This window comes from Allochromatium palmeri (genome assembly GCF_009720725.1).
GTDB classification, from domain to species: domain Bacteria; phylum Pseudomonadota; class Gammaproteobacteria; order Chromatiales; family Chromatiaceae; genus Thermochromatium; species Thermochromatium palmeri.
The window spans coordinates 1-54083 of the sequence record NZ_WNKT01000026.1 but is presented as its reverse complement, the minus strand read 5'-3'; the positions used below and the strand labels follow the sequence as shown (position 1 = coordinate 54083).

Here is a 54083-nt window from a genome sequence, read left to right as displayed (position 1 = left end):
GCCACGGTCAGCGCCCGCGAGCCGGATCCCAATACCGATGACAACACCGATACCGTAACGCCGGTGCCGGTCGAGGCACCGCCGGCGAGCACGGCCGATCTGGTGTTGACCAAGAGCGTGGATGAGGCCACCCCGACGGTCGGCGACGTCGTGACCTTCACCCTCAGGGTGCACAACCAGGGACCGGCGAACGCCACCGAGGTTCGCGTCATCGAGTCCCTGCCGAGCGGCTACAGCTATGTAGGGGCGACCCCGAGCGTGGGCACCTATGACAGCGCCACCGGGGTCTGGACGCTGGGCGCCCTGGCCACGGGCGGGCGTGCCAGTCTGGCCGTGCAGGCGCGGGTGCTGGGCACGGGCGTGTATGCCAACAGCGCCACGGTCAGCGCCCGCGAGCCGGATCCCAATCCCGATGACAACACCGATACCGTAACGCCGGTGCCGGTCGAGGCACCGCCGACGCCGCCGCCGACACCGACACATCCACATTCGATCCCAACCTTGTCGGAATGGGCCATGCTGTTGTTGTTGGCCCTGATGATGCTAGTTGGTCTACGCTATCAGCGCAGACGCTGAGCGTTCCAGGTCACGAAGCTTCGGCTTCGTGACCTTCCCTAAGCTCGAATCAGATGTTTTGCTCAGGCATGCCCGATCAGCTCATCGATATGGGTGCTCACACAGCGCCCGAGCGCCGAGAGCGTGTAGCCACCCTCCAGACAGGACACGACCCGCTCCTGACTGTGCTTGCGTGCTAAGTGATGGATCTCGCGCGTGATCCAGCCATAGTCGGCGGTATGCAGATTGAAGTGCGCCATGTCGTCTTCGATGTGCCCGTCGAACCCGGCCGAGATCATAATCAACTGCGGCGCGAACGCATCCAATCGCGGCAGCCAGGCCGCCTCAACCGCCGCCTTGAAGGCCGCGCCATCGGTCAGACGGGGCAGGGGCAGATTGATGACATTGGGCGCATCGGTGTCAGCGCCCGTGCCCGGATAGAAGGGATGCTGGAAGCTGGAGCAGAACAGGATCCGCTCATCACCAATTACGATTTCCTCAGTGCCATCACCATGATGGACATCAAAATCGATGATGGCCACGCGCTCCAGTCCATGCTGTTCCAGGGCGTGCAGCGCACCGATGGCCACATTGTTAAAAATACAGAACCCGCTTCCCTTGGCGCGTCCGGCATGATGACCCGGCGGACGCACACCGCAGAAGGCCGCATGATGGCGTTCACCCATCACTAAATCGACGCCCAGAATCGCGGCGCCCGCCGCATGCAGGGCCGCTTCCAGCGTATGCTTGTTCATGGCCGTGTCGCCATCGATCCAGGCCAGCACGTCGTCGGCCTGGGGCGCGGCCGCGATGATTGTCTCGATATAGTCGCGATCGTGCGCGCGCGCGATTTGCTCGACGCTGGCCTTGGGTGCGTCATAATGGGTGAGCAGCATCTCCATGCCGGAGGCGATCAGCCGATCCTGGATCGCATAGAGACGTTCGGGGCATTCGGGATGATGCGCCCCCATCCGGTGTTCGCGACAGGACGGATGTGAGATGAAGGCGAGGTTCATACAGGCTGTCCTCAAGACTCGATCGCCACGCTGGACCCAGGGGGGTAGGGAGCGATTCTTTTCTTCAATTGGCTTTCGACCAGACTCTTGGCCCTGTTTCAGCGGCCAGTTCACAGATTAAACCTTTTTTCGGCCCGGAGTGCGGATCTCATGCGTTTGACGGATATCGATCAACTCTTCACGCCGGGGGCGGTGGCCGTCTTCGGTGCCAGCGACAACGACGGCTCGATCGGCGGCCTGGTCTTTCGCAACCTGCTCGCCGGCGGTTACAAGGGCCAGTGCTACGCCATCAATCCCAAGTACAGCGAGGTGGCGGGGCGGCCCTGTCATGGCTCGCTGAACGAACTGGACAAGCAGGTCGACCTGGCGCTGATCGCCACGCCGGGCGACTGTGTCCCGGCCATCCTTGATCAATGCGGCAGCTATGGAGTCAAGGCCGCCGTGGTGCACTCGGCCGGATTCGGCGAGCACGGCGAACGCGGCATCGCGTTGCAGGAGAAGATGGTCGAAGCCGCACGACGCAATGACATCCGCGTCATGGGTCCGAACTGTCTGGGCGTGATGCGCCCGCAGCATGGTCTCAATGCCAGCGTCGGCCAGGATCTGCCGCGCCGGGGCAATGTGGCGCTGGTCTCGCAGTCAGGCGCTATCTGTACCGCCATGATCGACTGGTCGGAGTCGCGCGGCGTGGGCTTTTCGGCCGTCGTCTCGCTGGGCGCGGCGGCGGATGTGGATTTCGGCGACATCCTCGACTATCTGGCGCTCGACACCCAGACCCAGTGCATCCTGCTCTATGTCGAGGGCATCCGTCACGCGCGCCATTTCATGAGCGGTCTGCGGGCAGCGGCACGGCTCAAGCCAGTGGTCATCGTCAAAGCCGGACGTCATCCGGCCGGCACCCGTGCCATCAAGTCGCACACCGGCGGCTTCGTCGGCTCGGCCGAGGTCTTTCGCGCCGTCACCGACCGTGCCGGCGTGGTGCAGGTCGCCAATCTGGATCAGCTCTTCGCCGCCGCTCAGGTCTTCGGTACCCGACGCCGGCTGGCCGGGGATCGTATCGCCATCATTACCAATGGGGGCGGACCTGGTGTGCTGGCCGCCGACCGCACGGTCGAGCTGGGCTTGACGCTGGCGCAGTTCACCGAGGCCACGCGCCAGAAACTCGAACAGGCACTGCCCGACTACTGGTCGCACGGCAACCCGATCGACATCATCGGTGATGCACCGCCCGAGCGCTATCGGGCGACGCTCGACGCCTGTCTCGCCGACTCCGAGGTCGATGGCGTACTCTGCATCCAGGCCCCACTGGTGTTCGGTGATCCAGTGGCGACCGCGCAGCAGGTCATCGAAGCGGCCAAAGGCAGCCGTAAGCCGGTACTGGCCTGCTGGATGGGCGGCAAGCGGGTGCTGGAGGCGCAGGCGCTGCTCTCCAAGCACGACGTGCCCCAGTTCGACAGCCCCGAAGCGGCGGTCGAAGCCTTCTCGTTTCTCGCGACCCATCAGCGCAACCAGAAGCTCCTGATGCAGTCACCGGCGCCGCTGTCCTATGAGAATCCGCCGGATGTCGAGGGCGCGCGTCTGATCATCGAAGGGGTGATGTCCGAGGGGCGCAAGGTACTCGGCACCATCGAGGCCAAGGCGATCCTCTCGGCGTTCCGTATCCCGACCATGCAGGCGATTCTGAGTCGCACTCCGAACGAAGCCCTGATGGCCGCCCAGGCTCTGGGCTTTCCGGTGGTGATGAAGATCAACTCACCTGATCTGGAACACAAATCGGACGTCGATGGGGTCAAACTCAACATCGACGACGCCCAGTCGGTGCGCCGCACCTTCACTGAAATCATGGAGCGTGCCAAGCGGTTGCGCCCAGACGCACGTTTCGATGGCATCACGGTCGAGCGCATGGTCTCCACGCGCGCGGCGCGTGAGCTGATGATCGGCGTCTTTCGCGACAAGATCTTTGGTCCGGTGATCCTGTTCGGCGCCGGTGGCACCAAGGTCGAGGTGCTCGGCGATCGCGCGTTGGGATTGCCGCCGCTCAATGCTTTCATCATCGAAACCATGATCGACCACACGCGGGTGGCACGGCTGATGGGCGCCTTCCAGCACATGCCGCCGATGAATCGGGTGGCGCTCGCGCGCATCCTCCAGCGCGTCTCAGAGATGGTCTGCGAGCTGCCCGAGATCATTGGCATGGACATCAACCCGCTGATCGGCAACGACAAGGCCGTGACCGCCGTGGACGTGTGCATCAAGGTCGACTACCGCCCGCCGCAACAGCCGACCTATGGCCACATGGCCATCCATCCCTATCCAAGCCATCTGATCGAGCGCGCGCAACTCCCCGATGGCCGGGATCTGGTCATCCGCCCGATCCGGCCTGAGGACGCCGAGATGGAGCAGACCTTCGTGCGTGGACTTTCGGAACAGACCAAGTATTTTCGTTTCATGCAGGCGCTCAAGGAACTCACGCCCGAGATGCTGGTGCGCTTCACTCAGATCGACTATGACCGCGAGATGGCCCTGATCGGCGTGGTCGAGCAGGACGGCACCGAGGTCGAGGTTGGGGTGGCCCGTTATATGGCGCGTCCGGGCGGCGAGGCATGCGAATTCGCCATCGTCGTTGCGGATACCTGGAAGAATCTGGGAATCGGCGCGCGTCTGATGCGATCACTGATGCAAAACGCGCGCTCGCGCGGATTTCGCCTCATGGAAGGCGAGGTTCTGACAGCCAACACGCGCATGCTGGCGCTGGTCAAGTCGCTGGGCTTTCGCATCGAGAGCGATCCGCAGGATCTGGCCGTCAAGCTGGTGACCAAGGTACTGTGAACGCCGTTCGGCTGAAGCAGCGTTCACTGACCATCAGCCGTTGTTACCACGGCTCTTCGCCGGCTTGTCATCGGCCGATTCGATGCGCTTCTCGCCACAGGGCAGATAACCGGCGGTTGGTGCGGGCGGTCCCTTGAGGGCATCGTTGAGGGCGTCACAGACGGTGCGGAGTACCTTGATCCGCGCATAGGGTTTGTCGTTGCCCTCGACCAGGGTCCAGCCGGCGTGCTTGGTACTGGTGCGCACGATCATTTCATTGACGGCCTCCTTGTACTGAGGCCACTTCTCGCGATTGCGCCAGTCGTCTTCGGTGATCTTATAGCGCTTGTAGGGTACCGCCTCGCGGTCCTTGAAGCGCTTGAGCTGCTCGTCCTGACTGATGTGGATCCAGAACTTGGCGAGCACGATGCCACTGTCGACCAGTTGTTCTTCGAAGCGGTTGATCTCGGAATAGGCACGACGCCATTCGGCGGCACTGGCGAAGCCCTCGACGCGCTCGACCAGGACGCGCCCGTACCAGGAGCGGTCGTAGAGGGTCATGAGTCCGCCGCGCGGGATATGGCGCCAGAAGCGCCAGAGATAGTGATGGGCTTTCTCTTCATCGGTCGGGGCGGCGACCGGAATGGAGCGATAGAGCCGCGCATCGACGGCCTGCGTGATCCGGCGAATGGCGCCGCCCTTGCCGCCGGCGTCCATGCCCTCGAACATCAGCACGGTCGAGCGCCCGCTGTTGTAGGCGTTCCAGGCCAGCTCGTTGAGTTCAGTCTGCAGTCGCTTGAGTTCGCTTTTGTAATCCTCGCGCGGCAGGACGAGCGAGAGATCAAGTTGATCGAGCAGGGTGATCTGGGCGCTGTCGCTGGCCGGCAGTTCGAGGCTGGTCGGCACGCCGCTGGCGTCATCCAGGCTGACCTCGGCCAGACGCGAACGGATGGCGTGCAACAGCGTCTTGCCAACGGTCAGATCACGATAGCGCCGGTCGCCGGCCTCGATCAGATACCAGGGCGCGCTGCCGCGGTCGGTGTGCAGGATGACGCGCTCGGCGACCTGCTCGAAGGCGGCATAGTGCTCGGAGAACTTACTTTTCTCCGGCAACATCTTCCAGCGGCTCTTGTCGTCGCGCGACAGTTCCTTGAGTCGGGCTTTCTGGTCGGACTCGGACATGTGGAACCAGAACTTGACGATGAGCGCGCCGTCCTGGGTCAGCATGCGTTCGAAGTCGACGATGCGGTTGAGTTCGCCGTCGAGTTCGGCGTCGGAGCAATGACCGCGAAAGCGATGCTCGATGGGCGTCTGATACCAGCCGCCGAAGAGAATGGAGATCTCGCCGCGCGGCGGCATGGCGCGCCAAAAGCGCCAATAGCGTGGGCGTTCGCGCTCTTCGTCGGACTCGTTCCAGAAGGCGAAGGTCTGTACGCCGCGCGTGTCGAGCCATTCGTTGAGCCGGTTGATGACCTCACCCTTACCGGCGGCCTCTACGCCCGAGACCAGCACGATCACCGGGATGTTGGTATGCCTGAGTTCGCGCTGGACTTCCAGGAGCTGGGTACGCAGTTCTTCCTGCTGCTCTTTGTAGTCCTGCTTGCTGACCGAGCGGCCAACCTTCGTTGCCTCGAACATCTGTCGTGTCCTCTATGAACTACTCGCCGCGATGACAGAGCGAGCTTGCCATATCGGTTGGGGTGTTGTCTGCACTATCGAACCCGTGACGGACGATCAAGACGTACCTCGAGCACTGGTACGGCGATGTCCAGGCCAGCATGCAGGAGCGGGTAGGGCGGAGCGGAACGACAGTGGACTTGGGTTGAACGCCCAAGAGCATCAATCAGGTCGCTGAAAAAGCCGTGTGTGTGAGCGAAAAGATGAGTGGTGGGCCGTGTAGGATTCGAACCTACGACCAAGGGATTATGAGTCCCCTGCACTAACCGCTGTGCTAACGGCCCGGAATGCGGTGATGACTGTCGCGCGCCGTCCCTGGCGCTCAATCGATCATTCGTTGTCGAGGAAGCTGCGTAGTCTATCCGATCGCGTCGGATGACGCAGCTTGCGCAGCGCCTTGGCCTCGATCTGGCGGATGCGCTCACGGGTGACATCGAACTGCTTGCCGACTTCTTCGAGCGTATGGTCAGTGTTCATGTCGATGCCGAAACGCATCCGCAGCACCTTGGCCTCGCGCGAGGTGAGGCTGGCGAGCATGTTCTGCGTGGCCTCGCGTAAACCCTCGGCCGTGGCTGAATCGAGCGGTGAGATCACGCCCGAATCCTCGATGAAGTCGCCCAGATGCGAGTCTTCGTCGTCACCGATCGGCGTCTCCATCGAAATCGGCTCCTTGGCGATCTTCAGCACCTTGCGCACCTTGTCCTCGGGCATCTCCATGCGCGCGGCCAGCTCTTCCGGCGTCGCCTCACGACCCATCTCCTGGATCATCTGGCGCGAGATACGGTTGAGCTTGTTGATCGTCTCGATCATGTGCACCGGGATGCGAATGGTGCGTGCCTGATCGGCGATCGAGCGCGTGATCGCCTGCCGAATCCACCAGGTCGCATAGGTCGAAAACTTGTAACCGCGCCGGTATTCGAACTTATCGACCGCCTTCATCAGACCGATGTTGCCCTCCTGGATCAGGTCCAGGAATTGCAGCCCGCGGTTGGTGTATTTCTTGGCGATCGAGATGACCAGACGCAGGTTGGCCTCGACCATTTCCTTCTTGGCGCGCCGGGCCTTGGCCTCGCCGATCGACATCTTGCGATTGACGTCCTTGATCTCGCTGATGGCGAGGATATTCTCGCGTTCGATGTCCTGGAGCTTGCGCTGGGCGCGGCGGATCTCAGGGGCCAGTTCTTCCAGCCTGGCGCTGAGCGGACGACCGTTGCTGAGCAGTTGGTCGAGCCAGTCGGGATTGGTTTCATTGCAGGGGAAGGTCGCGATGAAATCCTTACGCGGCATCCCCGCCTGCTCGACGCATAGCGCCATAATCTGGCGTTCCTGGCCGCGAATACGCTCGATGGTGCCGCGCAGGATCTCGGCCAGTTCCTGGAACACAGGCGCGACGAGCTTGAACTGCAGGAACACTTCGGACACGTCCTGCATCGCGGCGCGCGAGCGCTCGTCGTCACGACCGTAGGCTTCGAGCGCCGCTTTCAGGGTCTGATAACGCTCGCGCAACAGGTTAGCGCGGCGGGCGGCGTCCTCGGGATCCGGGCCGGTGTCGACCTCGACGTCGGAGTCGTCGTCATCGTCGCTATCGATGTCAGCGGCCTCGACCTCCAGCTCAGTCTTGTCGGTCTCCGTTTTATCGGATTCGGTGTCGCTTGCGCTGACGCTCTGCACATTGGCGGCGACTGGATCGTCCTCGGCCTCATCGTCGTTGAAGCCGGAGATGACGTCGGTCAACCGTGTCTCCTCGCGATCGACACGGTCGAAGATCTCGATGAGCTTCTCGATCGAACGCGGATAGACCGACAGGGCGTTGAGCACCTGATTGAGTCCATCCTCGATGCGCTTGGCGATCTGGAGTTCGCCCTCGCGGGTCAGCAGCTCCACTGTGCCCATCTCGCGCATGTACATGCGCACCGGGTCGGTGGTGCGGCCAAACTCGCTGTCGACGGTCGCCAGCGCGGCGGCGGCGGCCTCGGCGGCTTCGTCATCGGAGACGGCACTATCACTCAGGGTATGATCGACGACATCCGGCGCGGTCTCCTGGACCATGATGCCCATGTCGTTGATCATCCTGACGATGTCTTCGATTTGGTCAGTCTCGACGATGCCGGGCGGAAGATGGTCGTTGACCTCGGTGTAGGTCAGATAACCTTGTTCTTTGCCCTTGGCGATCAGTTGCTTCAGTTGAGACTGCTGCTGTTCTTGATCCATGGGGTACCTTGATCTGGATGCGGCCAAAGTCGGCTCAAAAGCGAACCACCTAGTATAGCACGAGAGTCTCTGTTTGAAGAGACTCAGCAATAGGGTCATCGGGTCGGCCTAAGCGGAGCCTTTACTCAAAGCGTCGGGTGGACGACGGTCCGCTTCTTCGTGGCTGACCACACATAGATAGACGATCTCGCTGAAAAAGCTAGTCCAGTTCTCGCATGCTCCAGTCGCGCTGGGCGAGTCTGGCGCGTTCTTCCTCAGTCCATTCGCTCGGACTGCGTTTGTTGAGCGGCTGACGCCACTCGTGCTCACGCACCTCGGTGCTCAGGCGCTCGATGGCGCCCGTCAGCTCGGCTCCGGCACCCTCGGCGTTCATGTCGCGCAGAAAGGGATCGACGCTCAGCCGTTGCAGATAGTCGAAATGGGGATGCTCGCGCCAGCGTTCCAGGAGTCGCGCCTTGGACAGATCGGGCGACTGACTCAGCAGATCGAGCAGTTGCGCCAGAACCTCGATGCCGCGCTGGCTGGAGCGGCGCCAGTCGTCGTTCAGGTCCAGAGCCTGGGGTGCCAGATCGGGGCGATCGAGCAGCAGTGCAATGGCCTGGGCAACCAGGCTCGGGCGCGCGGGCTGGCTGAACCGCGCGGCGCGGCCTCGGCCTGTTTGAGCGCGCGCGGCGGCGGGTCTGGCGGACTGAAGCGGCGTGCCTGTGAAATCCGCCAGACGCTTGACCAGAAGGTCGCGATACACACCCGGCGGCAAGCGATCGATATACGGCTGGAGCTGGCTGGCAAAGCGCGCGCGTCCATCCATGGTGGTGGTGTCCATCGACGCGCTCAGGTGCTCGAAGAGAAAATCTGATAGCGGCTGAGCGCGTTCCAGACGCGATCGGAAGCCCTCGGCCCCCTCGCGGCGCACCAGGGTATCCGGATCATCGCCCTCGGACAGAAACAGGAAACGGATCGCCTGATGCCCGGTCGCCAGGGGCAGGGCAGTCTCCAGTGCCTTCCAGGCCGCCGCGCGTCCGGCGCGGTCGCCGTCGAAGCAGAAGACGATGTCCGGGGCCAGCTTCAGCAGCTGGTTGAGATGCTCGGGCGTGGTCGCCGTGCCGAGCGTGGCCACGGCGTTGCTGATCCCGAACTGGGCGAGGGCGATGACGTCCAGATAGCCCTCGACCACGATCAGGGCGTCGAGCTTGCGGTTGGCCCGTTGTGCCTCATGGAGCCCGTAGAGTTCGCGTCCCTTGTGGAAGATCGGCGTCTCGGGCGAGTTGAGATACTTGGGTTTGCCCTCGCCGAGCAGGCGCCCGCCGAAGCCGATGACCCGCCCGCGCCGGTCGCGGATCGGAAACAGGACGCGGTCGCGGAACTTGTCATAGCGCCGGCCATCCTGCTCGGAGACGAGTCCGACCGTCTGGAGCCGGGCACGCGCGGCGTCGTCGCGACCGAACTGGGTGAGCACGGGATTGCCGCGCGCCGGCGCATAGCCGAGACCGAAGCGTGCGGCGATCTCGCCGGTCAGACCACGGCCTTTCAGATAGGCGATGGCGCGTTGGGCCTCGGGATGATCGCGTAACTGCTGGCGATAGTAGGCGGCAACCTCTTCCAGCAGACGATAGAGCGGACCATGATCCGCCACAGCCTGCGTCGGATCGCCATCGCTCGGAATCTCCAGTCCGGCACGTTCGGCCAGCTCCTCCACCGCTTCGCGGAAGGGGAGATGGTCGTACTCCATCAAAAAGCCGATGGCGGTCCCATGCGCACCGCAGCCGAAGCAGTGATAAAACTGCTTGTCGGGACTGACGCTGAAGGACGGGGTCTTTTCTTCGTGGAAGGGGCAGCGGGATTGGAACTCCCGGCCGGCCTTGCGCAGCTGAAGACGCGAGCCGATGACGTCGACGATATCGGTTCGCACCAGCAGTTGGTCGATGAATTCAGGCGGGATGTGGCCAGCCATGCGTGGCTCGCGCGGGATGGCGTCAGGCTCCGAGGCGCTGCTTGACCAGCGCGCTGACAGCGCCCATATCGGCGCGGCCCTGGATCTGGGGACGCAGCACGTTCATCACCTTGCCCATGTCGCTCATGGCGGCGGCACCGGAGGCGGTGATGGCGTCCTCGACGAGCGCGGCGATCTCGGCTTCGCTGAGCGCGGCAGGCAGGTAGTCCTGAATGACTCCGACCTCGAAGCGCTCGACCTCGGCCAGATCCTCGCGTTTGGCGTTCTCGTACTGGCTGATCGAGTCGCGCCGCTGCTTGACCATCTTGTCGAGCACGGCCAGCGTCTGAGCGTCGTCGAGTTCGATGCGCTCATCGACTTCGCGCTGCTTGATGGCGGCCAGCATCAGCCGGATCACGCCGAGTCGGGTCTTGTCTCCCGCCTTCATGGCGGTCTTCATGTCATCCTGGATACGCGACTTGAGCATACCGATGGTCCAGCACTTTGGTTTCGATCTAGGATCTGGAGAATTCAGGGGATGGCGTGGCCGATGGGGCGCCTCGGCCATTCCCTGGACGCGCTCGGCTCAGTACGGGCGTTCCCAGCGACGGGCTTCGCGTTGGAGCTTCTTCTGATGACGCTTGACGGCGGCGGCCTTCTTGCGCTTACGCTCGGAGGTCGGCTTCTCGTAGAACTCACGGCGACGGACCTCGGCGAGCACTCCTGCTTTTTCGCAGGAACGCTTGAAACGCCGCATGGCGACTTCGAATGGCTCGTTTTCTTTGACGCGAACGCTGGGCATGGATGAATCCCTTGCTGTCTCCGGTTGAATGGATGGGTGGAAGGTAAAAGATCCCGAAGTATAGCGCATGGTCGATTGGCCGCGCAAAGGCTATGATGCGCGTATCTTTCGGATGTTGGGCTTCAAGCGGCTTTTTCGGGGCGTATGACGATGCGAGTGCTGGGGATCGAAACCTCGTGCGACGAGACGGGGATCGCGGTGTATGAAGACGGGCGGGGACTTCTGGCCCAGGCGGTCTATTCTCAGGTCGAGATCCATGCCGAATACGGCGGCGTGGTGCCGGAGCTGGCCTCGCGCGACCATATCCGCAAGACGCTGCCGTTGATCCATCAGGTGCTCGATGAATCCGGACTCACGCGCGCGGACATCGACGGTGTCGCCTACACCGCCGGGCCGGGACTGATCGGCGCGCTCCTGGTCGGCTCGGCCTTCGGGCGCGCCCTGGCCTGGGCCTGGAAGGTGCCGGCGATCGGGGTGCATCACATGGAAGGACATCTGCTGGCGCCGCTGCTCGAAGAGCCGGCGCCCGCGTTCCCCTTCGTGGCACTGCTGGTCTCGGGGGGGCACACTCAGTTGATCGACGTGCTCGGCATCGGGCGCTATCGCCTCCTGGGCGAGTCGCTCGACGATGCGGCGGGCGAAGCCTTTGACAAGACCGCTAAGCTGCTGGGGCTACCCTATCCGGGCGGTCCTGAGCTGGCGCGGCTGGCCGAGCGCGGCGATCCGCAACGCTTCCGCTTCCCGCGCCCCATGACGGACCGTCCGGGGCTGGATTTCAGCTTCAGCGGACTCAAGACCTTTGCGCTCAACACTCTGCGCACTGAGCTGACTGAAGCTGCCGACCCGGAGCAGACCCGCGCCGACATCGCGCGCGCCTTCGAAGAGGCGGTGGTCGATACGCTGGTCATCAAGTGTCGTCGTGCACTGCGCGAGACCGGACGGCAGCGGCTCATCCTGGCTGGCGGCGTGAGCGCCAATCGGCGTCTGCGCGAGCGCATGAACCAGGCCATCGCCGCTGATGGTGGTCAGAGCTATTATCCGCGCCCGGCGCTCTGCACCGATAATGGGGCCATGATTGCTTTCGCCGGCTGTCAGCGCCTGCTGGCCGGTCACACCGAACCGCTGGCGTTCAAGCCGCGTGCGCGCTGGCCGATGGAAGAGTTGGCGCCGCTTTGATCGTCGTCCCAGACAGTGGGCAGTGTGAGATGAAAGACCGCGCCCTCACGCGGTGCCGGTTCAGCCCAGAGTCGTCCGCCATGGTCCTCGGCGATCGCGCGGCTGATGGCCAGTCCCAACCCCAGACCTGAATCATGGCTCGATTCAAAGATGTCGAAGATGGCGGCATGACGTCCGGGCGGCAGACCCGGTCCAGTGTCGCGCACGATGCATTCGAGTTCACCCAGGCATACGATGACCTCGATACGTACCTCGCGCTGCGGGCTGTTGGCCGTATTGATCGCCTGCACCGCGTTGCAGATCAGATTGATCAACACCTGTTCGATCTGCACCGGATCGATCTCGATCTCGGGGAGCCGTTCGGGCACGATCAGCTCCAGCTTCACCTGACGGTCGGTGGCGAACCAGCGCACCAGATCCAGGGCGCGCTTGAGCACCTGATCGACCGGCATTCGTACCCGGTGCATCTTGCGTCCGCGCAGAAAAGCGCGCAGACGCTCCATGATGTCGCCCGCGCGATGGACCTGATCGTCGATACGCTGGATGACCTCGACCAGACGCTCGGGGTTGGCAGCCGGTCCCTCGGCGAGTTGAGCGGCGGCGCTACAGTAAAAACTGGCCGAACTCAGCGGCTGGAGCAGCTCGTGAATGAGTGAGGACGCCAGGACGCCGACGGCATTGAGTCGCGCCACCTGGGCCAGTGCATCGCGCGCATGGCGCGCTTCCTCCTCGGCATGATGGCGCTCGGTGATGTCCAGATAGGTCACGACCGCGCCTTCCTGTTCGTCCTGTAAAGGGAAGGCGCGCATCAGTAGCCAGTACGGGCGTTTTGCCGTGTGACAGGAATACTCGACACTGAAGCACAGGCGGCGTCGCTGGATGACATCCTCGATGCCACGCGCCGCCGTGAGTACGGTTGCGTCCGGATGCTCGCCCGACCAGCGGCAGGCCGCGAGCGTCCTGGGATCGAGATCCTGCCCGGCCTGATCGTCGCGGCCCTGTTCGACTGAGAAGGCGCGCCAGGCCCGGTTGACGGCGATGAGCCGGGCCTCCCGGTCGAGCACGGCAATCTGCGCGGGCAGAGCATCGAGCACCGAGCGATGGAGATGGCTGCTGACCACCGCCGCTCGGCGTTCTTCAGAAGAACCGCTCATCATCAGATCCTCTCGCCCTCAGATGTGTATAGGAAGAATAGCCGGAGCAGGTGATATGTCGCCTGACGCTGCGGGACGCCCCACTTCGACTTCAATGCACGTTTCGTCAAATGACTGAATCCAGGCCGATCAGTCCGAGGAGGTCTTGGCGCTGATCCGGTCCTCGGTGCCGTCGAGCAGGTTGCGGATGTTGCTGCGATGACGCCAGATCAGCAGGCCGGTGATGATGAGCTGCATCCCGATCAGCGCCTTCTCGTCCCAGAACAGCCAGACGAAGACCGGCGCCAGTGCCATCGAGATCAGCCCCGAGAGCGAGGAGATCTTGAGCACTTTGGCGACGAACAGCCACACGGCCGCGACACAGAGTCCGATCGGCCAGTAGAGTCCGAACTGCACGCCGAGTGCCGTGGCCACGCCCTTGCCGCCCTTGAAGCCGAAGAACACCGGGTAGAGATGGCCGACGAAGGCGGCCAGTCCGATCCCCGCGAGCACGGCCGGGCTGGCATCCAGGGCCTGGCCGACGAGCATGGGGATCAGGCCCTTGAGGCTGTCGCCGAGGAGCGTGATGGCGGCGGGCTTTTTGCCGCCGATGCGCATGACGTTGGTGGCGCCCGGATTGTTCGAGCCTTGGGTGCGCGGGTCCGGCAGTCCCATCAGGCGGCAGACGATGATGGCGCTGGAGACCGAGCCGAGCAGATAGGCGGCGATGATGAGCAGTGTAGCTGTGATCATGAGTAGAATCTGAGGTTGGAATCGGACACGAGGCTAAAACTGTATCATGACTGACATCGTCTTCATTCGCGGCCTGCGCCTCGACACCTGCATCGGCATCCACGACTGGGAGAAGCGGACCACGCGCCCGGTGATCCTGGATCTGGAGATGGCGAGCGATGTGGCGCGTGCGGCGGCGAGCGACCGTATCGCCGATGCGCTCGACTATGACGCCGTCACCCGTCGTCTGACCGAGGTGGTCACGAACAACCGGCATGAGCTGGTCGAGACGCTGGCCGAACAGTGCGCGGCGCTTTTGATGCGTGAGTTCGGCATTCCCTGGTTGCGGCTCAGTCTCAACAAGCCGGGCGCGGTGGGGGAGGGGGTCGATGTCGGGGTCGTCATCGAGCGCGGCGTGCGGCCTGGTGCGGACGTTTGATATATGGTGGGTTGCTCGTCTCTCCATTGTCTCTACCCTGCTGTGAGGATCAGACCATGCGCACCCTGATGATCGATGTTTGCGATTTGGAAACGACCAAGGCGCGGATGCTGGCCGCGTTGGAAAGCTCGGAGCCATCGGCGCCTGTCTTGTCGTTTCCGTCCGAGGAACAGCTCTTCACAGTGCTGACGGCACGGCGCTGGACGCTGCTGCGAGCCTTGACCGGAGCGGGTCCGGTTGGTGTGCGTGAGCTGGCGCGGCGCGTCGGACGGGATGTCAAGGGTGTGCACACAGATACTCAGGCGCTCGTCAAGGCCGGCGTGATCGACAAGCTGCCCGACGGCAAGCTCCATTTCCCCTATGACGCGGTGCACCTGGAACTGGAATTCAAGGCCGTTGCATGATGAGACTGCGCCATGACTGACCACGCAACCGATATCAGCCGTCGGCTCGAAGATCGTATCCGCGCCGAGATCCGGGCGCGGGGCAGCGTGCTCCCCTTCGATCGCTTCATGGAGCTGGCGCTCTATGCGCCCGGACTCGGCTACTACGTTGCCGGAGCGCCCAAGTTCGGGCCGGGCGGGGATTTCGTCACCGCGCCCGAACTCTCGCCGCTGTTCGGGCGCTGTCTTGCCGTCCAGTGCGCCGAAGTGCTGGAGCGGCTCGACGGCGGCGAGATCCTGGAATTCGGTGCCGGTAGCGGGGCGCTGGCCGTGCAGATTCTGCTGGAACTAGAAGCACTGGAGCGGCTACCCAAGCGCTATCGGATCCTCGAACCCAGCCCGGATCTCCAGGAACGCCAGCGTGCCGCCATCCAAACCGCCGCGCCGCATCTACTCGCCCGCTGCGACTGGCTGACGACCCTACCCGAGTGTTTCGCTGGAGTCGTGATCGCCAACGAAGTGCTGGATGCCATGCCGGTGCATCGCTTTCGCATCGGCACGGACGGCGAGATCCTGGAGATCGGCGTCACTGAGGCGGATGGTCGACTCGTCGAGGTCGCCGTCCCGCCGATCTCGCCCGGACTGATCGAGACGGTTTCCACACTGCAAGCGGCGGGGTTAGCCGACGCGCCCGGCTACGAGTCCGAGATCAATCTGCGTCTGGCTCCATGGCTCGCGGCACTATCGAGCACGCTGGAGCGCGGTCTGGCCCTCCTGATCGACTACGGCTATCCGCGCGCCGAGTACTATCAGCCCGAGCGTCACATGGGCACGCTACGCTGTCACCATCGTCATCAGGCCCACTCCGACCCCTATGTCCAGCTCGGACTCCAGGACATCACGGCGCATGTCGACTTCACGGCCGTCGCCGAGGCCAGCGTCGCGGCCGGATTCGAGCCGGCCGGTTTCACCACCCAAGCACACTTCTTAATTGGCTGCGGCATCGATCGGTTGATGCAGGCCGTGGCGCCGGAGGCTGCACTCGACCAAGCGCTAGGGGCCAAACAGTTGCTCCTGCCGACAGCCATGGGCGAGCGCTTCAAGGTACTCGGACTCGCCAAGGGCGTCGATGGACCCTGGAGCGGTTTCGCCATGCGCGACCTGAGCGACCGCTTATGAACAAGAGCCAAGACGAATCCATTCGTGCCGAACGGCTCGCAAGCTCGCCGCGATGAGCGAAGCGATCAGATAGGTCTGATCGGCGACCCAGAACACAGGTCGATCGAGCAGCACATCGCGCAGCGAGCCGCCCCCGAGCGCGGCGGCCAGTGCCACGACCACCATGCCGAACAGATCGAAGCGCTTGCGCCCGGCCTACAGGACACCGGTGGCGGCCATCATCGCCACCGCGCCCAGACTGAGGCCATACATCAACTGATCGAGCGGGATCTTCGATAAATCCAGCGTCATCGCGGGATCACCATCAGTCCGATGAGTAGCAGCAGCCCGATCCAGAGCGTACCCGCGACCAGCCAGCGCGCCATCCGACGCTCGACCGAGCTGGCGCGGGTCGCGTGCCACTGCCGGTCGATCCAGTCACGCCGAGGCCCAAGCAGACGCTCACGCCAGACCAGCCAGCGGCAACGCATCCAACGCTGACTCCAGCGCCACAGCGGCGGCAGTGGACGCAGCGCCTCCAGCAGATCACCGGGCGGGATACGGTCGAGCATCCCGTCGAGCGTGCCCGGACGCTGGAGCGCCGCCAGCAGCACCGGCAGCCCGAGCGCCAGGGCGATCGCCAAGCGGTCGAGATTAGTCGTCCAGCCGAGCTTGACCCCGCCGCCGAGCGCCACGACCAGCGGCAGCACCAGGATCACACCGATCAGCAGCCCCCAAGCCGTGCCCGCCAGCCGGTAGCCCGGCTCGGGATGCGGCGCGGTCTGCCACATCAGCCACAGAAAACGCGCCATCAGCAGCGCCGTGACCACGGCCGCCAGCCCCAGCCCAGCGCTGAGCCAGACCCAGTCGAGCGTCTCCAGTACCGGCTTGAGTTCATCCTTAGCAATGGCGCCGCCGGTGAGTGGCACGCCGATCATGACCAGCACCAACAGGCTCAGCCCGGCGAGGATCATTGGCTGGTGCCCGCTCGTGTGACGCAATCCGACCCCGAGGAAGAGTCCACCCTTGGTCAGGGCATGGTGTCCGGCATAGAAGGCGAGCGCCAGCACGCCGACCGGAGCCAGCGCGGGCTCGATCAGCAGCATCCCCAGCGCCAGGGTCATGAAACCCATCTTGGCCACACTCGAATAGGCCAGCACCACCTTGGGGTTGGTCTGGATCAGGCCGATCAGCGGGGCCAGTATCGCCGTGATTAGCCCGGCCAGCACCAGCAGCCACCCCCAGTGCGGCAGTGCCAGCGCGCCAAGCGGCAGGAAACGCAGCCAGCCGAGCAGCGCGGCCTTGATCATGGTTCCGCTCAGGACCGCGCTCGCCGGCACGGGCGCGGCCGGATGCGCCAATGGCAGCCAGACGTGCAGCGGCATCAGGCCGGCCTTGACCGCCAATCCCAGGATCAGCAGCCCGATGGCCAGATCGTCGAGTGCGGCCAGTGCGGAGGCTGAGGGCGCGAGCGAGCCGGTCTGGTGCGCGATCAGCACCAGCGCCATGAAGAGCGTGGTCTCGCCGAGCAGGGTCAGGATCAGATAGACCTTGCCGGCGCGCAGCGATTCACGCTGTCCATCGTGGATGACCAGACCATAGGAGGCCAGCCCCATGAGCGCGAAGCCGGTGTAGAAGCTCGCCAGATCGAGCGCGACGATCAGCCACAGATTGCCCGCCATCGCCAGCAGGAAGAACAGATAGAAGCGTCCAGCGTGCGGACTGTCACGCAGGGCGCGGATGGCGTGGACGGCGGCGACCAGCCACAGCAGGGCGGTGAAGCCGAGAAAGATCCGTCCCGGCGTGTCCAGACCCAGGGTGGCACCGATCAGCAGCCAGGGCAGCTCGATCCGGGTGCCGGCTGGAATCCACAGCGCCGTCGCCAGCGCCGGCAGGGGCGCGAGCGCGACCAGCCAGTGCCGCCGGGGCTGGAGCACCAGCGGCGCGAGTAGCAGGGGCCACAGCCAGCTCAGGATCAGCAGCAGTGTCATGGCGCGACCAGGACCAGTAGCAGGAGGAGCACGGTCACGCCCAGCCACAGCCAGCCGGCGGTGGGCCAGGCGCGCAATGTCCGCTCGGGATCGGGCGGCGGCGAACCGACCCGCTCGCCCAGACTATAGAGATGCGCGCGCGCCGCCTCGACCGTTGCGTTCCAGCGTCCAAACAGCGCGCGCCCGGTCCAGAGCTGAGCGGCCAGGATCGGCTCGATCAGAACCACCAGATCACCCAAGCTACGCCGCCGCACGCGACGCCCCGAACCGGGCGCCCGACGCCAGATGGCGAGCGCCAGCGGTGCGGCGATCAGCCCGGCGATGAGCATGGCTCCGGCATTGGTCGGCCAGGCCGAGGGTTCGCCGAGCACGAATGGGAAGCCCGCGACCAGTCCGAGTAGCAGGATCCAGGCCGCGAGACTCCAGATCGGAAAGGCGGGTTGGGAGCCAACCGGCGCTTGAGTGTCGTTGGAGGTTCGTAGCATGGGCAGAGCGCCGCGATGCCCATCATCAACACCCGGCGCCGGCCAGATCAGCCAAACGAAGCGCGCCATCAGCAACATCGTCGCCACCGTCGCCAGCATCAGCGCCAGATCGAGCCAGATCCAGCCCGGCGAGACCAGCACCGGCTTGGCGACAGACTTGGCCAGCGCGCCGCTGGTCAGAGGCGCACCTGCCAGCGCCAGTGCCAGCAGAATCAGCCCCGCGCGCACCAGCGGCCGTGCCGGATCCAGATCGCGCAATCCCAGCCCCAGAAACAGTCCTGACTTGACCAGCGCATGATGCGCGGCATAGAGCGTCAGCGCCCCAACTCCGATCGGCGTTAGTGTCGGTTCAAGCAACAGCAGCCCCAGCAGCAGCACGAACAGCCCGGCCTTGCTGATGCTCGAATAAGCCAGCACGCGGCGCGGATCGGTCTGCACCAGCCCCACGCCCAGCGCCACCAGCAGACTGACCAGCCCCAGCCATACGAACAGCATCCCCCATTCGGGCAGCGCGACCTGTCCCAGCGGCAGCAGCCGCAGCCAGCCGAGCAGTGCGACCTTGCTCATGGCCCCGCTCAGCACGGCGGCGGCCGGTGCGGGTGCGGCGCCATAGGCCAGCGGCAGCCAGGGATGCAGCGGCATGAGTCCGGCCTTGATACCGAGTCCGAGCAGTAGCAGCGCGATCACCGTCCCATCGGGTGCCGAGGTCGCCGGCAGGCTCCAGGTCACGCCCTGAGTCTGGGCCATCAGTAGCAGCGCCACGAACAGTGCCAGCTCGCCGATCAGGGTCATGGCCAGATAGACGCGGCCCGCCCGCCGGCGCATCAGACCGCCCGGATGCAGGATCAACCCATAGGCCGCCAGTCCCATGATGGCGAAGCCGACATAGAACCCGACCGGCTCGCGCGCCAGGATCAGCCACAGATTGCCGGCGAGCGCGAGCAGGAACAGTAGCCGGAAGCGCCCGGTCCCCGCCGCCGTGCCCAGACGCTCGACGACCGGCACGGCGGCCAGCGACCACACCAGCGTCGTGAACAGCAGAAAGACCCAGGTCGTCTCGTCGAGTCCGAGCGCCGTGCCGAGCAGCAGCCAGGGCAGCTCCAGGGTCGCGTCCGGCGGCAGCAGCGCCAGACTGGCGAGCGCGGGCAGCGGCGCGATCAGTACCAACCAGCGCCACGCCGGATGCACGACGAGCGGCGCAAGCAGCAGCGGCACCAACACCACTGCCAACAGCAGCCCGCTCATCGCCCATACTCCCGTTCGGCGATCAGGGTTGCCCATTCGAGCGGACTGAAAGGCGCCGCCGCCAGCAATCCCGCCACCACCGCCAGCAGCGCTGTCACCACCGGCGGCCAGAGCAGAGCGGGCGCCGTCTCCAGCCGTTTCGAGAGCACAGCCTCCTCCGGCCATTGATCCGGCGGCGGACGGAACCAGGCGCGATAGAGGATCGGCAGGAAATAGGCGGCATTGAGCAGACTGCTGACGAGCAGCACGACGATTACCCAGTAGGCCCCGGCCGTAGCCGCGCCCAGACCCAGGTACCACTTGGTGATGAACCCGGCCACCGGCGGAATACCGATCATGCCGAGTGCTCCGACCGTGAAGGCGAGCGTGGTCCAGGGCATGCGCCGACCGATGCCGTTCATCTCGCTGACCTTGTGCACGCCGAGCGTCTCGGCATAGTTGCCGGCACAGAAAAACAGCGTGATCTTCATGATGCCCTGGTGGACCAGATGCACCAGACCACCGATGGTGGCGATCGGACCGAGCACCGAGGCGCCGAGCGCGATATAGGACACCTGACTGACGGTCGAATAGGCCAGCCGTTTCTTCAGCCCGTCCTGCGACAGCGCCTTGAGCGAGCCATAGATGATGGTGGTAGCCGCCAGCACGCCGAGCACGGTCAGCAGTCCCAAATCATCGGCAAATTCGACACCATAGACGTCGTAGACCAGGCGCACGATGCCAAAGGCGCCGGCCTTGACCACAGCGACGGCGTGCAACAGGGCGCTGACCGGCGCCGGTGCGACCATCGCCTGCGGCAGCCAGCCGTGCAGCGGCACCAGCGCGGCTTTCACACCCAGCCCGGCCAGCAACAGGAAGAAGATCAGGATGAACTGACCGTGCAGCGCCTCGGGCGCCGCCCCGAGCAGACCGCCCTGGGTGAAGGTCAGTTGACCGACCAGGGTCTGGAGCCAGACCGCACCGACAAACAGCAGCACGCCGCCGCTCATGGTATAGGCCAGATAGACCTTAGCGCCGTGATCGGCATCCGGCGTGCCGCGATGAGCGACCAGCGGATAGGTGGCCAGCGTGAGGATCTCGTAGAAGACCACGAAGGTCATCAGATTCCCCGAGAGCGCGATGCCCACGGTCGCCGAGACGCAGAGACTGAAGAAACCGAAGAAGCGGCTGCGGTTGGGCGAGTGCTCCAGATAGCCGATGGCGTAGATGGTCGTGACCAACCACAGCACGGTCGACAGTGCCACGAACAGCACCGAGAGCGCATCGGCGCTCAGCACCAGCTCCAGACCCGGCATCAGCGTCAGCCGGCTCTCGTAGACATGGCCGTGGAACACGCCCCAGATCATCCAGCCGACGAGGATGATCTTCAGCAGCGCGCCGAACAGATTGAGTGCGGTTCGCAGCCGGTAGCTGTCCTCGCCCAGAAAGAAGATGAGCGCGCCCGGCAGGGCGGAACTGAGCACGATGGCCAGTGGTAGATAGGGATCGAGATTCATGCGTTCAGTCTCCCGCTCCGAGCAGGACGGCGATGGGCTGGGCGGCCAGACCGACGCCCAGGGCCGAGAGCGCGGCCAGCAGCAGGGCCGGGATCTCGGTGCGCGGATCGGTCAGAAAGCACTTGGGCGTCGGCTCGCGGTTGAAGGCGCGCGCCAGCACCCGGAACACATAGGCCGCCGCCAGCAGGGTGCCGGCCATCACCACCAGCGCCCACCACCATTGACCCAGGGCAATGGCCTGCCCGACCAGCACCCATTTAGCGAAGAAGGTGCCGCTCGGCGGCAGCCCGATCAGGGCCACGCCCGCCAGACCCAGGGTGAAGGTCGCGGCCGGCAGACTCTGGGCCGCGCCGCCGAGTTCGCGAATGCGATCATGCCCGGTGCTCTTTTGCACCAGCCCGGCGGCGAGAAAGAATCCAGCCTTGGCGAAGCCATGGGTAAGCGCCAGCAGCACCAGCGCCGTAAGCAGACGTTCGCGCTCAGGTCCGTCGGGAGTCGCCGTCAGCAGCGGCAGGAACATGAACAGATAGCCGACCTGGGCCACGGTCGAATAAGCCGCCAGCAGCTTGAGCCGCTCAGCCCGCAGTGCCCGCCAGGAACCCCAGAGCACCGCGCCCGCCCCGAGCAGACCCAGCAGCATCCCGGCCGCTTCGGTGACGATCCCGTCGAACAGATCCAGCCACAGCCGCAACACCAGATAGATCGCCGCCTTGACCACCAGCGCCGAAAGCGCCGCGCTGACTGGTGCTGGTGCGTTAGCATGGGCCGGCGGCAGCCAGAAGTGCAGCGGAAACAGCGCCGCTTTGAGCAACAGCCCGCCGACCATCAGCGCCAGCGCCGACAAGGCCACGGGGCCGGGCGTCAGCGATGCGGCCACCTGCTCCAGATCCAGGGTGCCATAGGCGGTATAGAGCAGTGCCACCCCGAGCAGATAGGTCATGGAACCGAGCAGGCCCACCAGCAGATAGCGCAGATTGGCCTCGGCCGCCTCGCGGGTGCCGGTGAGCGCGCCCAGTGCGGCCGCGGAGAGTCCCAGCAACTCCAGCATCACATAGAGGTTGAACAGATCGGCGGCCAGGAACAACCCGTTGAGCGCACTCCACAGCAGCAGCCACAGCGGCCAGAACTTCCGGCTCGACTCAGCCGTGCCGAAATAGCCGGTGGCATTGATACTGATGGCCAGTGCGACCAGATTGGCCATGGCCACCAGCGCCGCCGCCAGACCATCGGCGCGCAGCGCAATGCCGAGCGGCACGCCCCAGCCGCCGAGATCCGAGTGCAGGCTCGCGCCGCCCCAGACCGTGACGGTCAGCCACAGGGCCACGACGGTGGTCGCCAGCGCGGTGAGCATCCCCAGAGCGCGCGACCAGCCGGGAAGCATGGTGACGAGCAGCGCCCCGAGCAGCGGCAGGGCAACCGCAAGCGCCAATGGATCAAACATGGGTTCCGTCCTCCCGATCATCGACTCCCTGAACCTCGGGCGTCCGTTCACTATCCTCGCGGTCCAGACGTCGACCGAACGCCAATGCCAGCGCCGTGGCGCTGACTGCGACCACGATCCCGGTCAACACCAGGGCGTGCGGGACCGGATCGGGCGGCGCGTCCAGCCCGCGATAGGCGACCGCGACCAGGACATGGAAGACACCGGCGCCCATGATGTTGAGCGCGATCAGCTTGCGCCACAGGGGTTCGTGGCTGATGAAGGACCAGACACCGAGCAGGAAGAACAGCAGCCCCGCACCGCCATACAGCAGCTGGGTGATTAGAATCTCGTGGCTCATGGTTCGGCGGTCCTCGTGGCGCGCGGCTGTCCGCCGAGGAAGGCCGCCGCCAGGGTGGCGCCGATGCTCAGGGTCGCGCCGGTCTCGATGGTCAGGATCAGCGCCTTAGCCAGCGCTGGCGGGTAGGTCAGGAAGCCCAGTCCCAGAAACATGAGCGTCAGCCCGATGAGTACGAACACCAGGGTGCCGAGTGCAGCGAGTACGCGCAGCCAGGACTCGTCCGGCAGACCGGCGTTCGGTCGTCCCGAGAGCGCCAGGGTCACGCCGGCCGCACCGAGCAGGGCACCGGCCTGGAAGGCACCGCCCGGCGCCTGACCGCCGATCCAGAGCAGATAGCCGCCGGCGATGATCAGCATGGGCACCACCCAGCTGACCAGGCTGTTGAGCAGCAGTGCCGCCGGCTGATAAGGCGCGGCCGCCGGGCCGAGCGACCAGATCCCGAGCAGCGCGGCCAGCAGCACCGCCAGTTCCATCAGGGTGTCATAGGCGCGGAAGTTGAGCAGGACCGAGGTCACTGGATTGCTGGCGCCCGACTCGGGCACCCGCGCCAGGGCCAATGCGGCCAGACGCTCACCCTCGTGACCGGTAACGCCGCTCCAGAAGGCCCAGAACAGCACCGCCCCGATCGCTGACAGCAGCAGTGGGATCAGAACGGTTTGCAGCCTCGATGCTTTCATTGTCGTCTCCGGGCGGCGCGTCGGGCCGCGGACAGCATCAGCGCCCCGGCCAGACCCGCGCCGATGGCGGCCTCAGCCAGCGCCAGATCGGGCGCGCGCAGTCGCGCCCAGACCAGGGCCAGCAGCAGCCCGAAGGCGATGAAAAGAATGACCCCGCGCCGGGGTTCGCGGCTGGTGAGCGCGGCGAGCGCCAGCCCCAGCAGGGTAGTCGAGAGCAGGATATCAAAGCCGAGCAGCAGTGGATTCAATGGGCGTCCTCCCCATCAGCGCGTAGGGCGCGCTTGGCGATCAGATGCGCACCGGTGGCGCTGGCCACCAGCACGAACAGCCAGATGAGCACCAGCTTGAGTCCAATCAGGAGTCCAGGCGCCTCCAGCAACAGACCCAGGGTCAGCAGACCCAACCCGACATTGTCGGCCTTGGTCAGGGCATGCAGCCGGCTGAGCCGGTCCGGCAGCCGCATGAGTCCGACCGTGCCGGCAATGAAGAAGAAGGCCCCGGCCAGAATGCAGGCGACCGACAGCCAGGACAGCAGCGTCATGAACGTCATGCGTCCTCCCCATCGCGCCGGCGGGTGAAAGCGACGATGGCGACGGCCGCCAGCAGCGAGAACACCAGCGCCACGTCGATCAGCGCCGGCACCCGGATCACTGGGATCAACACCAGCAGCAGCCCGATCCCCGAGGTGCCGAGCAGTTGCGCCGCCATCAGGCGATCCGATGGCGTCGGGCCGATGGCGACCCGGATCAGACCGATACTCATGGTCGCCAGCAGTAGTAGCGCGACGGCCAGATGAATCTCAGAGAGTGACATGGGGATGTCCTTCACCTTGCGCTGTTTCAGCAAAAATAGGGGTTGTGTGTGTCTGTTCCGGATCGGTTTCGATGGGCGCGAACCGTTCGCCGAAGAGGGCGCCGACCCGCTGTTCCAGGCCCGCGATGTCGGCGTCGAGCGCGCGGCCATCGGCGGCATCGAGCGCGTGGACGGTCAGGATATCACCACGCAGATCGGCGCTCAGCGTGCCCGGTAGCAGACTGAGGGTGTCGAGCAGCACCACCCGGGCCGAGGTGCCGGCGAGCCTGAGCCGATAGTTGTGCACGCCCGGCGCGATGCGCATCCGTGGGCGCATCACTCGCCAGGCCACGTCGAGTCCGCCCTTGAGCGACTGCCAGAGAAAGAAGGGCGCGAAGACCAGGGCCGCGAGCACGCGCGGCGCCGCTCCATCGCGCTGTCTCAGACGCAGACTGGCCCAGGTCGCCGCGATTACGGCCGGCGCGCCGATGATCCAGGAACTGGGATCAGTCCCGGCGATCACCAGCCAGGCGCCGGCAAAGAGCACGAGGCGCCGCAGGATAGCAGCGAGGGTCGATTTGAATCGCGTCATGTCGGTCAGATCTCCAGGCTCTTCGAGCTATTCGTGGACAATCTTTGAAATACGAGGTTCCCGAGTCCTTGCGTCCTGCTGGAGACGCTCATCCTGAGTGGCGACAGCTTCGAGATTCGTTGTTCGCCCAAGCGTTTGAACAGTTTCAATCTGAGTTTTCCTGCGCAATAATTTAATGCGCTGTTTTTGTCTACTTGGCCAAGCCCCCTGACAATCACCGGTTTCGTCCAATCCCATCACCAATGATCACGCTCGCCTGGCCCTGGATATTGTTGGCCCTGCCGCTGCCCTGGCTGGCACGCTGGCTGCCGCCCGCGCGCGATGAGGGCGGCGCGGCCCTGCGTTTTCCGATCCATGTCGGTCTCGGGACCGAAGCCGTCGGGCGTCCGCCCCGGCCTTCCGGGTGGCGCCGCTGGCGCTGGCTGATCGGACTGCTCATCTGGCTGCTGCTGGTGCTGGCGGCAGCGCGACCACAGTGGGTCGGCGAGCCGATCGCGTTGCCGCTGGCCGGACGCGATCTGATGCTGGCCATCGATGTCTCGGGGAGCATGGAGCAGGAGGACTACGAACTCAACGGACGTGCCGTCTCGCGTCTGGCTGTGGTGCGCGCGGTGGCTTCGGCCTTCGTCGAGCGTCGCGCGGGCGACCGGCTTGGACTCATCCTTTTCGGCACCCGCGCCTATCTCCAGACGCCCCTGACCTTCGACGGCGCCACGGTCGCGGCCATGCTGCGCGATTCGGTGGTCGGACTGGCCGGGCGCGAGACGGCGATCGGCGATGCCATTGGGCTGGCCGTCAAGCGTCTGCGCGAGCAACCCGAGGGCCAGCGCGTCCTGATCCTCCTGACCGATGGCGACAATACCGCCGGTGCGCTCGATCCACTGGAAGCCGCTGAACTGGCGGCTCAGGCCGGGGTGCGCATCTACACCATCGGCATCGGCGGCGGCGAGCTGGGTGTGCGCTCGCTGTTCGGAATGCGCCTGCTGCGCCAGGCCAGCGACTTCGACCCGACCACGCTCAAACGTATCGCCGAAATCACGGGCGGACGCTTTTTTGCCGCCGGCAGCCGGCAGGAGCTGGAAGCCGTCTATGCCGAACTGGACCGGCTGGAGCCGAGCGAGCGCGAACAACGCACCTATCGCCCGCGACGCGCCCTTTTCGTCTGGCCTGCCGCGCTGGCGCTGATCCTGTCGATGCTGCTGATCGCCCTCTCTGATGGAACCCTCGACCGTCTTCCAAGGTCCATCACGGACCGCACGACCTGAAAATTGCCATGCTGTTTCTGCGTCCATTCTGGTTCCTGGCTCTGATTCCGCTCGCCTGGCTGCTGTGGCGGCTCTGGCGCCGTCGGGCGAGTGCCGACACCTGGTCGGCGCTCGTCGATCCGCATCTGCTGCCCCATCTGCTGGTCGGTGGAGCAGAACGCACGCACCGCTGGCCGTTCGTCCTGCTCGGGATCGGCTGGCTGATCCTGGTGGTGGCGCTCGCCGGCCCGGTCTGGCGCCAGCTCCCGCAGCCGGTCTTCAGTCTGGACGGCCGCTCCGTGATCCTGCTCGACCTTTCGCCAAGCCTGGACGCCGCCGATGTCTCACCCTCGCGCCTGGCGCGCGCACGCTTCGAGATCCTCGATCTGCTCAAGGCCATGCGCGAAGGGCAGGTCGGTCTGATCGCCTTCGGCCCTGAACCCTTCCTGGTCTCGCCGTTGAGTGCCGATGCCAACACCATCGCCGCTCAGGTGCCGATGCTTGCCACCGATCTCATCCCTGTGCCCGGTGCGCGCCGCACCGATCGCGCGCTGGAGATGGCCGCCGGGATGCTGGAGCGTGCCGGCGGCGGCGCGGGTCATGTCATCCTGATCACGGATGGCGTCGGGGACATGGCCGGATCACTGGAATCGGCACGGCGTCTGGCCGCTGCCGGACATCGGCTCTCGGTGCTGGCGGTCGGCACGCTGGAGGGCGCGCCCGTGCCGCGTCCGGGCGGTGGCTTTGAGCAGGATGCCGCTGGCGCGCTCCAGATCGCCCGCCTGGAACGCAAGCGATTGCGCGAGCTGGCGCGGGCCGGCAACGGACGTTATCTGGAAACCAGCGTGGGCGAGGCCGATACCCAGGCCCTGATCGCGGCCGCGCCCCGACCCGAGACTCCCATCGAGGCGTCGTCACTGGCCGCGGATCAGTGGCGCGAAGAAGGCCCCTGGCTGATCCTGCTCGTGCTGCCGCTGGCGGCGCTGGCCTTCCGGCGCGGCTGGCTGGTTCCGGTGCTGGCCGCCGTGCTGGTGCTGCCGGCCGATCGGGCACTGGCCTTTGACTGGGCCGATCTCTGGTGGCGCGCCGATCAGCAGGGGGCGCACGAACTGGCCGCCGGACGTCCCGACACAGCGGTCGAACATTTCAGCGACCCCGCCTGGCGTGCGGCGGCGAGCTATCGTGCCGGTGAATTCGAGCACGCGCTCGAATCGCTCGAAGGACTCACTGGAGCCACTCCGGATTACAATCGCGGCAATGCGCTCGCGCGTCTGGGGCGGCTTGAAGAGGCGGCGACGGCCTATGAGCGCGTGCTCGAACAGGCGCCCGAGCATGCCGACGCACGCCACAATCTGGAACTGGTGCGTCAGCTTCTGGATCAGAAGCAGGATCAACAGGACCAGACTCAGGACGATAAAGCTGAAGACGACCAGGAGTCTTCATCGAAATCGGAGTCTGAATCGAAGTCCGAGTCCTCAGCGTCGGAGTCCTCAGCGTCGGAGTCCGCATCGTCCGAGGAATCCGAACCGTCCGATGCCTCGGAGCCAGAGGCTTCTGAATCAGACGCCAAAGACGCTGATGCCTCTGAATCAGGCGCGGGGGAGCCAAATGAATCTCAGGGGACGAGCCAGGATCAATCGTCTGAATCTGAATCTGAATCTGAATCTGAATCTGAAGCCGATCCAGATGTGAGTCAGGATGGATCCACACCGAAGCAGGCGCAACAGCCAGGCGCCGAACCGTCGTCGGAAGACATGACTGTCGATGACCAACCGCCCGAGCTGGATTCCGCGTCAACGCAATCGCCGAGTGTCGAGCCAACCGACGCGGACGAGTCGTCAGATGGGCAAAACGCCGTGACTGCGACCCTGGACGAACGCTCCCCCGAGGAACGCGAGCGCGAACAGGCCATGGAAGCCCGCCTGCGTCAGGTTCCGGACGACCCGGCTGGACTGCTGCGCCAGCGTTTTCTCCTGCAACATCTGCGTCGCGAGGGCCAACTGCCGTGAGAACGAAACGCTGTGGACGCGCGATCCTCATCCCGATTCTGTGGCTGACGGTGCTGTCGTCGACCCTGGCCGCTGAGCTGAGCGTCCAGGTGGACCGCCAGCGACTGGAGCAGGGCGAGGTGCTGGAACTGCGGCTCGTCGCTGAGGGCGATCTGGACGCCGAGCCGGATTTTGCGCCTCTGGAGCCGGACTTCGACATCCTGCGCCGTGGTCAGAGTCAGATGACCAGCATCATCAACGGACGCATCTCACACAGTCGTCAGTGGAGTCTGGAACTGGCACCCAAGCGCACCGGACGTCTGACCATTCCCGCCATCCAGGCCGGAAGCGACCGCAGTCAGCCGCTGAGCATCGAGGTGGTCGAACCGGGCGGCGCTAAGGCGCGATCCGGTCAGCCGGGTCAGTCCAGTCCCAAGGCGCTCTTTGTCGAATCCGAGGTCGAAACGACCACGCCCTATGTCCTGCAACCCATCGAATACCGGGTCAAGGTCTATTACCGCCAGCCACCGCAGCGCGCGGTACTCTCCGAACCCGAGGTCGAGGGTTCCACGGTACAGCGTCTGGGCGAGGATCGCGCCTATGACGAGACGCGCGAGGGCCAGGTCTATCGCGTCATCGAGCGGCGCTACCGGCTCACGCCACAGCATAGTGGATCGATCAACATCCAGTCGCCGCGGCTGGAAGCCATGCTGGAAGATCCGCGCCAGAGCGCGCGTCAAGACCCCTTCGCCGAGCTGGATCAAGCCTTTGGCGGGCGGCTCTTCCAGGGTTTCCCGACGATGCCGGGCAGCCATCCGGGACGACGCGTGGTCGAGCGCGCGCAAGACATCGAACTCCAGGTGCGTCCACAGCCCGCGACGAGCGCCGGCACCGCCTGGCTGCCCGCGACCTCAGTCCAGCTCGCCGACGAGTGGACACCCAATCCCCCGGTCTTCCAGGTCGGCGAGCCGATCACCCGTACCCTGACCATCACGGCCGAGGGCACGACAGCGGCGCAACTGCCGGATCTGGAGCTGGGCGCGCTCGACGGCGTCCAGGTCTATCCCGACCAGCCGCGTGCTGAGGATCTGACCGACGGCCCGTCTCCAGTGGCGATCAAGACGCTCAAGTTCGCACTCGTCCCGACGCGCCCCGGAACCCTGACACTCCCCGAGATCCGGCTCGACTGGTGGGATACGCGCACGGATCGGGCGCGGGTTGCCGTGATCCCGGCGCGCACGGTTCAGATCGCGCCCGCGCCCGGCGGGGCGTCCAGCGCGCCGGTGGCCGGCATCGAGCCGTCCAGGTCAGTGACTGAGTCGACGCCGGAATCCACAGCCGCGTCATCCGCGCGTGAGTCCGGGCCTGCTTCGGCGTCTGAAGATGGCGCAGGCTGGGGTCTATGGCCCTGGCTGGCGCTCATGCTTGCCGGCGGCTGGGGTCTGACAATGGTTCTCTGGTTGCGCGAGCGTCGTGGTCGGGCGAAGCGCCGTCCAACCGGTCCAGCGGTTCAGCGCGACCCGTCCGGTGCGCCGCCATCGGCGTCCGCGCCAACACTCGATCCGGCGCGGCGCGCACTCCGCGCGGCCTGTCTCGCCCGAGATCCGCGCGGTGCGCGCGCGGCGCTCATCGACTGGACTCGCGCACGCTGGCCCGATCAGACGCCGGCCGGCCTGGAAGCGCTTGCCGCCCGCTTTGACGATCCCGAACTGCGCCCCGTGCTGCGCGGCATCGACCGTGCTATCTATGCGCCGCCCGGCGAATCCTGGGACGGCGAGGCCGCCTGGAGACGCCTGGAACCGCATCTGGGCAACACCCGCTCGGATGCCCCGGACGCCACGTCACCGATCCCGAACCTCTATCCCGAGACCTGACCGATGATTTGCCGGTAGCGGATCTCGTCCGTCAGCTCGGCGACGGAGCGGCCGTGCTCGGGATGGATGACCTCGGGCGCGATCTCCAGCAAAGGAATCAGCATGAAGTCACGCTGCAGCAGGCCGGGATGTGGCAGGCGCAGTTCCGGCGTGTCGTCGATCCGCTCGCCATGGAGCAGGATGTCCAGATCGAGCGTGCGCGGACCATTGACCTGCTCACGCACGCGCCCAAGCTGGATCTCGATTGCCTGGGTCGCGGCGAGCAGCGCCAGCGGCGTCAGTCGCGTCCAGACTTCCACCACCAGATTGATGAACTCCGCCTGCGCCTCCAGCCCCCAGGGACGGGTGCGGTACCACGACGAGATGGCACCGACTCGAGTCTCCTGAACCCTGCTCAGCGCCTTCAGTCCAAGCGTGATGTGGTGCTCAGGCGCGATGTTCGAGCCGATGGCGATGAAGGCGCGCGTCTCCTGGATCATGCGCTAACACCCAACGTCCGGGTCGCGCCCGATCCTGGCATCCGGCTGAGCCTCGCGATCCGGTTGATCGCCGTCGGGATCGCCCGCATCTGTGTTAGCCGACTCGAACCGATCGGCGGTCGTTTCACAAACAAAACCAACATGCTATACGTAGTTCTACCTGGAAGCGGTTGAGGAGATATTTTGATGGATACGCGCTTTTGCTCTGGACAGGGCCTGGGATCATGACTGACGTCCAAACCGTCTTTCTCGTAGATGATGATCAGGGGATGCGCGATTCGCTGACGCTGATCCTGGAGCTGGCCGGCTACCCGGTGCTTAGCTTCCCGTCGCCGGCCGCTTTTCTTGCCGCCTTCTCGCCCGGCGCGCGCGGCTGTCTGGTGCTCGACCAGCGCATGCCGGACATGACGGGTCTGGATCTGCAGCGCGAGCTGCTGGAACGCGGCGCACGGCTGCCGATCATCTTTCTTTCCGCCTTCGGTGATATACCGACCACGGTGCATGCCATCCAGAACGGAGCGATCGACTTCCTGGAAAAACCCGCCAGTACCGAACAATTGCTCCAGCGCATCGAGGATGCCTTCGCCGAGGATCGCCGTCGACGCGAAGAGGCCGCGACCGAACACGACATCCTCGAACGTTTCCGGCAGTTGACCCCGCGCGAGCATGAGGTTCTGACGCTGACCACATGCGGCCTGACCAACAAGGACATCGCGCGTCAGCTCGGAATCAGCCCGCGCACGGTCGAGAACCACCGCGCGCGCATGATGGAAAAGATGGGAGCCGGCAATCTAGCCGAACTCTGCCGGATGTCGGCCGTCTGCCAGTCGAGCGCCACTCGCCCGAACGGCAGCGGAAACTGACGGCACATCAGGACTCGATCCGCGCGACCGACGTCAACTGAGTGATCCTACGGATATCTCCTTTGGCGTGACTCGTCTATTCTAATTCCTCAATGCAGGTGATTGAAATTACGCATCATCAATCGCCATGCTTGCAGACAAAGAGAAGAAGACGGGGAGGCGCCTCGGTCGGGTTCATCCCGCCTGCTGGCCTGATACACGAAATCGCGCCCACGGTGCCGCCGGAATCCAACTTAAGATTCCTGGCTGGCCGACACTGTGATAGAGCGCGTTCAGCCACTCACATACCCCCTGCACCTCGGTCGACGTCAGTCCGCCGCAGTGCCGGGGGAATTTTTTGTGTGTGTCCCAAATTCCAATGCCGCCATCGATTGACGCGGGTCTTGGCCATCGGTTAGTCTTGCGCGCTTATGTCGAACGCCTTGCCTGATCATATCGACCCCTGGCGCGCGGCCAAGAATGGCCTGTCATTCGGGGGTGAATTGCCCTTGGAGCGCTTTCCCAGACTGCTGGAGGTCGGGATCGTCGACGAGGGCGAGCCGCTGGCGCGCGTCGAGTATCAACTCGATTTCAGGCGCAACGCGCAGCGACAACTGATACTCGAAGGCTGGGCACGGGTGCGATTGCGGGTGCTCTGTCAGCGCTGCCTGAGCGACCTGTGGCTGAATCTGGATGCGCCCATGACCCTGCGTCTGGTGCGGGTCGAGCCGACGAGCGCCGACGCGCTCCAGAGTGACTATGAGCCGCTGGTCGTGACGGATGATGTGATCGACCCGTTCGAACTCATCGAGGATGAGCTTCTGCTCATGATCCCGTCGTTTCCCCGGCATCCGGTCGGCGAGTGCCAATCGCCCGTGCCCATGAGCGGCGAGACAGACGCCCCGTCCACTGAGCAGGTTAAGGCGCGCCGCCTGGCTGAGAGCGTTGAGGATACGGATCAAGCAAGCCATCCATTCGCCATCCTCGAACGCTTGAAAAAACACTAACGCTCAAGCACATGAATCCCTCGGTTCGTCCCATCCGTGACGTGCCGGGATGTAGTTTTGACACACGATCGGGACACGGCGGGCTGAACTCGTCGCGTATCCCTTACTGGAGACAACAATGGCCGTCCAACAGAATCGCAAGACCCCTTCCAAGCGCGGCATGCGCCGTTCGCACGATGCCCTGACCAAGCCGACCCTGTCGGTCGATCCGACCAGCGGCGAGACTCATCGCCGTCATCACATCACGGCCGATGGCTTCTATCGCGGTCGCAAGGTTCTGGATCGGGCTGAGTAATGACAGCAACGGGCCGCTTCAGCGTCGTGCGAACTACGGACACGCGCGCCAAATCAGGCGCCGCCAAGCCGCGTTGCACGATTGCCCTGGATGCCATGGGCGGGGATCACGGCCCCCAGGTCGTGGTTCCAGCGGCCCTGCGCTATCTGGCCGATAATCCGCATGCCGATCTGATCCTGGTCGGCGACGAGACGCGCATCGAGTCGCATCTCAGCGGTGCTTCACGCGAGCGTCTGCGCATCCGTCACACGACCCAGGAGGTCGGGATGGATGAGTCGCCGTCCAAGGCGCTGCGTGGCAAAAAAGATTCCTCGATGCGGGTTGCGATCGATCTCGTCAAGGACGGCGAGGCCCATGCCTGTGTCAGTGCCGGCAACACCGGTGCCCTCATGGCCACGGCGCGCTTCGTGCTCAAGACGCTGCCGCATATCGACCGGCCGGCCATCTGTACGGCCGTGCCTTCGCTCCACGGCCACACGCACATGCTCGATCTCGGTGCCAATGTCGATTGCACTGCCGAGCATCTGTTCCAGTTCGCGGTCATGGGTAGCGAGCTGGTCGCAGCCGTCGATGGCATCGAACGCCCCAAGGTTGCGCTGCTCAACATCGGGCAGGAAGAGATCAAGGGCAACGAGCAGGTCAAGCAGGCCCACGAGTGGCTGGCGCGCAGTCAGCTCAACTATGTCGGCTATGTCGAGGGCAACGGCATCTATCTCGATGATCTGGACGTCGTGGTCAGCGACGGCTTCGTCGGCAATGTGGCGCTCAAAAGCAGCGAGGGCGTGGCCAAGTTCATCGGTCAGTCGCTGTCTGCGCAGTTCAAGCGCAACCTGTTCACCCGTCTGGCGGGTCTGGTCGCGCTGCCGATCCTCAAGCAGTTCCGCCGCACGATGGATCCGCGTCGTTACAATGGGGCCAGCCTGCTGGGTCTGCGCGGCATCGTCGTCAAGAGTCATGGCGGGGCCGATGAACTGGCCTTCGAGAACGCGATCTATATCGCCGAGAAGGAAATCCACGCCAATATCTCGCAACGCATCGGCGAGCAGGTTGGACGCCATCTCGACAGCGCGCAGTACAAGGAATCGGCTTGATGAAGTTCTCCCGCATCCTCGGCACCGGCGGCTATCTGCCCGCGCGGGTCGTGACCAACGCCGATCTGGAAGCCCTCGTCGATACCACGGATAGCTGGATTCGTGAGCGTACCGGTATTGAAAAGCGCCATCTGGTGTCCGAGGGCGAGACCTGCTGTGATCTGGCCGAGATCGCCGCGCGCCGGGCGCTGGAAGCCGCCGGTCTGCATCCGTCCGATCTGGATCTGATCCTGGTCGCGACCACCACGCCTGATCAATTCTTTCCAAGCACCGCCTGTCTGCTCCAGCAGCGGCTGGACGTGCATGGCTGCCCGGCCTTCGACCTCCAGGCCGTCTGCGCCGGCTTCGTCTACGCCATGGACGTGGCCGACAAATACATCCGCGCCGGTGCGGCCAAGCATGTGCTGGTCGTCGGTGCCGAGGCCATCTCGCGGCTACTCGACTGGAATGATCGTGCCACCTGCGTGCTGTTCGGCGACGGCGCCGGTGCCGTGGTGTTAGGTGCGGCCGATGAGCCGGGCATCCTCTCGACCCATATCCATGCCGATGGCGCCTATGCCGAGCTGCTTCAGGTTCCGGGCGGTCACGGCAACGGACGCCCCGATCTGGCCACGCTGGAGATGCGCGGCAACGAAGTGTTCCGCTTCGCCGTCACCACGCTCGGGCGCATCGTCGATGAGACGCTGGAGGCCAACGGCCTGACCAAGGACGACATCGACTGGCTGATCCCGCATCAGGCCAATATCCGCATCATCCAGGCCACCGCGCGCAAGCTCGATCTGCCGATGGAGCGCGTGATCGTGACTGTCGCCGAGCATGGCAACACCTCCTCGGCCTCGATTCCATTAGCCTTCGATCAAGCGGTGCGCGACGGACGCATCCAGCGCGGCGAGACGCTGTTAATGGAAGCCTTCGGTGGCGGATTCACCTGGGGTTCGGTCCTGGTCCGCTATTGATTTCACGTTGAGCCGTGCGCAAACGCGCGGTTCATGACCATCGACCACTGAACGATTCAGCAAGGCCCATGACGCAACAACTCGCTGTCTTCTTTCCCGGTCAGGGTTCGCAAGCGGTCGGCATGCTCGACGCGCTCGCCGAGTCCTATCCGAGTGTCAAACAGACCTTCGAGGAAGCCTCGGACGCGCTCGGGCGCGATCTCTGGTCACTGGTCAGCCAGGGACCGAAGGAGGATCTGGACTGTACCGAAAACACCCAACCGGCGATGCTCGCCGCGGGTGTCGCCGTGTGGCGCGTCTGGCAACAGTCCGGCGGGCGTCCGGCGACCCTGATGGCCGGGCACAGTCTCGGTGAGTACGCGGCGCTGGTCGCAGCCGGCGCTTTAGGCTTCGCCGATGGAATCCGGCTCGCCGCCGATCGTGCGCGCTTCATGCAGGAAGCCGTACCGGCCGGCGAGGGCGCGATGGCCGCCGTGCTCGGACTGAAGGATGAGCAGGTCGTGGCGCTCTGTGCCGAGCAGGCACAGGGTGACGTGCTTGCGGCGGTCAATTTCAATTCACCCGGTCAGGTCGTGATTGCCGGTTCGGCGGCGGCTGTGGCGCGCGCGATCGATGCGGCCAAGGCGGCGGGCGCCAAGCGCGCGTTGCCGCTGCCGGTGAGCGTGCCCTCTCACTGCGCCCTGATGCGTCCGGCCGCCGAGCGGCTGGCCGAACGACTGGCCGATGTGGCGCTGGCCATGCCAAGCGTGCCGGTCATCCACAATGTCAATGTCGCGCCAGCCGCGGATGTCGAGTCGCTGCGCCGCCTGCTGGTCGAGCAGCTCTACAGCCCGGTGCGCTGGGTGGAGACGGTCGAATTCGTGGCCGCGCAGGGTGTGACGACCGCGCTCGAATGCGGTCCGGGCAAGGTGCTGACCGGGCTGAACAAACGAATCGCTGACAATCTGACGACGTGGCCGGTCTTCGACCCGAAGACGCTGGACGCGGCACTGGAGGCAAGCTCACATGCTTAAAGGTGAAATCGCGCTGGTCACCGGCGCTTCGCGTGGAATCGGACGGGCCATCGCCATGGCGCTGGCCGAACAGGGGGCCGCTGTCGTTGGCACCGCCACCACCGAATCCGGCGCACAGGCCATTGAGCAGGCGCTGACGGCGGCCGGCCATCAGGGCATGGGTCTGGTGCTGAACGTCTCTGATTCAGCCTCGGTCGACGCCGCGCTGGCTCAGGTCACCGAACGTCTCGGCGCGCCGAGCATCCTGGTCAACAATGCCGGCATCACCCGCGACAATCTGTTGATGCGCATGAAGGACGATGAGTGGGACGCGGTCATCGACACCAACCTGACCTCGCTCTACCGGCTCTCCAAGGGCTGTCTGCGTGCCATGACCAAGGCGCGCAAGGGCCGCATCATCAATATCGCCTCAGTCGTCGGGACCATGGGCAACGCCGGTCAGACCAATTATGCCGCCGCTAAGGCCGGTATGATGGGCTTCACCAAGTCGCTCGCCCGCGAAGTCGGCTCACGCGGCATCACGGTCAACTGTGTCGCGCCCGGTTTCATCGACACCGACATGACCAAGGAACTGCCTGAAGCGCACCGCCAGACCCTGCTCGGCGCGATCCCGCTCGGGCGGCTCGGCCAACCCGAAGAGATCGCCAGCGCGGTGGTTTTCCTGGCTTCGCCAGGCGGTGCGTACATCACGGGCGAGACCCTGCATGTCAATGGCGGCATGCACATGGTGTGAAGGTTTGTCGACCTTCGACCGTTAATCGTTTCAAAACAAGATGTTGAGCATGGCTGATCGATGGATATCTCAGCTTTCATCGCATCTGGTTTATCACTAGAATACGCCGTGGCCCAGTGGGGCCAATTTTTATCATTCGAGAGGAATCAAACCTATGAGCAGCGTTGAAGATCGAGTTCGCAAAATCGTGGTGGACCAACTGGGCGTGAAGGAAGAGGAAGTCACCGCCGAGGCGTCCTTCGTCGACGATCTGGGCGCGGACTCGCTCGACACCGTGGAACTGGTCATGGCCCTCGAAGAAGAGTTCGAGACCGAGATCCCGGACGAAGATGCCGAGAAAATCACCACGGTCCAACAGGCCATCGATTACATCAACGCACACCAGGCCTGAAATCAGGTCAGGCGAATCGATTTAACGCCAGGCGCCAGGCTTCGGCCTTGACATAAGGGCGCGGCATGGGCTCGTCGAATGTGGCGTTCTGAACGACGATAGAGGTAAGTGATGGCAGGCAGAAGGGTAGTAGTCACCGGATTGGGCCTTGTGGCACCGGTTGGTCTGGACGTCAAGTCCGCGTGGGACAACATCCTCGCCGGAAAGAGCGGCATCAAACCGATCACCCATTTCGATATCGCCCCGTTCAGTAGCCGCTTCGGCGGTCCGATCTATGGCTTCGATCCGAGTCCCTATGTCTCGGAAAAAGACGCCAAGAAGATGGACAAGTTCATCCATTACGGTTTGGCGGCCGGCTCTCAGGCCATCGCCGATTCTGGACTGGAGGTCACGGAGTCCAACTGTCGGCGCATCGGTGTGGCCGTGGGTTCCGGCATCGGTGGTATCACCGGCATCGAGAACAATTACCAGGTCTACCGCGACAAGGGGCCGCGCCGCATTTCGCCGTTCTTCGTGCCCGCCAACATCGTCAACATGGTGGCCGGCAATCTCTCGATCAAGTTTGGCCTCAAGGGCCCCAATTATTCGATCGTCTCAGCCTGCGCGACCGGTACGCACAACATCGGCGAGGCGGCGATCATGATCCGCCACGGCTATGTCGACGTGATGCTGGCCGGCGGTGCCGAGATGGCGACCTCACCGGTCGGTCTCGGTGGCTTCGCGGCGGCGCGTGCCCTCTCGACCCGCAACGACGATCCCGAGGGCGCCAGCCGTCCCTTCGACAAAGAGCGCGATGGGTTCGTGCTGAGTGACGGTGCCGGTGTCGTGGTGCTCGAAGAGTACGAACACGCCAAGGCGCGTGGCGCGACCATCTATGCCGAGCTGGTCGGTGTCGGCATGAACTCCGACGCCTATCACATGACCGCGCCCTCCGAGGACGGCGCGGGCGCGTCCGAGTGCATGCACCTTGCGCTGAACGACGCCGGTCTGAACAGCGATCAGGTCCAGTACATCAACGCACACGGCACCTCGACGCCAGCCGGTGATGTCGCTGAGACCCGAGCGGTCAAGCGTGCTTTTGGCGATCACGCCTACAAGCTCGCGGTCAGCTCGACCAAGTCCATGACCGGGCACATGCTGGGCGCCGCCGGTGGAGCCGAGGCCATCTTCACCGTCCTGTCCATCCGCGATCAGGTCGCGCCGCCGACCATCAATTATCACACGCCGGACCCGGACTGTGATCTTGACTGCGTGCCCAACACCGCGCGTCAGATGCCGATCGATATCGCCATCTCCAACTCGTTCGGCTTTGGTGGCACCAACGGGACGCTCGTCTTCCGGCGTCTCTGATCCGGTCTCCGCCCGGAGACAGGAACCAGGGACACCGATCGGCAGGATGCACGGAGTGGCTACAACGCCCGAAGTCAGCGCTCCGTCGCGGATCCTGATCGATGGTCAGCCCGCTGATCGGGTCTCAGTCCTCGACCGGGCTGTGCAGTATGGGGATGGTCTGTTTGAGACCATCCGCCTCGCGGCCGGGCATCCCTGTCAGTGGCAGCGCCACATGGATCGGTTGACCCTGGGCGCCGAGCGCCTGGGGATCAGCATGCCCGATACGGCGTTGCTCGCCGCTGAGGTGGCGGAAGTCACCTGGGGCCGGCACGACGGAATACTCAAGCTGATTCTCACGCGCGGCGAGGGCGGGCGCGGCTATCGGCCGCCGCATCCAGCCAACGCACGCCGATTGCTGCTGAGTTATCCCTTGCCGGCCAATCACGGCCAAGAATGGCGCGAGGGCGTGGCCGTGCGTTACTGTCAGACGCCGGTCTCGATCAATCCGGTGCTCGCCGGCATCAAGCATCTCAATCGTCTGGACTCGGTCTTAGCGCGCGCTGAATGGAACGATCCAGCGATCGCTGAAGGACTCATGTTCGAGTCGACCGGCGAGCTGGTCGGGGGCACCATGACCAATGTATTCCTGTGGGACGGTCGCTGCCTGATGACGCCGCCAGTCGATCGCGGCGGCATCGCCGGCACTGTGCGCGGTCTGACACTGGAACTCGCGGCGCGTCTGGGAATCGACTGTCTGGTCACCCGGCTCGATCGCGCGGCGCTCGATCAGGCGCGCGGACTCTTTCTCACCAACTCGATCATTGGCGTCTGGCCCGTGCGCGCGTTGCCTGGACGCCGGTTCGATCCGGTCCAGTTGCCCTGGAATCTGCTTGATCGACTGTATCGAGCCGCCTGTACGCCGGGATGATCCACCCGATGTCAAAACGTATCACTGTACTCCTCATGCTCATCGTCCTCATCGCCGGTTTTCTGGCCGGGGCGCTCTGGCGTGACTATCGCTGCTTCCTGTCGATGCCGATCCAGACCGACGCGGAACGCCTGCTGTTCGATGTGCCGCGCGGGACATCCCTGCGTACCCTGGCCAGGCGTCTGCACGAACAGGGATTGATCCAGCGTCCGACCTATTTCATTGCCCTGGCCTATCTTCAGGGCGATCAGGGGCGGCTTAAGGCCGGCGAGTACGCACTCACGCCCGACATGACGCCGCCCCGGATCCTGGAGCGGCTCACCTCGGGCCGGGTGGTCGAATACAGCCTCACCCTGGTTGAAGGCTGGACCTTCCGTCAGGCGCTGGCCGCACTCGATGCGCATGAGGTCTTCGGCGGCTCCCAGCTCTCGGCCTTGTCCGACGCCGAGATCATGGCTGAACTCGGGCGTCCCGATGAACACCCCGAGGGACTGTTCTTCCCCGATACCTATCACTTCCCGCGTCAGACCCGCGCGCTTGATATCCTCAAGCGCTCGCTCGCCCGAATGGACGCCATCCTGGCCGAAGAATGGGCGGCGCGCGCGCCGAATCTGCCGATCACGACGCCCTATGAAGCACTGATCCTGGCTTCGATCATCGAAAAGGAGACCGGTCTGGCCAGCGAGCGTGCGCGTATCGCCGGCGTCTTCACCCGCCGTCTTCAGCGCGGGATGCGGCTCCAGACCGATCCGACCGTGATCTATGGTATGGGCGAGCGTTATGACGGCAACATCCGCCGCGCCGATCTGCGCGAGGCGACGCCCTACAATACCTATGTCATCAATGGTCTGCCGCCGACGCCCATCGCCCTGGTCGGGCGCGAAGCGATCCATGCGGCGCTCAATCCGGAGGATGGCGAGGAACTGTATTTTGTCGCCAAGGGCGATGGCAGCCATGTGTTCTCGCGCACGCTCGACGAGCACAATCAGGCGGTGCGCCGCTATATCCTCAACCGGGACGGCTGATGGACACACGCGGACGCTTCATTACACTCGAAGGCATCGAAGGCGCGGGCAAGTCGACTCAGATCGCGCCCCTGGCCGAGCTGTTGCGCGCGCGCGGTCTGGAGGTGCTCACCACTCGTGAGCCGGGCGGCTCGCCGCTGGCCGAACGTCTGCGCGCGCTGCTGCTCGACCCGGACAACCAGGGCATGAGCGAGACGACCGAGCTGCTGCTGATGTTCGCCGCACGTTCCGATCATCTGGAACGCCGCATCCGCCCAGCGCTTGAGGCCGGACACTGGGTGCTCTGCGACCGCTTCACCGATGCCACCTATGCCTATCAGGGCGGCGGACGCGGGATCGATCCGGCGCAGATACGCCTGCTCGAAACCCTGGTGCAGGACGAACTGCGCCCGGATCTGACGCTCGTCTTCGACCTGCCGCCCGAACTCGGACTTGGGCGCGCTAAGTCGCGCGCGGGTCAAGCTGATCGTTTCGAGTCCGAGACTCAACGCTTCTTCGCGACGGCGCGGGCGGTCTACCTCGAACGGGCAAGGGGCAATCCGAAGCACTATCGCGTGATCGACGCCACGGCACCGCTCGAAGCGGTGACGCTTGCCGTCGCGGCTGAACTGAATGCCTTCGTCGACTCGCTGGAGTTCCGTTCATGAGTCCGACGCGCGCCGAATCCGCTTCGTCGAAATCGGCTACGCCGTCGCCACGACCGTTCGAGATTCCCTTGCCCTGGACGGAGTCGATCTGGTCGCGCCTGCAAGCCTCGCGCGCCGCTGATCGACTGGCGCATGGGTTGCTGATCTCGGGGCCAAATGGAGTCGGCAAGCGTGCGCTGGCACGCGCGCTGGCCCAGTCGCTGCTGTGTCAGACCCCGAATGCTCAGGGTCTGGCCTGTGGACACTGTGCCGACTGTCATCTGCTGGCGGCCGGTAGTCATCCGGATCTGATCGAGGTCGGCCCGGACCCGGAGAGCAAATCGGGCGAGATCCCCATTGACGCGGTGCGGCTGTTCGCCGGGCGCGAATCCCTGACCCCGAGCCGCGCACCCTGGAAGGTCGCTCTGATCGATCCGGCCGACCGGCTCAATCAGGCGGCAGCTAATGCCCTGCTCAAAACCCTGGAAGAGCCGACCGGACACAGTATTCTCTGTCTGATCGGTGAGCGCATCGGGCGTTTGCCGGCGACCATCCGCAGTCGCTGTCTGCTGATCCCGGTGCCCATCCCGAACGAAGCTCAGGCGCTGAGCTGGCTGGAGTCATGCGAGCCGCGCGAAGATTGGCCGCTGCGTCTGCGCCTGGCGCATGGCGCGCCGCTACGGGCACTGACTGAAAGCGCCGACGATACCTGGCTGGAACAGCGTGGCCAGTGTCTGCACGGATTTATGGAGATCGCGCGTGGACGCGGCGATCCGATCACGGTTGCTGGACGCTGGAACGAAATCGGCGCCGGTCGTATCCTCGACTGGCTCGCCGGTTTCATGGGCGATCTGCTGCGCCTGAGTGTCTGTGCCGCACCGCCGCGGCTCGATCATCCCGATCGGCGCGACGAACTGGCGGCGCTGGCGCAACGGCTCGACCCGGCGGTTGGGCATCGCTTCCTCAAGCACTTGCTGGAGGCGCGCGCCCTGAGCGAGAGCAACCTCAATCAACACCTGCTGCTGGAATCCCTGGCCATCGACTGGTCGCGGATCGGCCAGTCGGCACGCACCGGGACTGGAGGATCAAGCCGATGAGCACACCCACTCCAATGAGCGGACTCGGTGGTCAGCAACGCATCCTGAGCTTCGCCATCAAGGACAAGAGTAACCTCTATGCATCCTATATGCCCTTCATCAAGAATGGCGGACTCTTCATTCCCACCAACAAAAGCTATCAGCTCGGCGACGAGATCTTTCTGCTGCTCCAGTTGATGGAGGAACCCGACCGCATTCCAGTCGCCGGGCGCGTGGTCTGGCTGACGCCGGCCGGGGCCGAGGGCAATCGCGCCGTCGGGGTCGGTGTGCAGTTCAACGATCAGGACAAGGGCGCCACCCGGCGCAAGATCGAGGACTATCTGGCCGGTGCGCTCAACTCCGAACGTCCGACCCATACCATGTAGCCTGATCCCATCCCACCGGCTCAGAGCGTGCTGATCCGCACCTCATATACCCCGCCGATTGCAACATATTCATCTTCGCCCCTGAGCAAATCCGGCAGGAGCTGGTTGTAGAAGAAGATCTTGGCCAGCGGCACCTCGACTTCCAGGATGTAGTCGCCGAACTCATCGGCCCGCTCGCGCTCGCGTGTGAAGCTGTTGAGATTGTTGAGCAACACCCGATAGCGCGCGCGCTCGGCGCGCTCCAGGACTTCATGTTCATCGATGCGGTTGATGCCGCGATAGAGCCGGACATGCGTCTGCTCGGGATGGGTGCGTGCCAGCTCGTACTGACAATAGGCATAGAGCAGATCGAGCTGCGACTCCAGCGCGTTAGTCGCATAGAGACCACGCGAGCCTTCATATAGATAACGCTGATAGCACTCCCCGCCGCGATCCAGGAGCGATCCGGCGTGATGACGCGCCAGCAGTCCGAACCGACTCTCCACCCAGCGCTTGAGCACCGCGCCCTCGCGTCCATCCGAATCGAACGACCAGCCACGCACCAGCCGCCGATAGTTGGCCTTGACCCGTGCCGGTTTTTTACGGCCTGGCATCGACCCGGCTTCCTCCGGCTCCTCCAGCAGGAACCACACGGTCATATAGTCCATGAAACGCTGAGCGCGCTCGGTCGCTTCCGGCAGGCGGTCGAGCATCTGGAACAGCCCGGCGTGCAGATCACGGATACCGTCGATCTCCAGCGCCACCGGATGGCGCTGGAAGCTGAGACTGCCGAGGATCACCGCCGGCAGGTTGCAGCGGTTGATCGGTTGACGGGCGCTCGGTGGAAGCGTGGGCGGTGGCGGCTCGTCGTGTCGGATTTGTCTGTCGTTCTCCATACAGCCCCTAAGGCTTTGTCGTGGATGCGACCATCACGAACAACAGGGGCCGCCTGACAAAAGCTTAATAAAATCAAAATTTTATATTATTTTTCAAAATTGGCACGTTGTCTGCATTAATTGCTGGTGAGTGAGTCACTCATTCGATCCCAGCCACAGCGAACCAAGAGGAAAATCATCATGGCAATGCGTCAATGCGCCATCTACGGCAAAGGCGGTATCGGCAAGTCCACCACCACCCAGAATCTTGTGGCCGGTCTGGCCGAGCTGGGTAAGAAGGTCATGATCGTCGGCTGTGACCCCAAGGCCGACTCGACCCGTCTGATCCTGCACTCCAAGGCCCAGAATACCATCATGGAGATGGCCGCCGAAGCCGGTTCGGTGGAAGACCTCGAACTGGAAGATGTGCTCAAGGTCGGCTACGGCGACATCAAGTGCGTCGAGTCCGGTGGTCCTGAGCCGGGTGTGGGCTGCGCCGGCCGCGGTGTTATCACCGCCATCAACTTCCTCGAAGAGGAAGGCGCCTATGAGGCCGATCTGGACTTCGTGTTCTACGACGTGCTCGGCGACGTGGTCTGCGGCGGGTTCGCCATGCCGATCCGCGAGAACAAGGCTCAGGAAATCTACATCGTCTGCTCCGGCGAGATGATGGCCATGTTCGCCGCCAACAACATCGCCAAGGGCATCGTCAAGTACGCCAGCTCCGGCAGCGTGCGTCTGGCCGGCCTGATCTGCAACAGCCGCAACACCGCGCGTGAAGATGAGCTGATCATGGAGCTGGCCCGTCAACTCGGCACCCAGATGATCCACTTCGTGCCGCGCGACAACGTCGTGCAGCGCGCTGAGATCCGCCGCATGACGGTCATCGAGTACGACCCCAAGGCCAAGCAGGCCGACGAGTATCGCACCCTGGCCCAGAAGATCATCGACAACAAGATGTTCGTCATCCCGACCCCGATCACCATGGATGCGCTCGAAGACCTGCTGATGGACTTCGGCCTCATGGACGGCGAGGACGAGAGCATTATCGGCAAGACGGCGGCGGAAGAAGTCGCCGCTTGAGGCGAGCCGGGCGAACAGTGGGCGGTCCAGTCGCTGAATACCGAACACTGAACTCTGACACGATTGAATTTCAGGCCGGGAGTCCGCGAATTGGCGGCACGGCGGGAGAACCACAATGGCGACATTGACTCGCGACGAGGCTCAGGCACTCATCCAGGAAGTGCTCGAAGCCTATCCGGACAAGGCGAAGAAGGACCGGGCCAAGCATCTGGCCGTCAACGATCCTTCGGTCGAGCAGTCCAAGAAGTGCATCATCTCCAACCGCAAGTCCCAGCCGGGCGTCATGACCATCCGTGGTTGTGCCTACGCCGGCTCCAAGGGTGTGGTTTGGGGTCCGATCAAGGACATGGTCCACATCTCGCACGGCCCGGTCGGCTGCGGCGCCTACTCGCGTGCCGGACGGCGTAACTATTACGTCGGCCACACGGGTGTGAACACCTTCGGCACCATGAACTTCACCTCGGATTTCCAGGAGAAGGACATCGTCTTCGGCGGTGACAAGAAGCTCGAAAAGCTCATCGACGAAATCAATACGCTCTTCCCGCTGGTCAAGGGCATCAGCGTTCAGTCCGAGTGCCCCATCGGTCTGATCGGCGACGACATCGAGGCCGTCTCCAAGAAGAAGGGTAAGGAACTCGACAAGCCCATCGTGCCGGTGCGTTGCGAAGGCTTCCGTGGTGTCTCCCAGTCGCTCGGCCATCACATCGCCAACGACGCGATCCGTGACTGGGTCATCGGCAACCGCGACGGCGACACCTCGTTCGAGGTCGGTCCCTACGACGTGGCCGTGATCGGCGACTACAACATCGGCGGCGACGCCTGGGCCTCGCGCATCCTGCTCGAAGAGATGGGTCTGCGCGTGGTCGCCCAGTGGTCCGGCGACGGCACGCTGTCCGAGATGGAGTTGACCCCCAAGGTCAAGCTCAACCTCATCCACTGCTATCGCTCGATGAACTACATCAGCCGCTTCATGGAAGAGAAGTACGGGATTCCGTGGATGGAATACAACTTCTTCGGCCCGACCAAGATCGCCGAGTCGCTGCGCAAAATCGCCGCCTTCTTCGACGAGACCATCCAGGCCAACGCTGAGAAGGTCATCGAGAAATACAAGGCCGAGTACGACGCCATCATCGCCAAGTACCGTCCGCGCCTGGAAGGCAAGAGGGTGATGCTCTACGTCGGTGGTCTGCGTCCGCGTCACGTCGTCGGCGCCTACGAGGATCTGGGCATGGAAGTGGTCGGTACCGGCTACGAGTTCGCCCACAACGACGACTACGACCGCACCATGAAGGAAATGGGCGAGGCGACCCTGCTCTACGACGACGTCACCGGCTATGAGTTCGAGGAATTCGTCAAGCGCGTCAAGCCGGATCTGATCGGCTCGGGCATCAAGGAAAAGTACATCTTCCAGAAGATGGGTGTGCCCTTCCGCCAGATGCACTCCTGGGATTACTCCGGTCCCTATCACGGCTATGACGGCTTTGCCATCTTTGCGCGTGACATGGACATGACCGTGAACAATCCCTGCTGGAACAGTATGCAGGCCCCCTGGCTGAAAAAAGACGCCGCGAGCGCCTAAGCGACCGATCTGCCTCCGGCCTCTCCACTCCCCGTGCGGGAGCGGGGCCGGGGCAGAGGGGTTGACAGCCATTGACGCCGCCTCGGGCGGCACCCGATCACGATTCGCCGTCGTCCGCAGATTAGCGGCGCGGCAGGAGCACCCCCATGAGCCAGACCGTCGAAAAGATCAAGCCTTGCTTCCCGCTGTTCCGTGACGAGGACTATGTCGATAACCTCGCCAAAAAGCGCGAGCTGGTCGAAGAAGTTCCCTCGATGGATAAGATCGAGGAGACCTTCGCCTGGACCACGACCAAGGAATATCAGGAGCTGAACTTCAAGCGCGAAGCCCTGACCATCAACCCGGCCAAGGCCTGCCAGCCGCTCGGCGCGGTGCTGTGCGCGCTCGGCTTCGAGAAGACCCTGCCCTATGTGCATGGTTCGCAGGGTTGCGTGGCTTACTTCCGCACCTACTTCAACCGCCACTTCAAGGAGCCGGTCGCCTGTGTGTCGGACTCCATGACTGAAGACGCGGCGGTGTTCGGCGGTCAGAAGAACATGTTCGACGGTCTGGAGAACGCCAAGGCGCTCTACAAGCCCGAGTGCATCGCGGTCTCGACCACCTGCATGGCCGAGGTCATCGGTGACGACTTGAACGCCTTCATCGGCAATGCCAAGAAGGAAGGCCACATTCCGCCCGAGTTCCCGACGCCCTTCGCGCACACCCCGAGCTTCGTCGGCAGCCACACCACCGGCTGGGACAACATGTTCGAAGGCTTTCAGCGCTATTTCACGCTGAACGAGATGGAAGACAAGGTCGTCGGCTCCAACGGCAAGATCAACCTCGTGCCCGGCTTCGAGACCTATCTCGGCAACTACCGCGTCATGCACCGCATGATGCAGGAGATGGGTGTCGACTACAGCCTGCTGTGCGACCCGACCGAGGTGCTCGATACGCCAGCCGATGGTGAGTTCCGTCTCTATGCCGGCGGTACCCCGATCGCCGAGATGAAGGACGCGCCCAACGCCATCGACACTCTGCTGCTCCAGCCCTGGCAGTTGCCCAAGACCAAGAAGTTCGCCGAGATCACCTGGAAGCACCCGGTCAGCCACATCAACATCCCGATGGGGTTGGAGTGGACCGACGAGTTCCTGATGAAGGTCTCCGAGCTGACCGGCAAGGAGATTTCCGAGTCGCTGGCCAAGGAGCGCGGTCGCCTGGTCGACATGATGACCGACAGCCACACCTGGCTGCATGGCAAGAAGTTCGCGCTCTATGGCGATGCCGACTTCGTGCTGGGTCTGACCAAGTTCCTGCTCGAACTCGGTGCTGAGCCGACCCACGTCCTCTGCAACCAGGCCAACAAGCGCTGGAAGAAGGAAGTGGAAAAAGTGCTCGCGTCCTCGCCTTATGGAGCCGGTGCCGAGGTCCACATCGGCAAGGATCTCTGGCATCTGCGCTCGCTGTGCTTCACCGACAAGCCGGACTTCCTGATCGGCAACAGCTACGGCAAGTTCATCCAGCGCGACACCCTGCACAAGGGCAAGGAGTTCGAGGTGCCGCTGATCCGTCTCGGCTTCCCGATCTTCGACCGTCATCACCTGCATCGCATGACGACCCTGGGTTACGAGGGCGCTATGTACATGCTGACGACCATCGTCAACGCGGTACTGGAGCGTCTGGACGAAGAGACCCGCGAGATGGGCGTGACCGACTTCAACTACGACCTGGTGCGCTAGTCGGGAGTCTGGAACCCTGTGGGCGTCCTCCGGGCGCCCCTGGGTTCGAGTGTCTGAACCGAGAAACGAGGCGAGATCCCGATGCCCAACGTGATGATTCGCAAAAACGACGCTGGAGGCCTGCTCTTCTACGTCGCCAAGAAGGACATGGAGGAAACCATCGCCTCCGTGGAAACCGATACCTCCGAGACCTGGGGCGGCGAGGTGGTGCTGACCGATGGATCGCGCTGGTACATCGATCCGATCAGTCCACCGCCCGTGTTCCCAACCACCCTGCGCTTCAAGCGCGGGGACGAGTGAATCGAATACAGGAGACATCCCATGGCCCTGAAGATCGTCAAAGACGTTTGCACCGCCTGCGGTGACTGCGAGCCCGTGTGCCCGACTCAGTCCATCATGCCCTTCAAGGGCGTTTACAAGATCGACGCCAGCACCTGTAGCGAGTGCGAAGGTGATGGCGAGCCAGGCGTTCCGCAGTGCATGGAAGCCTGCATGGAAGACGACTGCATCGTTCCGGCCTGAGCCAAACGGCCCCTCTCTCCAACCACGCTCCCGTGAGGGGAGAGGGACCAAGACCACTGATCCAACGCCAACCAGCAGGGGACAACGACATGGCCACCACCACGCTCACCGAGGACATGGCACTACGCATCGGCCTGGCCGCGCGGACGCTGCCGGATACGGATCCCGCGCGCCTGCTAAGGGTGCTGGCCGATCTCGTGGGTCTGCCGCCGAGCGCCGAGCGTCTGGCCACGGTTAAGGTCAAGGATCTGAAGCAGGCCGGCGATGGCGAATTCGCCCATCTCGATCAGGCCGAACTCAAGGCGGCGTTGGCCATCCTCAAGGGCGAGGGCGTCGAGTCGTCCGATCCGCCACCGGCGGTCGCGTCCTATGCCGAGGGCGACATGCCCGACTCGATCCGCGTGGCCTGTGCCTCGGATCATGGCGAGGAACTCGACGGGCACTTCGGGGCGGCGCGGCATTTTCTCGTCTATCAGGTCTCGGCCAGCGAGATCCGGCTGATCGATGTGCGCACGGTCGATGAGTCCCAGGCCGGCGATGATCGCAACGCCTATCGCGCTGGCCTGATCGCCGACTGTCAGGTGCTCTATGTCGCGTCCATCGGCGGGCCGGCCGCGGCCAAGGTCGTCAAGCGCGAGATCCATCCGATCAAGGACGCGATGGGTGGCCCGATCCGCGAACGCTTGCAAGCACTGCAAGTCATCCTCGCCGGCAAGGCACCGCCCTGGCTGGCCAAGGTCATGGGTCATGCCCCCGAGGCGCGCGTGCGATTCGAGCTCGACGAGGCCGAGGCATGATCGAGTCCATCCAGATCCAGCAGATCGCCGAGATCGTCCGGCGCGCCGGTCTCAACGATCAGACGCTGTCGGCGCTGCGCGAGCATTTCGGCGACCTGCATTTCAGTCACTGTCTGGACGACGAACTGGGTGCTGACGAGCCATTTCTCGCCGACGAAGCCTTCAACCTCTATCTGGTCGATGGGCGCGCGCACTGTCTGACGCTCACGCGCGATCCCGAGTGCGCGACAGGTTTGTTACTGGCTGAGGTCGAGGCCCATGCGTGAGATGCCAAGCGCCCAAACATCGCCCGCTACGGCTGACCCAAGCGTACCGCTTGCCCAGGTTTGTCAGAATCTGGCGGCGGGCGCTGGCCTGGAAGCCCTGCTGGCCGCCGTCCAGACCGAGCTGCCCGACCTGAGCATCCAGCACGTTATGACCCGGGCGGGCTGGCACCGGCTCGGCGGCGTCGTGGACCTGGAGGGGCGTCGCATCGCCCACAATCTCGCGGAGTGGGCCGAAGCCGAGTCGGGCGGCGACATCGACGAGTTGCTGTTCAAGCTCTCGGACGTTCAGCATTTCGCCACCCGACTCAATGGTCGCACCCATTATCTGGTGACTCCCACGGGTCCGCTGGCGCGCGACTTCATCCAGATCGAGATCGAAGAGCTGCAAGAAGTCCTCGACCGCACGCTCTCGGATCCCGACTGGTTCCCCGAGACCCTGGCCGAGTTTATCGATCCGTTCGAGTTTCCACGTCTGCAACCTGATCCGGTCGGCGCGCCGCGTTTTCTGTTTCGACGCCTGACCCGTATTTCGGACCTGATCGGCTCGCCGGACGCCGGTCCAAAACTGATGCGTTTTCTGAGTGATTGGGACCGCAGCTCGGCGGCTGAATCCGATGCTTTCTGCCATCACTGGGTGCTGGCGATCCGCGAATATCAGGATCGCGACGGCGAGGGCCGGATGAGCGCCAAGCCGGTTTCGGCGCTCGCCGGTCGCATCCCGGCGCTGCCGGATGGCGACGTCGCGCGCGGAGCCAAGCTCGCCAACCAGATCCACGGTTTCGACCGCGAGGCCGGCTATCCCTTCGCCTGGTACTTCCACATGCTCACCAGCCGCGAGGTCTCGCACAAGCTGGCCGAGTCTGTCCATGCCGATCTCATGGGTGCCTACGACTATCTGCCGGCGCGTGATCTCAAAGTCCTGCGCGACTGGTATCGCGAACCCTATGGGCTGTGATCGAGCCTCCGGAGTCAAGCGCAGCCGGAGCGCTCCAATTGCGTTCTGCAACCCGGTATAGCAGTATGCCGACCGACGGCGCGCTCTCGGTCATGTTCACTCGCTGATTTCTGTCATCGATCCCTTTTGTCGGTGTCCCCGAGAATTGCGCTGAATTGGTGCTATCTCAACCGGCGAGAGCCTCATGGCTGTATCGATTCCTCCCGATGACTCCAGCGGCGAACAGAAATACGCCGAGCAGGCGCTACGCGAGAGTGAGGAGCGCTACCGCAGTCTGGTGGAGAGCCTGCCGGACATCGTCTATTCCTTCTCCGACAAGCGCGGCGGGGTCGTTTGGTCGGCGCTCCCTCGGCGCTGGAACAGTTGTTTACACCCTTCATTCAGGCCGATTCGAGTATCACGCGCCGCTTCGGCGGCACAGGGCTGGGACTCTCTATCAGCAAACGTCTGGTCGAGCTCATGGGCGGTACCATCGGCGTCGAGAGCTCCGAAGGGCAGGGCAGTACCTTTTGGTTCGAGCTGACCCTCGAACGTGTGGCCTCTGGTGCGCCCGAAGTGCCGGTTAGACAAGCTCCGAGCGGCCTTGGCCACCAATCGGCCACAGCCGGCACGGCGTCTCTTTGCGGAACTGGAGCGGTATCTCATGGCCGTCCATGGCGAGCAGACGACACACGCTATCGCGATGGCACTGGATGGACTGAGATTCGCCGAGGCATTCCAGCTGTTGGATGAAACAGCCGAGCCCTGATCTCCAGGGTCCGGCCTCCACATCAACGAGTCTTCAACGCACTGGATTCCAAGATGCCATCGATCTTACACAGGTCGCTTGCCGCTCAACTGGCCGGCGTGATTTTCGGTTTGATGCTGGTACTACTCACTGCCTTTGCGTGGGGACTCGACCTTTACGCCCAGGCTGTGCTCGCGGGCGCCTACCCGTCCGGTGAGCCGGTCATCGGGGACGGCACCGATCTGAATGCGCTCGGTCACAGCGCGGCGTTTCTGCGCAATGCCATCCTCATGGGAGCGACGGCTGTGTTGCTGGCCATGGGGGCGGTCATCCTCGTCATGACCCGGCGTCTGGTGACCAAGCCGCTGCTGGCCGTCGTCGACATCCTGGAGCGCATCGGCGCAGGCGATTACGGCAGCGACATGGCGACCAAACGCGCCGATGAAATTGGCCTCCTCCTGGTTTCACTGCTGAAGATGCAGACTCGGCTCGCTGAACGTGCCACGGCCGATCAGCGGACCGTGCATGCCATGCAGCGTCTCAAGAGCGCGCTCGACAAGGCCTCCACCAACATGATGGTCGCCGATGGCGCCGGAACGCTGATCTATCTGAACGAATCCTTCCACCGCATGATGCGTGAGGCCGAGGACGACATTCACCAGGCGCTGCCGAACTTCAGCGCGGAGGATCTCGTCGGTCGCGGTTTGGCCGATTTCCATCGCAATCCCGCGCATCAGAAAGCGCTCTTGGAGAAGCTGGTCGGCACCTATGTCTCGCAGATGCGCGTGGGGCGGCGCACCTTCAAGCTCATCGCCAATCCGGTGCTCGACGCTCAGGGTGAGCGTGTCGGGACCGTGATCGAATGGATCGATCGCACGGACGAGGTCATGGCCGAGGCCGAGCTCGACGTCCTGCTCGATGCGGCCGCGCAGGGCGACTTCAACCAGCGCTTGAGTCTCGAGGGCAAACAGGGATTCTTCCTGGATCTGGCCGAGGGGATGAACCATCTCACCGAGATCGTCACCAGGGCGCTGGACGAACTGGCGGCCGTGCTCAAGGCGATCGCTCAGGCCGATCTCACGCAACGGATCGAGTCGAACTACAAGGGGCGCCTCGCCGAGCTCAAGCGCGACACCAATACGACCCTGGTCCAATTGGAGCGATTGGTCGGGCAGATCCGTGAGGCGAACGATGCCATCCATACCGCCTCCACCGAAATCGCGGCGGGCAATGCCGATCTCTCCGAACGCACCGAGGCGCAGGCGAGCAGCCTGGAGGAAACCGCCAGCGCGATGCATCGCTTCAACGTGACCATCCAGCAGAATGCCCGCAATGCCGATGCGGCGCTGGAACTCGCGCGGCGTGCGAACGAGCAGGTCGCTTCGGGCGGCGCGCTCGTCGCGCGCGTCGTCGAAACCATGGGGCGGATCCAGGAGTCGAGCAAGCAGATCTCGGACATCGTGGGGGTCATCGACAGCATTGCGTTCCAGACGAACATCCTGGCGCTGAACGCCGCCGTGGAAGCGGCGCGGGCCGGTGAACAGGGGCGCGGCTTCGCGGTCGTCGCCGCCGAGGTCAGGGGACTGGCCCAGCGCAGTGCCCAGGCGGCGAAGGAGATCAAGTCTTTGATCGCAGATTCCGTCCTCCAAGTGGACGACGGCGCCGGACTGGTCGCTGAAACCGGTGCGAGCATGGAAGGCGTCGTCGGCTCTTTCCGGCAGGTCGTGACCTTGATGAACGGAATTGCCGAGGCGAGCCGCGAGCAGAAAGCGGGCATCGAGCAAGTCAATCAGGCGATCACCCAGATGGACGAGACGACGCAGCGCAATGCCGCCTTGGTCGAGCAGGCGGCGGCCGCTGCCGAGAGCCTGCAAGAGCAGGCCGTGGCACTGAACAAGATGGTGTCCATTTTCAAGTTGGACCCGATGCGCCTGGCGCATGACGGCCTCGACGCGGCTGCGGAGGATACGATCAATTTTGATGATTTCGTGTATGCGCACAAGCAATGGTCGAAGAAGTTGCGCCGCGTCATCGAGGGGCGCAGTGAACCGCAGGATCCGGAGGTCGTTTCCTGTGACGACAAATGTGCGCTTGGGGTCTGGATCTATGGCGCGGGTCGTCAGTTCCAGGCGGCGGCCGACTATGAGACTTTGCGGACCAAGCACGCCCAGTTCCACCAGTGTGCCGGTGATGTCCTGCGGCACGTCATCGTGGGGGACCGTGTCCAGGCCGATCACATCCTCTCTGAACGTCTAGCGCGACTCTCCGATGAGACGGTGAGGCACATCCGTTGTCTGGAGCAGCACTATCGGCACAGTACGGCGGAACAGGTCGGGCGCTCGATGGGCGGGTGAGTCGCTCGGTCTTGATGAGCATCGCGCTGCTGTAGCGGATCGAGATAGTGTTGCTGTTCGAGGCCGTGACGCACTCATTATGTGCACGACAAAGCTTGACAGCAGCCATGAGCGGTAGTCTTGAGTTAGATTACAGCTCAGCTGCTTCCTGGATACACTGTTAGAGTTGAACAAGCACGGGAAACTTCATGCAGACCCTTGTAAAGCGGACGTTGTATCTATTTCTATGGATTACGGGGCTTACCGCTCTGCTAGCTCTCAGCGGGCTTGTATATCTATGGTTCTTTTCGCAGGGTACTCAACCACACGAGACCAAGGATCTGCCTCACCTCGGCTGGTTAGTTTCCGCAGTCATTGCCGAAATCGTCGCCGTTGTTTTGCTGCTGGCAAAAAAGGGCTTGAAGTATCTCCCAGAGACTCAAACTGACAAAAACTCAGGAGATACTATCCGGTTTATGCAGAATTTTATTTCATCCGGAACAAGCGCAACCATTGTTAGTAACAGAGTTTCCTGGCTGGCCAGTAACTCTGAACTAATCGAGATCCTGAAGGATAAGGCAAAAGCAGGTATTCGAATTGAAATCATTACCCCTCATGCACTTCCAGACGAAATCCGTGACGCACTTGCCGGTGTTTCTTTTATTGTTACGAAAGAAACCAATCCACCTGAGGCTCGATTTACATTGATAAACGGAGATAGAAGCGGCGCGGAGCGGCTAGCAATAGCTCGCGGCGTACATCCGGAGCACGAGATTACTATTTTTGACAACAACTCTGGACCACAAATAAGTACATCTATTAAATAATTTTAACAAAATACCTGTTTGAGTATATAATAAATATCTCTGCCATAAGCAAGAAGC

General features: G+C 63.9%; 54 protein-coding genes, 1 tRNA gene and 2 pseudogenes. 35 read left to right on the top strand and 22 right to left on the bottom strand.

The window, feature by feature from the left end; translation table 11 throughout:
• Positions 1-576 (top strand): DUF11 domain-containing protein (locus GJ668_RS12415; protein ID WP_155450467.1); only part of this gene is annotated, 576 nt, incomplete at its 5' end.
• 62 nt (positions 577-638) lie between these two features.
• Here GJ668_RS12415 and GJ668_RS12410 read toward each other — a convergent pair.
• Positions 639-1571: a histone deacetylase family protein gene (locus GJ668_RS12410; protein ID WP_155450466.1), complete on the bottom strand. Its 933-nt coding sequence runs from the start codon at positions 1569-1571 to the stop codon at positions 639-641.
• A 150-nt stretch (positions 1572-1721) separates the two neighbouring features.
• Here GJ668_RS12410 and GJ668_RS12405 point away from each other — a divergent pair, with 150 nt between their 5' ends.
• Complete coding sequence (locus GJ668_RS12405) at positions 1722-4400, top strand: bifunctional acetate--CoA ligase family protein/GNAT family N-acetyltransferase (RefSeq protein ID WP_155450465.1); 2679 nt, start codon at positions 1722-1724, stop codon at positions 4398-4400.
• Positions 4401-4433: 33 nt separating this feature from the next.
• On the opposite strand, the gene pap is transcribed toward GJ668_RS12405, so the two are convergent.
• The 6 genes from pap to rpsU all read right to left on the bottom strand — a co-directional run bounded on the left by pap (position 4434) and on the right by rpsU (position 10999).
• Positions 4434-6017, bottom strand: a complete 1584-nt coding sequence (gene pap / locus GJ668_RS12400) for a polyphosphate:AMP phosphotransferase (RefSeq protein ID WP_155450464.1) — start codon at positions 6015-6017, stop codon at positions 4434-4436.
• A 247-nt stretch (positions 6018-6264) separates the two neighbouring features.
• Positions 6265-6340 (bottom strand) — tRNA-Ile (locus GJ668_RS12395).
• Between the two features lie 46 nt (positions 6341-6386).
• Positions 6387-8267, bottom strand: coding sequence for an RNA polymerase sigma factor RpoD (gene rpoD / locus GJ668_RS12390; protein WP_155450463.1), 1881 nt, complete (start codon positions 8265-8267; stop codon positions 6387-6389).
• A gap of 199 nt (positions 8268-8466) precedes the next feature.
• Positions 8467-10218, bottom strand: a complete 1752-nt coding sequence (gene dnaG, locus GJ668_RS12385) for a DNA primase (protein WP_155450462.1) — start codon at positions 10216-10218, stop codon at positions 8467-8469.
• A gap of 22 nt (positions 10219-10240) precedes the next feature.
• Positions 10241-10684 (bottom strand): GatB/YqeY domain-containing protein, encoded by a 444-nt coding sequence (locus GJ668_RS12380; protein WP_155450461.1) that lies wholly within the window; start codon positions 10682-10684, stop codon positions 10241-10243.
• Positions 10685-10783: 99 nt separating this feature from the next.
• Positions 10784-10999 carry a 30S ribosomal protein S21 gene (gene rpsU / locus GJ668_RS12375; protein ID WP_005220880.1) on the bottom strand — a complete coding sequence of 72 codons (216 nt, stop codon included), beginning with the start codon at positions 10997-10999 and terminating at the stop codon, positions 10784-10786.
• 150 nt (positions 11000-11149) lie between these two features.
• Here rpsU and tsaD point away from each other — a divergent pair, with 150 nt between their 5' ends.
• Positions 11150-12175, top strand: coding sequence for a tRNA (adenosine(37)-N6)-threonylcarbamoyltransferase complex transferase subunit TsaD (gene tsaD / locus GJ668_RS12370; RefSeq protein ID WP_155450460.1), 1026 nt, complete (start codon positions 11150-11152; stop codon positions 12173-12175).
• Here tsaD and GJ668_RS12365 read toward each other — a convergent pair.
• Both GJ668_RS12365 and plsY read right to left on the bottom strand, forming a co-directional pair.
• A complete protein-coding gene (locus GJ668_RS12365; RefSeq protein ID WP_246194839.1) occupies positions 12109-13329 on the bottom strand; it encodes a sensor histidine kinase in 1221 nt (406 codons plus the stop codon). The two genes, tsaD and GJ668_RS12365, sit on opposite strands and share 67 nt — an antisense overlap.
• Positions 13330-13458: 129 nt before the next feature.
• A complete protein-coding gene (gene plsY, locus GJ668_RS12360) occupies positions 13459-14061 on the bottom strand; it encodes a glycerol-3-phosphate 1-O-acyltransferase PlsY (protein WP_155450458.1) in 603 nt (200 codons plus the stop codon).
• Positions 14062-14107: 46 nt separating this feature from the next.
• On the opposite strand from plsY, the gene folB reads away from it, so the two are divergent.
• The 3 genes from folB to GJ668_RS12345 are packed head-to-tail and all read left to right on the top strand — an operon-like array spanning position 14108 to position 16041.
• The gene (gene folB, locus GJ668_RS12355) at positions 14108-14479 is read left to right on the top strand and encodes a dihydroneopterin aldolase (protein WP_155450457.1); all 372 of its coding nucleotides are present in this window, start codon (positions 14108-14110) and stop codon (positions 14477-14479) included.
• A 56-nt stretch (positions 14480-14535) separates the two neighbouring features.
• Positions 14536-14883 (top strand): HVO_A0114 family putative DNA-binding protein, encoded by a 348-nt coding sequence (locus GJ668_RS12350; protein ID WP_186343077.1) that lies wholly within the window; start codon positions 14536-14538, stop codon positions 14881-14883.
• Between the two features lie 12 nt (positions 14884-14895).
• Positions 14896-16041, top strand: a complete 1146-nt coding sequence (locus tag GJ668_RS12345; RefSeq protein ID WP_155450455.1) for a class I SAM-dependent methyltransferase — start codon at positions 14896-14898, stop codon at positions 16039-16041.
• Here GJ668_RS12345 and GJ668_RS20600 read toward each other — a convergent pair.
• The 11 genes and pseudogenes from GJ668_RS20600 to GJ668_RS12290 form a co-directional block, all read right to left on the bottom strand.
• Positions 16036-16224: pseudogene (locus tag GJ668_RS20600) on the bottom strand (TRIC cation channel family protein); the annotation flags it as partial. The gene GJ668_RS12345 and the pseudogene GJ668_RS20600 sit on opposite strands and share 6 nt — an antisense overlap.
• A 104-nt stretch (positions 16225-16328) precedes the next feature.
• Positions 16329-18011: a complex I subunit 5 family protein gene (locus GJ668_RS12335; RefSeq protein ID WP_155450454.1), complete on the bottom strand. Its 1683-nt coding sequence runs from the start codon at positions 18009-18011 to the stop codon at positions 16329-16331.
• Positions 18008-19741 (bottom strand): proton-conducting transporter transmembrane domain-containing protein, encoded by a 1734-nt coding sequence (locus GJ668_RS12330; RefSeq protein WP_186343076.1) that lies wholly within the window; start codon positions 19739-19741, stop codon positions 18008-18010. The genes GJ668_RS12335 and GJ668_RS12330 overlap by 4 nt, the downstream gene beginning before the upstream one ends.
• The gene (locus GJ668_RS12325) at positions 19738-21237 is read right to left on the bottom strand and encodes a complex I subunit 5 family protein (RefSeq protein WP_155450452.1); all 1500 of its coding nucleotides are present in this window, start codon (positions 21235-21237) and stop codon (positions 19738-19740) included. The genes GJ668_RS12330 and GJ668_RS12325 overlap by 4 nt, the downstream gene beginning before the upstream one ends.
• Positions 21238-21241: 4 nt before the next feature.
• Positions 21242-22678 (bottom strand): complex I subunit 5 family protein, encoded by a 1437-nt coding sequence (locus GJ668_RS12320; protein WP_155450451.1) that lies wholly within the window; start codon positions 22676-22678, stop codon positions 21242-21244.
• On the bottom strand, positions 22671-23018 hold the full coding sequence (locus GJ668_RS12315) for an NADH-quinone oxidoreductase subunit K (RefSeq protein WP_155450450.1): 348 nt from the start codon (positions 23016-23018) through the stop codon (positions 22671-22673). The genes GJ668_RS12320 and GJ668_RS12315 overlap by 8 nt, the downstream gene beginning before the upstream one ends.
• Positions 23015-23695: an MnhB domain-containing protein gene (locus GJ668_RS12310; protein ID WP_155450449.1), complete on the bottom strand. Its 681-nt coding sequence runs from the start codon at positions 23693-23695 to the stop codon at positions 23015-23017. Before GJ668_RS12310 ends, GJ668_RS12315 begins: the two co-directional genes overlap by 4 nt.
• Positions 23692-23943 (bottom strand): hydrogenase subunit MbhD domain-containing protein, encoded by a 252-nt coding sequence (locus GJ668_RS21270; RefSeq protein ID WP_155450448.1) that lies wholly within the window; start codon positions 23941-23943, stop codon positions 23692-23694. The genes GJ668_RS12310 and GJ668_RS21270 overlap by 4 nt, the downstream gene beginning before the upstream one ends.
• Positions 23940-24245: a cation:proton antiporter gene (locus GJ668_RS12300; RefSeq protein ID WP_155450447.1), complete on the bottom strand. Its 306-nt coding sequence runs from the start codon at positions 24243-24245 to the stop codon at positions 23940-23942. The genes GJ668_RS21270 and GJ668_RS12300 overlap by 4 nt, the downstream gene beginning before the upstream one ends.
• Positions 24242-24508 carry an MrpF/PhaF family protein gene (locus GJ668_RS12295; RefSeq protein ID WP_155450446.1) on the bottom strand — a complete coding sequence of 89 codons (267 nt, stop codon included), beginning with the start codon at positions 24506-24508 and terminating at the stop codon, positions 24242-24244. Before GJ668_RS12295 ends, GJ668_RS12300 begins: the two co-directional genes overlap by 4 nt.
• Positions 24495-25079 carry a Na+/H+ antiporter subunit E gene (locus GJ668_RS12290; protein WP_155450445.1) on the bottom strand — a complete coding sequence of 195 codons (585 nt, stop codon included), beginning with the start codon at positions 25077-25079 and terminating at the stop codon, positions 24495-24497. The genes GJ668_RS12295 and GJ668_RS12290 overlap by 14 nt, the downstream gene beginning before the upstream one ends.
• A gap of 242 nt (positions 25080-25321) precedes the next feature.
• On the opposite strand from GJ668_RS12290, the gene GJ668_RS12285 reads away from it, so the two are divergent.
• From GJ668_RS12285 to GJ668_RS12275, 3 genes are read left to right on the top strand one after another with little or no spacing between them, the layout of a single operon-like run.
• Positions 25322-26344: a VWA domain-containing protein gene (locus GJ668_RS12285; RefSeq protein WP_155450444.1), complete on the top strand. Its 1023-nt coding sequence runs from the start codon at positions 25322-25324 to the stop codon at positions 26342-26344.
• Between the two features lie 8 nt (positions 26345-26352).
• Complete coding sequence (locus GJ668_RS12280) at positions 26353-28332, top strand: VWA domain-containing protein (protein WP_155450443.1); 1980 nt, start codon at positions 26353-26355, stop codon at positions 28330-28332.
• Complete coding sequence (locus tag GJ668_RS12275) at positions 28329-30185, top strand: BatD family protein (RefSeq protein WP_186343075.1); 1857 nt, start codon at positions 28329-28331, stop codon at positions 30183-30185. The genes GJ668_RS12280 and GJ668_RS12275 overlap by 4 nt, the downstream gene beginning before the upstream one ends.
• Here the strand turns inward: GJ668_RS12275 and folK are convergent.
• Entirely contained in the window at positions 30170-30664 is a 495-nt protein-coding gene (gene folK, locus GJ668_RS12270) for a 2-amino-4-hydroxy-6-hydroxymethyldihydropteridine diphosphokinase (RefSeq protein ID WP_155450442.1), read from the bottom strand. The two genes, GJ668_RS12275 and folK, sit on opposite strands and share 16 nt — an antisense overlap.
• 224 nt (positions 30665-30888) lie before the next feature.
• On the opposite strand from folK, the gene GJ668_RS12265 reads away from it, so the two are divergent.
• The 14 genes from GJ668_RS12265 to GJ668_RS12200 all read left to right on the top strand — a co-directional run bounded on the left by GJ668_RS12265 (position 30889) and on the right by GJ668_RS12200 (position 42365).
• The gene (locus GJ668_RS12265) at positions 30889-31527 is read left to right on the top strand and encodes a response regulator transcription factor (protein WP_155450441.1); all 639 of its coding nucleotides are present in this window, start codon (positions 30889-30891) and stop codon (positions 31525-31527) included.
• 422 nt (positions 31528-31949) lie between these two features.
• The gene (locus GJ668_RS12260) at positions 31950-32513 is read left to right on the top strand and encodes a YceD family protein (protein WP_186343074.1); all 564 of its coding nucleotides are present in this window, start codon (positions 31950-31952) and stop codon (positions 32511-32513) included.
• Between the two features lie 118 nt (positions 32514-32631).
• Positions 32632-32808: a 50S ribosomal protein L32 gene (rpmF, locus tag GJ668_RS12255; protein ID WP_155450439.1), complete on the top strand. Its 177-nt coding sequence runs from the start codon at positions 32632-32634 to the stop codon at positions 32806-32808.
• Complete coding sequence (gene plsX / locus GJ668_RS12250) at positions 32808-33899, top strand: phosphate acyltransferase PlsX (RefSeq protein WP_155450438.1); 1092 nt, start codon at positions 32808-32810, stop codon at positions 33897-33899. Before rpmF ends, plsX begins: the two co-directional genes overlap by 1 nt.
• Positions 33899-34855: a beta-ketoacyl-ACP synthase III gene (locus GJ668_RS12245; RefSeq protein ID WP_155450437.1), complete on the top strand. Its 957-nt coding sequence runs from the start codon at positions 33899-33901 to the stop codon at positions 34853-34855. The genes plsX and GJ668_RS12245 overlap by 1 nt, the downstream gene beginning before the upstream one ends.
• A gap of 68 nt (positions 34856-34923) precedes the next feature.
• Positions 34924-35868, top strand: a complete 945-nt coding sequence (fabD, locus tag GJ668_RS12240; protein ID WP_155450436.1) for an ACP S-malonyltransferase — start codon at positions 34924-34926, stop codon at positions 35866-35868.
• A complete protein-coding gene (gene fabG, locus GJ668_RS12235) occupies positions 35861-36601 on the top strand; it encodes a 3-oxoacyl-ACP reductase FabG (RefSeq protein ID WP_155450435.1) in 741 nt (246 codons plus the stop codon). Before fabD ends, fabG begins: the two co-directional genes overlap by 8 nt.
• Positions 36602-36755: 154 nt before the next feature.
• Positions 36756-36992: an acyl carrier protein gene (gene acpP, locus GJ668_RS12230; protein ID WP_155450434.1), complete on the top strand. Its 237-nt coding sequence runs from the start codon at positions 36756-36758 to the stop codon at positions 36990-36992.
• A 111-nt stretch (positions 36993-37103) separates the two neighbouring features.
• The gene (fabF, locus tag GJ668_RS12225) at positions 37104-38342 is read left to right on the top strand and encodes a beta-ketoacyl-ACP synthase II (RefSeq protein WP_155450433.1); all 1239 of its coding nucleotides are present in this window, start codon (positions 37104-37106) and stop codon (positions 38340-38342) included.
• A gap of 55 nt (positions 38343-38397) precedes the next feature.
• Positions 38398-39252: an aminodeoxychorismate lyase gene (gene pabC / locus GJ668_RS12220; RefSeq protein WP_186343073.1), complete on the top strand. Its 855-nt coding sequence runs from the start codon at positions 38398-38400 to the stop codon at positions 39250-39252.
• An 8-nt stretch (positions 39253-39260) separates the two neighbouring features.
• Complete coding sequence (gene mltG, locus GJ668_RS12215) at positions 39261-40277, top strand: endolytic transglycosylase MltG (RefSeq protein ID WP_246194835.1); 1017 nt, start codon at positions 39261-39263, stop codon at positions 40275-40277.
• Positions 40277-40924, top strand: coding sequence for a dTMP kinase (gene tmk / locus GJ668_RS12210; protein ID WP_155450430.1), 648 nt, complete (start codon positions 40277-40279; stop codon positions 40922-40924). Before mltG ends, tmk begins: the two co-directional genes overlap by 1 nt.
• A complete protein-coding gene (gene holB / locus GJ668_RS12205; RefSeq protein WP_155450429.1) occupies positions 40921-42000 on the top strand; it encodes a DNA polymerase III subunit delta' in 1080 nt (359 codons plus the stop codon). The genes tmk and holB overlap by 4 nt, the downstream gene beginning before the upstream one ends.
• Positions 41997-42365 carry a PilZ domain-containing protein gene (locus tag GJ668_RS12200; RefSeq protein ID WP_222930784.1) on the top strand — a complete coding sequence of 123 codons (369 nt, stop codon included), beginning with the start codon at positions 41997-41999 and terminating at the stop codon, positions 42363-42365. Before holB ends, GJ668_RS12200 begins: the two co-directional genes overlap by 4 nt.
• Positions 42366-42385: 20 nt before the next feature.
• Here the strand turns inward: GJ668_RS12200 and GJ668_RS12195 are convergent, their stop codons facing one another.
• Positions 42386-43240, bottom strand: coding sequence for an NAD(+)--dinitrogen-reductase ADP-D-ribosyltransferase (locus GJ668_RS12195; RefSeq protein WP_155450428.1), 855 nt, complete (start codon positions 43238-43240; stop codon positions 42386-42388).
• 180 nt (positions 43241-43420) lie between these two features.
• On the opposite strand from GJ668_RS12195, the gene nifH reads away from it, so the two are divergent.
• The 12 genes and pseudogenes from nifH (at position 43421) to GJ668_RS12140 (ending at position 54026) form a co-directional block, all read left to right on the top strand.
• On the top strand, positions 43421-44302 hold the full coding sequence (gene nifH, locus GJ668_RS12190; protein ID WP_155450427.1) for a nitrogenase iron protein: 882 nt from the start codon (positions 43421-43423) through the stop codon (positions 44300-44302).
• A gap of 115 nt (positions 44303-44417) precedes the next feature.
• On the top strand, positions 44418-45881 hold the full coding sequence (gene nifD, locus GJ668_RS12185) for a nitrogenase molybdenum-iron protein alpha chain (protein WP_155450426.1): 1464 nt from the start codon (positions 44418-44420) through the stop codon (positions 45879-45881).
• Positions 45882-46027: 146 nt separating this feature from the next.
• Positions 46028-47599, top strand: a complete 1572-nt coding sequence (nifK, locus tag GJ668_RS12180) for a nitrogenase molybdenum-iron protein subunit beta (protein ID WP_155450425.1) — start codon at positions 46028-46030, stop codon at positions 47597-47599.
• An 81-nt stretch (positions 47600-47680) separates the two neighbouring features.
• The gene (gene nifT, locus GJ668_RS12175; protein WP_155450424.1) at positions 47681-47899 is read left to right on the top strand and encodes a putative nitrogen fixation protein NifT; all 219 of its coding nucleotides are present in this window, start codon (positions 47681-47683) and stop codon (positions 47897-47899) included.
• Positions 47900-47920: 21 nt separating this feature from the next.
• Positions 47921-48121: a 4Fe-4S binding protein gene (locus GJ668_RS12170; RefSeq protein WP_155450423.1), complete on the top strand. Its 201-nt coding sequence runs from the start codon at positions 47921-47923 to the stop codon at positions 48119-48121.
• 89 nt (positions 48122-48210) lie between these two features.
• Entirely contained in the window at positions 48211-48918 is a 708-nt protein-coding gene (locus GJ668_RS12165; protein WP_155450422.1) for a dinitrogenase iron-molybdenum cofactor biosynthesis protein, read from the top strand.
• Positions 48915-49184, top strand: a complete 270-nt coding sequence (locus GJ668_RS12160) for a DUF6129 family protein (protein WP_155450421.1) — start codon at positions 48915-48917, stop codon at positions 49182-49184. The genes GJ668_RS12165 and GJ668_RS12160 overlap by 4 nt, the downstream gene beginning before the upstream one ends.
• Positions 49177-50139 (top strand): hypothetical protein, encoded by a 963-nt coding sequence (locus GJ668_RS12155; protein WP_155450420.1) that lies wholly within the window; start codon positions 49177-49179, stop codon positions 50137-50139. The genes GJ668_RS12160 and GJ668_RS12155 overlap by 8 nt, the downstream gene beginning before the upstream one ends.
• 333 nt (positions 50140-50472) lie before the next feature.
• Positions 50473-50658, top strand: a pseudogene (locus GJ668_RS20595) (ATP-binding protein); the annotation flags it as partial.
• A 64-nt stretch (positions 50659-50722) separates the two neighbouring features.
• On the top strand, positions 50723-50887 hold the full coding sequence (locus tag GJ668_RS20590; protein ID WP_246194842.1) for a hypothetical protein: 165 nt from the start codon (positions 50723-50725) through the stop codon (positions 50885-50887).
• A gap of 53 nt (positions 50888-50940) precedes the next feature.
• Positions 50941-53220 (top strand): methyl-accepting chemotaxis protein, encoded by a 2280-nt coding sequence (locus GJ668_RS12145; protein WP_155450418.1) that lies wholly within the window; start codon positions 50941-50943, stop codon positions 53218-53220.
• A 188-nt stretch (positions 53221-53408) separates the two neighbouring features.
• Positions 53409-54026: a hypothetical protein gene (locus GJ668_RS12140; protein WP_155450417.1), complete on the top strand. Its 618-nt coding sequence runs from the start codon at positions 53409-53411 to the stop codon at positions 54024-54026.
• Positions 54027-54083: the final 57 nt, after the last annotated feature.

Bases quoted from the DNA above. Each gene is read 5' to 3' on its own strand.
- rpmF (WP_155450439.1), top strand. From the start codon at position 32,632: ATGGCCGTCCAACAGAATCGCAAGACCCCTTCCAAGCGCGGCATGCGC.
- GJ668_RS12145 (WP_155450418.1), top strand. From the start codon at position 50,941: ATGCCATCGATCTTACACAGGTCGCTTGCCGCTCAACTGGCCGGCGTG.
- fabG (WP_155450435.1), top strand. From the start codon at position 35,861: ATGCTTAAAGGTGAAATCGCGCTGGTCACCGGCGCTTCGCGTGGAATC.
- nifT (WP_155450424.1), top strand. From the start codon at position 47,681: ATGCCCAACGTGATGATTCGCAAAAACGACGCTGGAGGCCTGCTCTTC.
- GJ668_RS12310 (WP_155450449.1), bottom strand. From the start codon at position 23,695: ATGAAAGCATCGAGGCTGCAAACCGTTCTGATCCCACTGCTGCTGTCA.
- GJ668_RS12165 (WP_155450422.1), top strand. From the start codon at position 48,211: ATGGCCACCACCACGCTCACCGAGGACATGGCACTACGCATCGGCCTG.
- GJ668_RS12285 (WP_155450444.1), top strand. From the start codon at position 25,322: ATGATCACGCTCGCCTGGCCCTGGATATTGTTGGCCCTGCCGCTGCCC.
- folK (WP_155450442.1), bottom strand. From the start codon at position 30,664: ATGATCCAGGAGACGCGCGCCTTCATCGCCATCGGCTCGAACATCGCG.
- GJ668_RS12295 (WP_155450446.1), bottom strand. From the start codon at position 24,508: ATGTCACTCTCTGAGATTCATCTGGCCGTCGCGCTACTACTGCTGGCG.
- nifH (WP_155450427.1), top strand. From the start codon at position 43,421: ATGGCAATGCGTCAATGCGCCATCTACGGCAAAGGCGGTATCGGCAAG.
- GJ668_RS12365 (WP_246194839.1), bottom strand. From the start codon at position 13,329: ATGAGCGGTTCTTCTGAAGAACGCCGAGCGGCGGTGGTCAGCAGCCAT.
- holB (WP_155450429.1), top strand. From the start codon at position 40,921: ATGAGTCCGACGCGCGCCGAATCCGCTTCGTCGAAATCGGCTACGCCG.
- GJ668_RS12300 (WP_155450447.1), bottom strand. From the start codon at position 24,245: ATGACGTTCATGACGCTGCTGTCCTGGCTGTCGGTCGCCTGCATTCTG.
- nifK (WP_155450425.1), top strand. From the start codon at position 46,028: ATGAGCCAGACCGTCGAAAAGATCAAGCCTTGCTTCCCGCTGTTCCGT.
- GJ668_RS12140 (WP_155450417.1), top strand. From the start codon at position 53,409: ATGCAGACCCTTGTAAAGCGGACGTTGTATCTATTTCTATGGATTACG.
- GJ668_RS12200 (WP_222930784.1), top strand. From the start codon at position 41,997: ATGAGCACACCCACTCCAATGAGCGGACTCGGTGGTCAGCAACGCATC.
- GJ668_RS12265 (WP_155450441.1), top strand. From the start codon at position 30,889: ATGACTGACGTCCAAACCGTCTTTCTCGTAGATGATGATCAGGGGATG.
- GJ668_RS12280 (WP_155450443.1), top strand. From the start codon at position 26,353: ATGCTGTTTCTGCGTCCATTCTGGTTCCTGGCTCTGATTCCGCTCGCC.
- GJ668_RS12335 (WP_155450454.1), bottom strand. From the start codon at position 18,011: ATGACACTGCTGCTGATCCTGAGCTGGCTGTGGCCCCTGCTACTCGCG.
- fabD (WP_155450436.1), top strand. From the start codon at position 34,924: ATGACGCAACAACTCGCTGTCTTCTTTCCCGGTCAGGGTTCGCAAGCG.
- dnaG (WP_155450462.1), bottom strand. From the start codon at position 10,218: ATGGCTGGCCACATCCCGCCTGAATTCATCGACCAACTGCTGGTGCGA.
- GJ668_RS12160 (WP_155450421.1), top strand. From the start codon at position 48,915: ATGATCGAGTCCATCCAGATCCAGCAGATCGCCGAGATCGTCCGGCGC.
- rpoD (WP_155450463.1), bottom strand. From the start codon at position 8,267: ATGGATCAAGAACAGCAGCAGTCTCAACTGAAGCAACTGATCGCCAAG.
- GJ668_RS12350 (WP_186343077.1), top strand. From the start codon at position 14,536: ATGCGCACCCTGATGATCGATGTTTGCGATTTGGAAACGACCAAGGCG.
- GJ668_RS12290 (WP_155450445.1), bottom strand. From the start codon at position 25,079: ATGACGCGATTCAAATCGACCCTCGCTGCTATCCTGCGGCGCCTCGTG.
- GJ668_RS12410 (WP_155450466.1), bottom strand. From the start codon at position 1,571: ATGAACCTCGCCTTCATCTCACATCCGTCCTGTCGCGAACACCGGATG.
- GJ668_RS12405 (WP_155450465.1), top strand. From the start codon at position 1,722: ATGCGTTTGACGGATATCGATCAACTCTTCACGCCGGGGGCGGTGGCC.
- GJ668_RS12170 (WP_155450423.1), top strand. From the start codon at position 47,921: ATGGCCCTGAAGATCGTCAAAGACGTTTGCACCGCCTGCGGTGACTGC.
- nifD (WP_155450426.1), top strand. From the start codon at position 44,418: ATGGCGACATTGACTCGCGACGAGGCTCAGGCACTCATCCAGGAAGTG.
- GJ668_RS12325 (WP_155450452.1), bottom strand. From the start codon at position 21,237: ATGAATCTCGATCCCTATCTACCACTGGCCATCGTGCTCAGTTCCGCC.
- acpP (WP_155450434.1), top strand. From the start codon at position 36,756: ATGAGCAGCGTTGAAGATCGAGTTCGCAAAATCGTGGTGGACCAACTG.
- tmk (WP_155450430.1), top strand. From the start codon at position 40,277: ATGGACACACGCGGACGCTTCATTACACTCGAAGGCATCGAAGGCGCG.
- GJ668_RS12380 (WP_155450461.1), bottom strand. From the start codon at position 10,684: ATGCTCAAGTCGCGTATCCAGGATGACATGAAGACCGCCATGAAGGCG.
- GJ668_RS12155 (WP_155450420.1), top strand. From the start codon at position 49,177: ATGCGTGAGATGCCAAGCGCCCAAACATCGCCCGCTACGGCTGACCCA.
- plsY (WP_155450458.1), bottom strand. From the start codon at position 14,061: ATGATCACAGCTACACTGCTCATCATCGCCGCCTATCTGCTCGGCTCG.
- GJ668_RS12195 (WP_155450428.1), bottom strand. From the start codon at position 43,240: ATGGAGAACGACAGACAAATCCGACACGACGAGCCGCCACCGCCCACG.
- fabF (WP_155450433.1), top strand. From the start codon at position 37,104: ATGGCAGGCAGAAGGGTAGTAGTCACCGGATTGGGCCTTGTGGCACCG.
- folB (WP_155450457.1), top strand. From the start codon at position 14,108: ATGACTGACATCGTCTTCATTCGCGGCCTGCGCCTCGACACCTGCATC.
- mltG (WP_246194835.1), top strand. From the start codon at position 39,261: ATGTCAAAACGTATCACTGTACTCCTCATGCTCATCGTCCTCATCGCC.
- tsaD (WP_155450460.1), top strand. From the start codon at position 11,150: ATGCGAGTGCTGGGGATCGAAACCTCGTGCGACGAGACGGGGATCGCG.
- pap (WP_155450464.1), bottom strand. From the start codon at position 6,017: ATGTTCGAGGCAACGAAGGTTGGCCGCTCGGTCAGCAAGCAGGACTAC.
- GJ668_RS12345 (WP_155450455.1), top strand. From the start codon at position 14,896: ATGACTGACCACGCAACCGATATCAGCCGTCGGCTCGAAGATCGTATC.
- plsX (WP_155450438.1), top strand. From the start codon at position 32,808: ATGACAGCAACGGGCCGCTTCAGCGTCGTGCGAACTACGGACACGCGC.
- GJ668_RS12315 (WP_155450450.1), bottom strand. From the start codon at position 23,018: ATGAGCCACGAGATTCTAATCACCCAGCTGCTGTATGGCGGTGCGGGG.
- GJ668_RS12330 (WP_186343076.1), bottom strand. From the start codon at position 19,741: ATGAGCGGGCTGCTGTTGGCAGTGGTGTTGGTGCCGCTGCTGCTTGCG.
- GJ668_RS12245 (WP_155450437.1), top strand. From the start codon at position 33,899: ATGAAGTTCTCCCGCATCCTCGGCACCGGCGGCTATCTGCCCGCGCGG.
- GJ668_RS12320 (WP_155450451.1), bottom strand. From the start codon at position 22,678: ATGTTTGATCCATTGGCGCTTGCGGTTGCCCTGCCGCTGCTCGGGGCG.
- rpsU (WP_005220880.1), bottom strand. From the start codon at position 10,999: ATGCCCAGCGTTCGCGTCAAAGAAAACGAGCCATTCGAAGTCGCCATG.